Source organism: Nocardia sp. NPDC004260 (genome assembly GCF_053603155.1).
The window spans coordinates 55907-111237 of record NZ_JBSGEZ010000014.1 but is presented as its reverse complement, the minus strand read 5'-3'; the positions used below and the strand labels follow the sequence as shown (position 1 = coordinate 111237).

Sequence of the window (55331 nt, the reverse complement as noted above, 5' to 3'; positions counted from 1 at the left end):
GCTGCGGGACATGGCTTCTGTCTTCAGCGCGATCATCGCCGGTCAGCTCCCGGGCCGTTTCGTCTGGGAGGACGACGAGTTCGTCGGTTTCCTCACCATCGCCCCGGTCACTCCCGGTCACACCCTCGTGGTGCCCCGCAAGGAGATCGACCACTGGCAGGACATCGACACCGACACCCTCGCCCGGCTGACCGCTGTCGCACAGAAGATCGGCCAGGCCGTGCGCGCGGCCTGGGACGCACCGCGCGCCGGTCTGCTGATCGCCGGTCTCGAAGTGCCACATTTGCACGTCCACGTGTTCCCGGCCTTCTCGATGGGTGACTTCGACATCTCCGGCGCCGACCCGAACCCGAGTCCGGAGTCCCTGGACGAGGCCCAGGCCAAGATCAAGCAGGCGCTGCGCGACCTCGGTCACGGCGACAACGTCCCAGGCTGACCCGCCTCTCCGGGTATTCAGGCCGTACTGGTCGGGTGGTGCGCAATGTGCGTTCAGGTCCTACGTTGCGTGGCACGTAGGTTTTGGGCGTACCCGGTGAGTTACCCATGTTCGTACGAGATCAGTCGTCGCCTCGGTTTTGGTAAGGGCCGACCGCTCGTCGCGGTCGACCCTTATCTATCGGTCAGCTCGCGACGTCGTGCAAAGGTGTATCGACGCCTCCGATCGCGACCGTGGCCAGGGTTTGTCTCGGGGTCCAGTAGATCCGGCCGTGTTCGAAGTCCTGGTAGGTACCCGTGTCCCAGGGGATCTCGTCGGTCGTCGGCCAGCCCAGCGGGCCGGTCTGGTAGCCCGAGCGGTTCCAGCGGTCGCGGATCGCGCCGTGCACCCAGCACACACTGTCGCTCGATTGGCGCCGGTAGAGCGCTCCGCCTTGGAAGCCTTGCACCTCACCCGTCGTCTGACCGTCCGCCCCGTGCATGACGGTGCGGTCGGTGATCGGATAGCCGAGCGGGCCTGCCTCCCAACCCAATGCTTCGAACTTTCCCCACAACGTCTCCGGGATGGCGTGCGCGCCGGTGTCCGGATGCCAATAGATGTACCCGTGCTCGAACTGGGCGAAGCGGCCCACGCCGTCGGGTGTCGCGATCTCCCCTGCCGTGATCCGCGTACCGAGCCACGGATTCGCCGCCGCGCAATCGTTGATCGCGTTCGGCTCCGATCCGCTCGGCTCGCCGGTGGCGAAGCCGCGCACGTCGTCGGCGAACACGTCCCAGGGGAAATTCGGTCCCACATCGGTGTGCGTGCCGATGCCGAGACACTCGGTGACGTACTTGTGGTCGGAAATGCCCTGGCGCCGCTGGTAGGGCGGCGTGATGACATACGTGTCGAAGCCGTATTTGCGCGCGTCCTGCACCGCGAGCCAGGCCGCGATGCGGATATCGTCGCGGATGCGCAGCCAGTCGTCCCGACTCCATGCGACGCGGCTGCCCGCGAAGCAGAGGTTGATGGTGAACGAGTTCGCGTCCAGCACCGACCAGCTGGCCAGGTCGGTGTCGACCACGTCGACCACCACGCCATCGCGGACGGTGTAGTGGTAGCTCACGCCGTTCGCCGGGTTGTTCAGATAGTTGGCCAGGCTCTCGGCGGTTCCGTTGCCTTCCTGGGTATGCAGCAGGAAGTTCTCGACGCGCGCACCGTGGCGGCTGGACGCGGAGTCACCCATCCGGTCCAATTCGACGTAATCGGGCTTCTGCATTGTTCCCCCTGAGTTCGGATTCGCCTTCGACCATTGGCCGTAGTCGGCGGCGAGGACTTTGTCGACATCCACGACGACGCCGCCGACCCGGTCGGCGTCGATGCGGATCTGATGGAGGTGCGCGGCGGGGTGGTCGCCGTTGATCGAGGAATCACCGGACCAGTTGTGTTGCCAGAACCACGTGGCGACGCCGTCCTCGAGCGCCCAGTCGATGCACCGGGCGTTGCCGTACATGCCGGTCCATTCCAGACCGACGACCGATGCCCAGCCACGGAGAAACGGCGCGATCAGCGAATTCCACTCGTCCAGCGACGGATTCGCGTCGACGGGGGCATACAGCGGGCGGGAATCCGGCCCGCCGGCCGCGCGGTGGTAATCGAGCGCGATCCGCGCGTGGCGCACGCCCGCGTCGTAACCGCCTTTCCAGTCCGACGTCTCACCCTTGCCGTACTGGTAATTGGTGACTATCTCGAGCCCGATGGCACGTAATCGGTCGCAGTATTCCCGCCGCAGCGGCTTCGCACCGAAATTCGTGCCAGGACGGGAATCGCTGAAGTAGCCTATGACGCCCGCGTATCCAGCGTCTTTGATCGCTTGCGGCTCGATGAGCGCGGCGGAGAAGTCGATCAGCTCAGTCATCGCGCGCTCCCTTGGTCGTACGAGCCCGCGCAACGGTCGGCGGCAACGCGTTGTATTCGTACATCTGAAGCAACTTTCGGCAGATGGAGAACCCGACAGAGCTAGAGTCACCCGAATGTGCGTGAAGTATGCCGAGATGTCCCGTTTGTGGCCCATCCGGTGTTTGCGCGTGATCTGAACATGCTCGTCACGAGAAATGTTTGCGCACACCAGACTACAAACGGACTCGTAGCGAGAAACATGCTCGCCAGTCGGTAATCAGATTTGCCAACAGTTTGCTATTGCTCTCGAACTGGTCGGCCGTTTTCGCCGAGCACTCGGGAGCGGGCCAGGATGACGAATTCTTCGCTGCGTCCATCGAATTCGAATCGGCGCGTTCGGCGGCAGGTCTTTCGCGGCCACCGCGATCGTTCCCTCTCGGCCGCGCCACAGCCCGCAGATTGTCCAACTGGCAGCGCAAGGCGGTGCGCCCGGTCCGCCGCGCTCTCGCCTGCCGCGATCGTGACGCCGTCTCGGAGACCTCGAGACCTCCCGACCCGAGCGAATCACGCGGCCGGACTCGAGCCGGGAGACGCCCGCGCCCGCGAAGAACGGTATCGGGACCGCCCGCCCATCGAATCGAGCGGCACCTGCCCGGCCAGAGACCCCATGGGTTGCAACCACAGAGGTGCCGAATGGTGTCCCTGTCAGGATTGAACTGACGACCGCTCGCTTACAACATCGAGCACAGCCTCTACCACTGAGCTACAGACGCGCAGCGGCTGAACGGAGCCCCCTGTCAGGATTGAACTGACGACCGCTCGCTTACAAGGCGAGTGCTCTACCACTGAGCTAAGGAGGCGGGAAAGCGGTTGTCATCATAGCCCGGTACGCCGTCCGCATCACAACGGAATCCGCGTTCGGCACCGAACGCGACCGTACCGGCCCGGCAACCGCTTTCGAACGAAGCGATCGAGCATGTGCCGTCCGCGGCCCGGCTCATAGCCGAGTGGCCGCCGCGTCCGCGACGAAGTCGCGAGCGGCGGTCACTCGGACGGGAGCCGTCAGTGAGCCACGAACACGCCGCGCCGGAGGCGCGGCAGATCAGACAGAGCCCTGACGAGCCGCGTCGTCCGCGGCCATGGCGTCGCGCAGGCTCTTCGGACGCATGTCGGTCCAGTTCTTCTCCACGTACTCGACGCAGGCGGCGCGGCTGTCCTCACCGAACACGACTCGCCATCCGGCTGGAACCTCTGCGAAGGCCGGCCACAGGGAATGCTGTTCCTCGTCGTTGACCAGGACGAAGAAGCGGCCGTCTTCATCATCGAAGGGGTTGGTGCTCAATTTCACCTCACTGGATACTGGCGCTATGTACGGGATCGCTCCTGGTTCGCACGGTGCCGGGTTGCTTCCAATCCCTGGCGCCGAGAGACCCGAGCGTTGTTTCGACACTAGCAAGCAAGACGTTACGCCTGGGCGGTTACCTATGCCCGCACCTCGGCCCGACTCGCAATCAGGACGCAAAGAAGTCCAGGAGAATCTTGTTCACCGCCTCCGGCCGCTCCAAATATCCGAAATGCCCGGCGTCCGGTACCTCCTGGTACCGCGCACCCGGAATGACCTCGGCGATCTCCCTGGACAGATACGGCGGAATCATCCGGTCGTCGGCGAATCCGACCGAAAGACAGGGCACCCGGATCGCCCGGTAGGCCTGCACCCGGTCGAAATCGTGATCCATCCTGCGCTGAGCCCGAATGCCCGGCGAGACCGGCCCGCCGGTGAACTCGAACAGGTCGAGCCAGTCGCGCGCGGCGTTCGGCTCGGCCATCGTCGCAGGCGAGAGATTCATGACCGCGGTGATCGCCGCCTCGTATTTCGGCGGCAGTGTCACCCCGCGCGCGTCGAGTTCGTGTTCACCGAGCGAGAGCGTCTTCTGGAACTGGTCCAGCCGCCCGTGCCCGGCCATGAACACGGCCTTGCGGACCAGGTCGGGGCGGGCCAGTGCCAGCTCCTGCGCCACGCGCGCCCCCATCGAGGTGCCCACCACCAGCGCAGGGCCCTCGTCCAGGAATTCGATCAGGGCGGCGGTGTCGGCGACCAGCTCGTCGATGGTCATGCCGGAGGCGGCCTCGAAGGACGGCGCGATCCCGCGGTTGTCGAACGTGCACACCCGGTAACCGGCCGCGACCAGGGCCGGAACCTGGTGCAGCTCCCACACCCGGCCGGGACTGCCGGTGCCCATGATCATGACCACCAGCGGCGCGGAGCCCTTGGCGCGGTCACCCTTCACCTGATAGTTGAGGGAAATCCCGTTCACCGTGGCCAGCGGCATGTCGTCGACCCTTTCGTGGAGTTGGTGCTGCGCTCCCCACGGTATAGGGACCAGCGCGGAAGGCACGTCGACCGGGGTGTCCTTGCGGCGCGTGCCGCCATTGCGCCAACGCCCCGGCGGGCGCGCCTCCCAGCGTCGCATACCATTGACTTTTCGCAGGGTAAGAGCGCACGAGCCGGGAGGACTTGACGATGGCCGCGAAGGGCAGCGCCAACGACATTGCGGACGACGATCTGGAACCACTCGCCGACGAAACGGCGCGTCAGGCGCAGCGAGTGGTCGCGGCCTACGCCGAGGACGCGGACGAATGCCGGATGTTGTTGTCTATGTTGGGTATTGGACCGAACGCTCGAGGCGAATAATCTCGTTCTCGACGCCAACGGCGACGTCGACTACACAACTCCAGCGGGATACAGCAACGCGCAAAGGATGCGTGAGTGGACCAGATGAATCCGTCCGACGACTCCGAGCACGCCAGAGACACCTCGACTGCTGACGCCGCGGCGGAAACCACCGGCTCCGGTACTGGCTCCGGTTTCGTCGTCGTCGCCAACCGGCTCCCGGTCGACCTCGAACGACTGCCCGACGGCAGCACCAGGTGGAAACGCAGCCCGGGCGGTCTGGTGACCGCGCTGGAGTCGGTCTTGCGCAACAACAAGGGGGCGTGGGTCGGCTGGGCGGGCGTCCCCAACGTCGACGTGGAGCCGATCATCGAGGACGGCCTCGAACTGCATCCGGTCCCGTTGTCGGCCGACGAGGTGGCCGACTACTACGAGGGCTTCTCCAACGGCACGCTGTGGCCGCTGTACCACGACGTCATCGTGCGGCCGGTCTACGACCGCAGGTGGTGGAGCGCCTACGTCACCGTGAACCGGCGCTTCGCCGAGGCCACCGCCAAGGTCGCCGCCGAGGGCGCGACGGTGTGGGTACAGGACTACCAGCTCCAGCTGGTGCCCAAGATGCTGCGCATGCTGCGCCCCGACCTCACCATCGGGTTCTTCCTGCACATCCCGTTCCCGCCGGTCGAGCTGTTCATGCAGATGCCGTGGCGCACGGAGATCGTGGAGGGCCTGCTCGGCGCCGATCTCATCGGCTTCCACCTGCCCGGCGGCGCGCAGAACTTTCTCTATCTGGCGCGCAGGCTGGCCGGTCAGCCGACCTCGCGCGGGTCGGTCGGCGTGCGCTCCAAGCTCGGCGTCGTCCAGGTCGGTTTCCGCACGGTGCGAGTCGGCGCGTTCCCGATCTCCATCGCCTCCGCCGAGCTGGACGAGCACTCCAGGCGCAGATCGGTGCGCGAGCGCGCCGCCAAGATCCGGGCCGAGCTGGGCAACCCGAAGAACATCCTGCTCGGCGTCGACCGGCTGGACTACACCAAGGGCATCGATATCCGCCTCAACGCGCTCGAGGAGCTGCTCGTCGAGGGCCGGATCGATCCCGCCGACACGGTCATGATCCAGCTGGCCACGCCCAGTCGCGAGCGGGTGGAGAGCTACATCCAGATGCGCGGCGACATCGAACGCCAGGTCGGCCGGATCAACGGCGAGTTCGCCCGGGTCGGCTACCCGGTGGTGCACTACCTGCACCGTCCGATCCCGCGCGACGAGCTGGTCGCGTTCTTCGTCGCCGCCGACGTGATGCTGGTGACGCCGCTGCGCGACGGCATGAACCTCGTCGCCAAGGAGTACGTCGCTTGCCACAGCGGGCTCAACGGCGCCTTGGTGCTGAGCGAGTTCACCGGCGCCGCGGCGGAACTGCGGCAGGCGTACCTGTGCAACCCGCACGACCTGGACGACGTGAAGGACGCCATCGTCGCGGCGTTGGAGGACGAGCGCGACGTCAAACGCAGGCGGATGCGCTCGCTGCGCAGGCAGGTGCTGGCGCACGATGTGGATCGCTGGGCCCGGGCCTTCCTCGACGCGCTGGCGCAGGACCAGGTCGCGGGCAGCGCGCTGCTGACCGACGACGACGTCTATCCCGAGGACCGCGAGCCGCGCTGAGTCCGCCGTTCACAGGAATCACCCAGCTTCGGTCCAGGAAGTTCGCAGGCGAACAGCGGACGATGAAGCCATGAGTGGCGCCCCCGTGCAGCAGACACCCGAGGCCAGGGTGCTGGTGGTCGACGACGAGCCGATGATCGTCGAACTGCTCGCGGTGAGTCTGCGCTATCAGGGCTTCGAAGTCGACACCGCGGCCGACGGCGCGCAGGCGCTGGACAAGGCGCGCAGCTTCCGTCCGCAGGCGCTGATCGTGGACGTGATGATGCCCGGCATGGACGGCTTCGGCCTGCTGCGCAGGTTGCGGGCCGACGGCATCGACGCGCCCGTGCTGTTCCTGACCGCGCGCGACGACGTGCAGGACAAGATCACCGGCCTCACCCTCGGGGCCGACGACTACGTCACCAAGCCGTTCAGTCTGGAGGAAGTGGTGGCCCGGCTGCGGGTGATCCTGCGCCGCGCCGGGCACGCCGCGCCGCAGCGGGAAAGCTCGCGCCTCCGTTTCGAGGACATCGAACTCGATGACGACACCCACGAGGTGTGGAAGGCGGGCGAGCCGGTCGCGCTGTCGCCCACCGAGTTCACACTGCTGCGCTACTTCATGGTCAACGCGGGCACCGTGCTGAGCAAACCGCGCATCCTCGACCACGTCTGGCGCTACGACTTCGGCGGCGAGGTCGGCGTCGTGGAAACCTACGTCTCCTACCTGCGCAAGAAGGTCGACACCGGCGATGCCCGGCTGATCCACACGCTGCGCGGCGTCGGCTACGTGATGCGCGCGCCCCACCGCAAGAGCGGTTCATGAGCCGGGGCCGGATCGTCGGCGCGCGCGAAGGTTTCCGGCTGGCTGTCCGCCGTTCCGCTGCGCGTGACCCTGATGGTTCTGTTGGTGCTCACGGCGGGGCTCGGCTTGCTCGTCTCCGGCATGGTGGTCACCTCGGCCCTGGAACAGCAGCTGACCGCCCGCACCGACCAGCAGTTGCGCGGAGGCGCGATGGAATGGTCCCGGCGTGGGCCGCCGCCACCGGTGCTGCCGCCCGACCCACGCCACGCCCCCAGCCAGTTCTGGGTGCGTTCGATACGCACCGACGGGCGCGCGTTCCTCATCCCGGCGTTCGCCGTCGACGCGGAGCCGGTGCTGCCTGCCACGCCGCCGACGGGCCCGTACACCGTCGACTCCGCGAACGGAGGAGCGATCCGGTGGCGGGTGCTGACGCTGCGCACACCGGAGGGCACGACGACGGTGGCGCTGCCGCTCACGCAGAACACCGACACGGTGCACCGGCTCGTGGTGCTGGAGCTGATCGTCGGGGCGGTCGTCCTGGCCGTGCTGGCGGTGCTCGCGTACTTCATGGTGCGGCGCAGCTTGCGGCCGCTGCGCCGAGTGGAGAGCACCGCCGCGGCCATCGCCCAGGGCGACCTGCACCGCCGGGTGCCGGTGCGCGACACCAACACCGAGGTCGACCGGCTGTCCAGATCGCTGAACGGGATGCTGACGCAGATCCAGCGCGCGTTCACCGCGACCGCCGCGTCCGAGGAGGCGGCCCGCCGGTCCGAGGACCGCATGCGCCGTTTCATCGCCGACGCCAGTCACGAGTTGCGCACCCCGTTGACGACGATCCGCGGGTTCGCGGAGCTGTATCGGCAGGGCGCGACCGACGATCCCGCCGCGTTCATGGACCGCATCGAGCGCGAATCCCAGCGGATGGGCGTGCTGGTGGAAGACCTGCTGATGCTCGCGCGGCTGGACGCCCAGCGCCCGCTGGAACTCGGCCCGGTGGACCTGCTCGCCGTCGCCAGCGATGGAGTGCACAACGCACGCGCCGTGGTCTCCGCCGGGCACTCCGACGGGCCCGTCCGCACCATCGAGCTGAGGATCGAGCCGGGCGAGGGGACGCTCGAGGTGATCGGCGACGAGGCGAGGCTGCGCCAGGTGCTGAGCAATCTGCTGAACAACGCCCTCACCCACACCGCGCCCGACGCGAAGGTGACGGTGCTGCTCACTCCTGGCCCCGATGATGTGCTGCTCGAGGTGGCCGATACCGGTCCGGGACTGACCGCGGAGGACGCCGAACGCGTCTTCGAGCGCTTCTACCGCGCCGACACCTCCCGCGCCCGCAGCAGCGGCGGCACGGGTCTCGGCTTGTCCATCGTGCAAGCGCTGGTGACGGCGCACGGCGGCGAGGTGGGCGTGCGCAGTGCACCCGAGGCCGGGACGACGTTCACGGTGCGGCTGCCGCGCACAGTGTCATCGGAATCGGCCTAGCGAATCCAGCGGACCGGCTTCAGACCGGCGTCACCGCCGACACCAACCAGTGCGAATCGGACTTCGTCAAGGAGACGCGTACCCGGCTGCCGGTGGTGGTGCCCTGCGGGGTGTCCTTGCTCGTCATCACCTGGTTGAGGAACAGCAGGACCTGGGCGTGCGAGCGGTCGGCGGAGATGACGCCGGCCGCCTGGGTGGTCGCAGTGACGGTGAGCTGCTTCTCCTTGGCGCCGGGAGCGATCTGCTTCTCGATCAGCGTCAGGTAGTCGGCGCGGAAGTCGCCGCTGAGGTTGTCGGCGGATTTGCGCAGCTCCGTGTCCACGGTCTGCGGGTTGTAGGTGAACATGGCCTCGAGAGTGCGGCCCGCCGTCGCGACCGCGTCCTTGCGCGATTGCTCGGCCTGCCGGTCATCCCAGTAGCGGTAACCGTTCACGCCGCCGACGACCGCGGCGGCCGCCACCACCACACCGAGCACCGCGAGCAGGATCTTGGCGCGAAGGCCGTTCATATTCATGCTGTGTCCTCTCCGGCATGAACGGGGCCCTGCGTGGTCACGCTCCGCTGCCGCCTACGGGCCTGACCGTTCATGCTGTGTCCTCTCCGGCATGAACGGGGCCCTGCGTGGTCACGCTCCGCTGCCGCCTACGGGCCTGACCGTTCATGCCACGAACTCCACGTTGGACACCGACAGCCCCGAATCGCCGCGCGACACGGTGACCCGGAACCGGTAGTACCTGGTCTGCGGCTCGGCCTGGCCCGCGTTGGTCAGCGTCTGCTTGGCGGCGACCAGCACCCGTCCGGAGCGATCGTCGTCGCTTTCCAGCGCGGCCTCGACGATCTCGCCGCTGGAGACCACTTTGGCCTGCTGCACGATGCTGGTGAACGGATCGACGCGGCCGTCGAACTCGGTCTTGAACTCCCCCGAGGCCAGCGAGAGGATCCGGTCGATGTCCTGCTTGGCCGTATCGGCGCGGATGGTGGTCAGGTTGACGATCGCCTGCCTGGCGGTTTCCACGTATTCGGCTCGGCGCTCGTCACGTTCGTGCGCCGCGTGCATCGCGACAACCGACACGACCGCACCGGCCACGAGCGCGACGACCAGCAAGGCCGCGGCGGCCGCTGCGACGACACGCGGGACCCCGCGCCGTTTGTTCCCTTCGGCCTCGGCCGGTGTTGCCTCGGCGTCCGATTCGGCGTCGGTTTTCGTCACGGACACTTTCGCCGCGGGGACGCTCGAGTCGGCGGTGACCGGCGCCGGGACGGACGACGCCTTCGGCTCGGCCGCAACCGAACTCGTAGCGCCGTCCGCGACGCCGGTTTCTGCCCCGGTGGCAGGGTCCTTCGCGACCACGGTCCGCACGCCACCGGTCGCGTTCTCCTCGACCGGCGGCCCGGCCGAACGCACCGCACGCCGCCGCGCGCGGTGACCTTCTCCGTTGCTCTCACTCATCGTTGCTGCTCCTCGAGCATCGACTGCCAGCTCGACGGTACCGCGCCCGAACCGCCCGGTCCGATATCGCCCTGTCGGTAGGTACGCCCGTCGGTGCCGATGTACACGCCGGTGGCCGGGTCGTACGACCGTGCGGCGGCTGGTGTGCCGCCACCGTAACTCGCGGGTGCGACGACGGGGGGCTCGCTCGCGGGCGCTGCGGCGGGCGCCACCGGACGCGGCGGGCCGAACGGCGGGTTGTCACCGATCGGAACGTACCCCGTGCGGCACAGTTCCGGCGTCGGGGCGCGCACACCGGGCACCTCGGCGCACGGCGTGTTGCGGATGCCGCGCACCGCTTCGGGTGCGTCCTGTGGCACCTTGCAGTACAGGCCCGGCGGCGTGTCCGGGGTGTCGAGTTCGCTCGGCGAACGCCGCTGGTCGGGAGGGAGGAAGCCGGTCGTGCACGCGGGCGGGTCGTTGACCAGCGCCATGAAGTCGACCAGCGCGCCGTATTCCAGCGGACCGCGGACGGCGGTCAGCAGCGCGGCGACCAGCGGCGGATAGACCACCAGGATCTGCTCCAGCCCCGCGTGATACGTGACGGCGACCTGACCGACGCTGACCAGATTCGACAGCAGCAGCGGCAGCGTCGGCCGCAGGTCCTCGAACAAGTTGGTCACCCGCCGCATCGAGGACGGGCCCTCGCGCAGGATTCCACGCAGCGCGGGGTCGTGACCGCGCAACTGGTCGGTGACCGTCGCGAGATCGGCGGTCCAGGAACGGATCGCGGCGTCCGAGCGGGTCTGGGTGTCCAGCAGCGGCCCGATCCGGTCGAGCAGCTCTTTCGTCGGTTCCGCGTTGGCCTGCGCTTCCTGCACCAGCAACGACGCGGAATCGATGAACCGTTGCAGGTCCGGTCCCGCGCCGTTGAACGCGAGGAACGCCTCGTCGATGACCAGTTTCAGCCGGGTGTCCGCGACGCTCGACAGCAGCCGGTCGGCCTGGTCGAGCAGCGCGCCGACGTCTTGCGGCAGCTTGGTGCGCTCCACCGGGATCACGCTGCCGTCGCGGAGATTTCCGCCCGTGCGGTTCTGCGCCGGCACCAGGTCCACGTATTGCTCGCCGACCGCGGAGACGCTGCGCACCCACGCGTCGACATCCGAGGGAATCTTGTAGTCGCTGGCGATGGACAGCTTCGCGTCCACGCCGACCGGCGTCAGCCGGACCTCCTTCACCACACCGACGTTCGTGCCGCGATAGGCGACGTTGGCCGTCGGGTAGAGACCACCGGTCGCGGCCAGCTGCACGGTGACCTCGTAGCGCCCGATGCCGAACATCGCGGGCAGTTTGACGTAGGTGCCGCCCATGACCACCAGGCCGATCACCGTCAGCACGGAGAAGATGATCAGCTGGGTACGGACGAACCGGGTGAGTGTCACTGTCCCGGACCCCCTTGCGGCGCGGTGTTGCCCGGCATGGGCACGGTCAACCCGGGAATGGCGGGAATGCCGGGGATCGGCGGGAGTCCCGGGATGGTCGGGGCGGGCTGGCTCGCCGCGGGCGGCGGCGCCTGCAACGGACCCGTGGCCGGGTCGCCGTTCTGCGCTGCCGTGCCGGGCGCGAAGCTGCCGAGCGCGCCTTCCACGCCGCCGAACCGTCCGCCCAGAGGCGTTCCGGTGAGGAAGTTCGAATCCAGCCGCTTACCGGTGATGTCCACGGTCATGAACAGGTTGAGGTAGTCGCCCTTGATCGCATGGTCCAGGTTCTTCATCGGGAACGGGAAGGTGGCCAGGATCTTCAGCGCCTCGGTCAGATCGCTGCCGGTATCCGACAGCGATTTCAGCACCGGCACGAGGCTGCGCAGGTTGGCCTTCAAGTCGTCGCCGCTCGCCGCGACGATGCGCCGCACGACGTCGCTCAGCTCGCCCAGCGCGGTGATCGCCCTGGTGATGTTCGCGCGGCGATCGGCCAGCACGGTCAACGCCGGATGGATCTGCTCGATCGCCTCCGCCACCACGTCGCGCTGCTCGGCGAGCTGACCGCCGAGCCGGTCCAGTCCGCTCATCGCGGCGATGATGTCGCCGGTCTGGCGGTCCAGGTTCGTGGTCAGCTCGTTCAGCTGCGGCAGCAGGTCCCTGATGGCGTCCTCCCGCCCGGTGAACGCGGAATTCAGCTCGTGGGTGATGGTTTCCAATTGCGCGACGCCACCGCCGTTGAGCACCACCGACAGGGAGGACAGCACCTGCTCGGTGGTCGGATAGGTTCCCGCCCGCGCGAGCGGGATGACATCGCCCGCCTTCAACTGGCCTTCGGGGGGCTGGTCGGTCGGCTCGGCGAGCTCGAGATGGTTGGAGCCGAGCAGACTGGTCTGCCCGATCTTGGCGACGGCGTTCGCGGGCAGGTGCACGTCCGGGTTCAGCGAGACGGTGACCAGCGCGTGCCAGTCCTCCACCTCGATCTTCGAGACGGTGCCGACCGCGACGTCGTGCACCCGCACCGGCGAATTCCTGGTCAGCGTGGTGACGTTCGGCATCTGGACGCGCACCTCGTAGGAGCCGGGCGCGGTGCCCTCGGTGCCGGGCATGGGCAACGAATTCAATCCGTCCCACTGACAGCCGGTGACGCCGAGCGCCACCGCCAGCCCCGCCGCGACGGCGGCGGTGCGGCGCATCCGCCGCCTCGGCATCATCGCCCTCCTCCTGTCAGGCCGGGGATGGCCAGCCCGGCGAGGCCGTCCGGGACGCTCACCGGAGCGGGCCGCGGCCGCGCCGGATTCTGGCTCGCCACCCGCCCGGCCAGGCTGGGATCGGAGTACACCAGCTGATCGGGGAACGCGGTCACGCCGCTGGCCGGGTTCGTCATGATCGGCACGTAGTTCATGCTCAGGCTGTTGATCACCGGCGCCAGGTACTGCGCGCACAGGTCGGCGCTGCGGTCGGCGTCGTTGGTCTCCAGCGCGCGGACCGAACCGCACAGGAAACCGAGCGGGTCGGCCGGGTTGTTCAGCGCGATCGCGCCGGTCAGGGTGCCTTGGGCCGGTTTGTAGATCTGGTAGAAGTTCACCAGCGCGGTCGGGCCGGAGTGCAGGACGCGTTCCAATTCCGGTCGCTTGTCGACCAGCACTTGGGTGGCGTCGGCCAGCCGCTGCACGCCCTCGGTGAGTTCCGCGCCGCTGCCCGCGATGAACCGGCGCACGTCGACGATCGCCGCGTCCAGGTTGTCCAGGCCTGCGCCGAGATCCGAGGAGACCCCCGCCAGCACCGAGGACACCGACGCGAGCCTGCCTTCGAACTGCACGATCTGCTCGTTGCTCGCCGACAGCACGTCGACGAACTTCTGCAGGTTGCGCACGGTGCCGAACAGGTCGGTGCGGCCGTCCGACAGCGTGTTCAAGGTGGCCGACAGCTCCCGCAGGGTGTCGCGGAACCGCTGCCCGTTGCCGTCGAGGTTGTTCGCGGCGGTGTCGACGAAGCGGCCGAACGACCCCTGTTTGTCGTCGCCGACCGGGCCGAGCGCGGTGGCCAGCTTGGACAGCTCGGCCTTGATGTCGTCCCATTCGACCGGCACCGCGGTGTGCTCGATCGGGATCACGCTGTTGTCCTTCAATTTCGGCCCACCGGTGTAGGCGGGCGCGATCTGGATGAAACGCGCCGAGACCAGCGAAGGCGAGATGATCACCGCCTTCGGGTCGGCGGGGACGTCGACTCCGCGATTCAGGGTCATGGACACCTTCACCCGGTCCGCGCCGGGCTCGATCGCGTCGATGCGGCCGACCTTGACGCCGAGCACCCGCACGTCGTCGCCCGCGTACAGGCCGGATGTGGAGGTGAAATAGGCGGTGACCTTGGTGGTCCCGATCCGGGTTATGCCGTTCCACGCGAGCGCCACCACGAGCGCCGCGACGACCACTCCGGCCAGCACCAACGCCCAGCGAGGTAGTTTCCGTACGATATTCACCGCGGCGGCTCCTGTATCGCGGGTTCGATCGATGGGGGCGGCGTGAGGTAGCTCTGCAGATCACTCGGCAGGTGCTGCGGCCACACCAGCGCGTCCACCAGCGGTTGCAGCGTCTTGCTCGCCGCGTTGATCACGTAGGCCTGGAAGTAGGGACCGCTGCCGACCTGCTCACCCAGGGCCGCGGCGAACGGTCCGAGCCCGTCCAGCGCGTCGGCGAGATTCTGCTTGTTGCGCTGCAACAGCGCCAACACCGAATTCAGTTTGTCCAAAGCGGGTTTCAGCTGCGCCTCGTTGTCGGCGACCAGGCCGGAGAGCTGCTGGGCGAGGCCGTTGACGTAGACGATCAGCTGCCCGAGGGCGGTGCGCCGCCGGTCCAGCTCGCCGAGCAGCTCGTTGCCGTCCAGCAGCAGCGCGCTGATCTGGTTGCCCCGGTCGGCGAGGATCTTCGTCACGTTCTGCGCCCGCTTCAGCAAGTCCGTCAGCGCTTGATCGCGCGCGTTGATGCTGCGGGAAAGCGCGGTGACGCCGTCCAGCGCCGAGCGCAACGGCGCGGGCGTGTCGGCGAAGGTCGCCGAGAGCGCGTCGAGGGTTCGGTCGACCCGGTCCAGGTCCAGGTCGTGCACCGTGCCCGCCAGGTCGCTCAGCGCCTCGTTGAGCGAATACGGCGATGTGGTGCGCTCGAGCGGGATGGTGTCGTCGGCGCGCAGCGCGCCGGTGCCCGACGGCGTCACCTCCAGCGACTTGCGGCCGAGCACCGTGTTGGTCTTGATCGCCGCCGAAGTCTTCTCACCGAGCACGATCGACTCCGCGAGAGTGAACCGGACGAGCACTTTCGCGCCGTCCAGGCTGACGTCCTCCACGCGACCGGACCGAACGCCGGCCACCTGGACCGGGTCGCCGGGCAGCAGGCCGCCCGCGTCGGCGAAATAGGCGGTGAACGTCGCGCCGGAACGGATGAACGGCAGCCGGTCGAATTGCAGGGCCGACAGCGCCACCGCCACCGCGAGCACGAGGCCGACGATGCCGATGGTGATGGCGGGTGATCGCTGCTCTTTCATCGGTTGTCCGCACACCTTCCGGTCGTCTGCGCCCCGGGCATGTTGATCTTCATCGTATGGCCGTTCGGGCCGTCCACCAGGAAGTTCGTCGAGCAGACGTAGAGCTGGAGGAAGGAGCCGTATGAGCCGATGCGGATCAGCTGGCGATAGGTCGACGGCAGCCGGTCCAGCACCCACTGGACCGTGTCCGACCCGGCGTCGAGATTCGTGGCCAGGCGTCCGGTCTGCTCGATGGTGCCCCGCAGATCGGGGCGGGCTTGGGAGAGCAGATCGGTCAGATCGCCGGTGGCGCCGGCGATGCGCGGGATCGCGTCGCCGATCTGGTCTTTGTCGGCGGCCAATCCGCTGATCAAGCGTTGTAATTCGGCGATCGTGGTGGCGAACTGGTCGCCGCGCTCATCGATGGTCTGCAGGACCGCGTTGAGGTTGTTGATCACGCTGCCGATCAGGGCGTCCCGGTCGGCGAGCGTCTTGGCGAACGAGCCGCCGCTGTTGAGCAGGGACACCAGCGTGCCGCCTTGGCCCTGGAAGATCTGCAGCAGCGCGTTGGTCAGGTCGTTCACCTGGCCGGGGTCGAGTCCGCGCAGCAGCGGCCGGAAACCGCCGAGCAACATGTCCAGATCGAGGGCGGGCGCGGTCTGTTCCTTGGCGATGGTGCCGCCCGGCTGCAAGACACGGTTGGAGCCGGGGCCCTCCGACAGCTCGAGATAGCGGTCGCCGACCAGGTTCTCGTATTTGATCGCCGCACGAGTGCTGGTGAGCAGCCGGTACTTGCGGTCGACATCGAACTCGACGTGCGCGAGATAGTCCTTGCCGACCTTCACCGACTTGACCGAGCCGACCGGCACGCCCGCGATGCGCACCTTCGCCCCGGGCAGCATGCCGGACGAACTGGTGAACACGGCGTGGTAGCCGTTCTCCCGCGCGAAGCGCATCTGACTGAACACGACCGCCAGGCCTGCGAAGATCAGCGTCATCACCAGGGTGAAGATGGCCAGTTTGACGGTGGTCGCGGTGTTCTTCACGGGCGCGGCACCCCCGGTAGTCCGGCGAACAGAATCTGGAAGATCTTCGGCGGGTTGACACTCAGCGTCGTCGACGGTGTGTACACATGCCCTTCCGAGGTGTCGGTGACGACATAGTCCGAGTGGCTGCCCGGCACCCGGTCCAGGATGCCCGCGCACTGCGGGCCGCCGGTCGCGTTGACCTTGGGCAGATCCTCCGGGTAGGTGTACGGCTTCGCGCCGTACATGAAGCCGGTGTTCAGCGCGACGCCTTCCTGCAGGCCGCCGAAGACCGCCTCACCCATCGGCAGCGCCTTGCCCAGGCCGCCGATCAAGCAGTACAGCGCGGGCGCGTACTCGTCGAGCAATCCGGTGGTCGGGCGCAGCAGATCCAGCGCCGTGCCGAGCTGATTCTCGTTGTCGCGCAGGACCGATCCGGTGGTGTCGGCCAAGCCGGTGAGATTCACCAGCACGTTGTCCAGGCTGTCCTGTTCCTGGGTCAGGGTCTTGCTGGTGACCGTGAAGTTGTCCACGGTGCGCAGCAGGTCGTTCACCGAGTCCGCGTACAGGTCGGTGACCTGGCCGGTCTTCGCCAGATCCTGTTGCAGCGTCGGCAGATACGGGTTGATGTCGCGCAGGTAGGCGTCGCTCTGCTCGAGCAGTTCGCCCAGTTTCTCCCCGCGGCCCTGCAGCGCGGTGCCCAGCGCGGACAACGTCGCGTTCAGCTTCTCCGGCTCGATCTTGGCGAGCACGTCGGACAGATGCTGGAACAGCGTGTTGAACTCGACGGTCACCCGCTGCGCGGTGACGACCGCGCCGGGTTGCAGCGAAGTGGTCGCCGGCTGCTGCGGGACGATGAAGTTGACGTACTTCGCACCGAACACCGTGGTGGACCTGATGTCGACGTCCGCGTTGGACGGCACCAGCTTCAGCAGTTCCGGATCGAGGGCCAGCTTCAGTCTGGCGCCCTCGTCGGTGTGGTCGACCGAGGCCACCCGGCCGATCTCCACACCGCGCACCTTCACCTTGGCGTCCGGGTCCAGCACCAGGCCGCTGCGCGGCGCGTCCACCGTCACGGTGGCGGTCGGCGTGAAACCGCCGACGAACATGACCAGCGCGACCGCCACGATCGCGACCAGCGCCAGCACCATCGCCGCCCCGGCCAGTTTCAGGCCGAGCCCGCCGCGCAGCGCCCGCACGAGGCGGTTTTCCGTTTGCTTCGATTCCGCCATGTCGCTTATCCGGAGAGATGGAAGTTGCCGGAGGTGCCGTAGATGGCCAGCGAGATCAACAAGGTCACCGTGACCACCGCGACCAGCGAGGTGCGCACCGCGTTGCCCACCGCGACACCCACGCCGACCGGCCCGCCGGCGGCGTTGTAGCCGTAGTAGGTGTGGATCAGCATGACCGCCAGTGCCATGAAGATCGCCTGGGCGAAGGACCAGAGGATGTCGCTCGGGATGAGGAACGTGGAGAAGTAGTGGTCGTAGACGCCCGCCGACTGCCCGTAGATCACCACGGTGGCGAACCGGCTGGCCAGGAACGAGGCGATCACCGCCAGCGCGTAGAGCGGGACGATCGCGATCATCCCGGCCAATACGCGGGTGCCCACCAGGTAGGGCACCGGCCGGATCGCCATCGACTCCAGCGCGTCGATCTCCTCGGCGACCCGCATCGCGCCCAATTGCGCGGTCGAACCGGCCCCGATGGTGGCCGCCAGGCCGATGCCGGAGATCACCGGCGCCGCGATCCTGACATTGATGAACGCCGCGAAGAAGCCGGTCAGCGCCTCGACGCCGATATTGCCCAGCGAACTGTAGCCCTGCACGGCGATGGTGCCGCCCGCGAAGAGGGTCAGGAACCCGACGATCACCACCGTGCCGCCGATCACCGCCAGCGCGCCGGTGCCCATGCTGATCTCGGCGATCAGCCGGATGGTCTCGGTCCGGTAGTGCACCAGCGCCCGTGGAATGGCACCGAGCGCCTGGGCATAGAAAACGGCATGCTTGCCCACCGAATCGAGCGAATCCGACATCCGGCGCACCCGTCGAACGGTACGGGGGAAGCGGGATTCGATTACGAAGGCCATCGGATCACCGCGCCGTGAACTTGATGCCGACGGCGGTGACCACCACGTTCACGACGAACAAGGCCATAAAAGCGAAGACTACGGTCTGATTCACCGCATCACCGACACTCTTGGGTCCACCTTTGACATTAAGGCCCAGGTAGCAGGCGACCAGTCCGGCGATCAGCCCGAACAATCCGGCTTTCACCTCCGAAATGATCAGCTCGGGCAGATGGGTGAGCAGCGTGATGCCATTGACGAACGCGCCGGGGTTCACGTCCTGCAGAAACACCGAGAACAGAAATCCGCCGACGATGCCGATGGTGCACACCAGGCTGTTGAGCATCAGTGCGACGAACATCGAGGCGAGCACCCGGGGCACCACCAAGCGGTGCACCGGATCGATGCCCAGCACCCGCATGGCGTCGATTTCCTCGCGGATGGTGCGTGCGCCGAGGTCGGCGCAGATCGCGGTCGCGCCCGCCCCCGCGACAATGAGCACGGTGACGATCGGCCCCACCTGGGTGACCGCACCGAACGCCGCACCCGCTCCGCTGAGGTCGGCCGCGCCGATCTCCCGCAACAGAATGTTCAGCGTGAAGCTCACCAGAACGGTGAACGGAATGGCCACCAGCAATGTCGGCACGATCGATACCCGCGCGATGAACCACGACTGATCGATGAACTCGCGCCATTGAAAGGGTCTGCGCACGCTGGCGCGTGCGACATCGGCGGTGAGTTCGAAGAATCCGCCGACGGCCCGCAACGGCACGGCAAGGACCTCGTTCATCCGCGATCCTCCTTGCTCACCGGCGTACACAGCACACGGCGCGAATCTCACCGTGGCCGCACCGCCGGAACGATTAGAACATGTTCACCGTGTTGCCGGTACCACTTTTCACACATTTGAAGTGCAATTTTTCGAAAGATCGGCATATAAATTTGGAACCGGTGTCAGCGAGTGATGATCCCACCTTTGTGAGTGAGACATAACCCGTCCCTATGTCTACCAAGCACCGATCCCATGATCAACAGTTGGACAGCTGATCAGTTGCGCGCTCGCGGCGAGCCGCCGCGGCTCACCCCAACTCGGTGAGCGAAGAGGCCGAGAAGGTCCGCTCATCGGGGCGATCGGCGAAGTAGCCGCCCAGCGTGTCGGCCAGATCCCGCGGCGACCACTCCCCCGCGGCCGCGTCGAACCGGCGCTCGACGACGGGCGCCGCCATGAGCGCCACCATCCCCCCGTAGACGACGAACAGTTGCCCGTTGACCGCGTCGGCCGCGGGCGAGGCCAGATAGGCCACGAGCCGGGCCACGTGATCGGGCGACAGCGGATCGGGCTCCCCCTCCGGGGCGGGACTGAACACCGCCTCGGTCATCGCCGTGCGCGCCCGCGGGGCGATCGCGTTGGCGCGCACGCCGTAGCGCGACAGCGCCCGCGCTGCCGAAAGGGTCAGCGCCGTGATGCCCGCCTTCGCGGCGCCGTAGTTGGCCTGTCCCTCCGGGCCCAGCAAGCCGGCCTCCGAGGAGGTGTTGACCAACCTGCCGTACACCGGCGCGCCCGCCTGCTTCGACTTGCCGCGCCAGTAGGCCGCGGCATTGCGCGACAGCAGGAAATGGCCGCGCAGATGCACCGCGAGCACCGCGTCGAAGTCCTCGTCGGACATGTTGAACAGCATCCGGTCGCGGGTGATGCCCGCGTTGTTGACCACGATGTCGACCGAGCCGAACGACTCCTCCGCGGCACGGATCAGCGCGTCGGCGGTGGCGCGCTCGGCGATGCTGCCCGCGACGAACTCCGCCTTGGCGCCGAGCGCCCGGATCGCACCGAGCGTGTCGGCGACCGCGTCGGACTCCGCGAGGTCGTTGACCACCACGGACGCGCCGGCCCCGGCCAGCGCGAGCGCTTCGGCCCGCCCAAGTCCGGCGCCGCCGCCGGTCACGATCGCTACTCGGCCCGCCAGGCTCAGATCATTGCTCACGCGGCCGACTCTAGAACGTGTTCCAACTTACGGCAAGAGTCCTTCACTGCAGCCGCAGCGCCGCCTTGGGGCACTGCGCGACGGCATCCTGGACATCGGCGAGCCGATCGGCGGGCACATCGGCGTTCGCGATGTGCAGCACGTCCTCGTCATCGAGTTCGAACACGTCGGGGGCGATTCCGACGCATATTCCATTAGCTTCGCACTGGTCTGGATCGACACTGATCTTCATGGCAACTCCTTTACCACCACTCTGGCCGAAGCCTAACAAGCCGATCCGCTCCACCGGGGCGTCATCGGGGGGATTCAGTATCAATACTGGAACATGTTTCAGTCCATATGCAATGATCGGGGGAACCCGATCCCGACCATCCCCCATGAGGTATTGCCATGCGCATTGCGTACACGCCGCAACAGGAGCAGCTGCGCGCGGAACTGCGCGACTACTTCGCGCGGCTCATCACCCCCGAGCGCCGGGAGGCCCTGAGCGCGCAGACCGGCGAGTACGGGCAGGGCAACGTCTACCGCGAGGTGGTCCAGCAGATGGGCCACGACGGCTGGCTGGCGCTGGGCTGGCCCAAGGAGTACGGCGGCCAGGATCGCCCCACCATGGATCAGCTGATCTTCACCGACGAGGCCGCGATCGCGGGCGCGCCGGTGCCGTTCCTGACCATCAACTCGGTGGCGCCCACGATCATGCACTACGGCAGCGAGGAACAGAAGAAGTTCTTCCTGCCCAAGATCGCTGCCGGTGAACTGCACTTCTCCATCGGCTACTCGGAGCCGGGGGCGGGCACCGACCTGGCCAGCCTGCGCACCACCGCGGTGCGCGACGGCGACGACTACGTGATCAACGGCCAGAAGATGTGGACCAGCCTGATCGCCTACGCCGACTACGTCTGGCTGGCGGTGCGCACCGACCCGACCGCCAAGAAGCACAAGGGCATCAGCATGCTCATCGTGCCGACCACCGCCGAGGGCTTCTCCTGGACGCCCGTGCACACCATGGCTGGGCCGGACACCAGCGCCACCTACTACCAGGACGTGCGGGTGCCCGCGAGCGCGCTGGTCGGCCAGGAGAACGGCGGCTGGGCGCTGATCACCAATCAGCTCAACCACGAGCGCGTCGCGCTCACCTCGGCCGCGCCGCTCGCGCTGGCCCTGCGCCAGACCGTCGAGTGGGCGAGCAACACCAAGGCCGGTGACGGCTCCCGCGTGATCGATCGCGAATGGGTGCGGCTCAACCTGGCCAAGGTGCACGCCAAGGTCGAGTACCTCAAGCTGCTGAACTGGGAGATCGCCAGCCGGGCCGACGCGGGCGGCGACGCGGCTCCGCGCCCGTGGGACGCCTCCACCTGCAAGGTGTACGGCACCGAGCTGGCCACCGAGGCGTACCGGTTGCTCATGGAGGTGCTCGGACCGCAGGCCTACCTGCGCCAGGACTCCCCCGGCGCGGAACTGCGCGGCCGTCTGGAGCGCATGCACCGCGCCGCGCTCATCCTGACCTTCGGGGGCGGCACCAACGAAGTGCAGCGCGACATCATCGCCATGACCGCCCTCAAGCAGCCTGCCGCGGCGCGCTGATCGAAAGCTGGTAGAACGCCATGGATTTCACCCCCACCGAAGCCCAACTCGATCTCGGCCGGCTGACCGGCGAGGTGTGCGGCAAGCTCGTCACCGCCGACCGGCTGCGCGAACTCGACACCGCCGACGAGCGATTCGATCAGCAGCTGTGGAACTCGCTGGCCGAGACCGGCGTGCTCGCGGCCGCGCTGCCCGAGGCGGTCGGCGGCAGTGACCTCGGCTCGCTCGAGCAGACCGCCATCCTGCGCGAGCTGGGCAAGCACCTCGCGGCCGTGCCGTACCTGTGGTCGATCGCGCTCGGCGCAGGCGCGCTGGCGCGGTTCGGTTCCGCGGCACAACAGGAGCTGGCCACGCAGGCGGGCGCGGGCAGCGTCATCCTGACCGTCGCGCTGGCCGAGGAGCGCAACTGGGAACCCGCCGCGCCGACCACGACCGCCGTCGAGACCGAGGACGGTTGGCGGCTGACCGGCGCCAAGACCACCGTGCCCTTCGCGAACCGGTCAGAGCGAATTCTGGTGCCCGCCGGCGTCTCGGGGACCACGGCGGTGTTCCTGGTCGATCCCGCGGCGGCGACCGTGACCGCGCAGCAGGTGGTCGACCGCAGCCCCGAATTCGCGGTCGAACTCACCGATACCCCCGCCGAACTCGTCGGCACGGTGGACAGTGGCGCGGAGATCCTGGACTGGATCCTGACTCGCGCCTGGCTCGGTCTGAGCGCCCTACAGCTCGGCACTCTGGAACGGGCGCTCGAGCTGGTCGCCGACTACGCCAGGGAGCGTGAGCAGTTCGGCAAGGCGGTCGGCAGCTTCCAGGCGGTGGCGCAGCGGCTCGCCGACGCCTACATCGATGTCCAAGGCCTGCGCCTGGCGGTCACCCAAGCGGCATGGCTGCTGTCGGAGGACGTGCCCGCCGCCGAAGCGGTGCACACCGCCAAGTTCTGGGCCGCCGACGCGGGCCACCGCGTCGCGCACACCGTCGTCCACGTGCACGGCGGCGTCGGCATCGACCGCGACCACATCGCGCACAACTACTTCACCGCCGCCAAACACAACGAGTTCGCCCTCGGCGCGGGCACCGACCACCTCCGCGCTCTCGGCGCGTTGCTGGCCGGCTGAGAGCGGCACAGTAGAACGATCCGGCCCGCCCGACAGCACGTCGTGCGGGCCGAATCCGTTGCGCCTCAGGTGAGTCGCCGGTTCAACTCCGCGCTCACCCGCAGTACGTAGTCGGCAGCGTCTTCGAACGCTGCACGGCGCCGATCCGCATCCGTGCCGAAGCTCCGGACATGCGGCCGCTCCGTCACGGAGCAGCAGGGATCGGCGGTCATTGTTCGAACGCACCGCCTCCACCAACGAATTGCCGCGATGTGGCACGATATCGCGGCCATTTCCCGACTGTCGCGCTGATTCACCCCGATTTCCGACTCGGCTGCGGCTCGACCTGGAGTTCCTCAACCGGGGTGGACGTCAGGTAGCGCTGGAGAGTGGGGCCGACCTCGGCGATGATCTGGTCGCTGGTCAGCGCTACGACCGGGGGCAGGCACAGAACGTAGCGGCACAAGGCGAGGCCGAGCATCTGCGTGACGATCAGGCCGCCCCGGCGCGCGGCATCGGCGGGATCACCGAAGCGCAGGACGGCGGGAAATACCTGCTGGGCGAAGATGTCGCGGACGCGTTCGGCGACCGCCTCGTCGGTGATCGACGAACGCAGCAGCGTCAACAGCACCTCCTTGTTCGGCTGCTCCTCCCAGATTTCCAAGAAGCGGCGCACCAGCTGCTCACCCAGGGTGTCCGGGTCCGCGGCGCCGAGATCGGGCAGATCGAGACGGACGTCGACCGCCGCCGCGAAGAGGCCGTCTTTACTCCCGAAGTACCGCATGACCATGGACGGGTCGATGTCCGCGTCCGCGGCGATGGCGCGAATGGTCGCCTTGCGGAAACCTTCGGCGGCGAACCGCGCGCGGGCCGCCTCCAGAATCGCCGCGCGCGTCGCGTCCGAGCGGCGAGCGGGGGCTTGGTCAGGCTCTACGGTCATGCCAACAAGTGTAGGCCAACAACTGTTGACTTCCTAGCGCGAGCTGCGCTACGGTTATGTCAACAAACGTTGGCCTACAAACGTTGACCTGAGGAGTTCCGATGAACGCCACCCCGAACCCGCTGCCCGCCACCACCTCCGTCGTGATCGTCGGCGCGGGTCCCGCCGGACTCACCGCCGCCATCACACTGGCCGACGCGGGCGTGGATTTCGTCCTCCTGGACCGGCTGAGCGAAGGCGCGAACACCTCCCGCGCCGCGGTCGTGCACGCCAGGACACTGGAAGTACTCGAGCAGCTCGGCATCGGGGACGAACTGGTCGCGACGGGCGACATCGTCGCGCGCTTCACCGTCCACGACGGCGGGCACACCTTGGCGACCATCGGGTTCGACGGGCTGCCGACCCGCTACCCCTACACCTTGATGACACCGCAGGACACCACCGAGGCGGTGCTGCTGAAGCGACTGCGAAAAGCGGGCGGCGACGTACGGCGGCCGTACCAGGTCACCCGGGTCGCGGAGGAGAACGACGGCGTCACGGTCGAATACACCGACGAGGCGGGCGCGCCCGGCAGCATCCGCGCCGACTACGTCATCGGGACCGACGGCATGCACAGCATCGTGCGGGAGCAAGCGGGGATCGGGTTCACCGGCGCGACGTACCCGGAATCCTTCGTCCTCGCCGACGTGCGGATGGATTGGCCTATCCCGCGCGACGAAGTCGCCCTGCACCTCTCACCGGAGGGCGTCATGGTGGTCGCGCCGCTCCCCGACGAGAAGGAGCCGAACCGCTTCCGCGTGGTCGCGACCCTGGAAACGGCGCCCGAGCACTCGACCACCGAGGACCTCCAGAAGCTCTTGGACGCCCGCGGCCCAGGCGGCACGGTTCGGGTTCACGAGGTGCTGTGGAGCTCGCGCTTCCGCGTGCACCACCGCGTCGCCGACCACTACCGCAGCGGCCGCGTCCTGCTCGCCGGGGACGCCGCCCACGTGCACAGCCCGGCGGGCGGCCAGGGCATGAACACCGGAATCCAAGACGCCGCCACCCTCGGCCCGCTGCTGGCCCGCGTGCTGGCCGGCGAGCCGGACACCTTGCTGGACGACTACGAAACCACCCGCCGCCCCGTCGCCCTCGGCGTTGTCTCGTTCACCGACCGCATGACCAAGATGGCCACCCTGCGCGCACGCCCCGCCCGCACCCTGCGCAACCTGACCCTCACCACCCTGGCCCGCATCCCCACCTTCCGCCACCGCCTCGCCTACCAACTGTCCGAACTCGCCAACCGCTGATTCGGCGCAAAACTACTTCGCGCTCGCCACGGCGTTGTCGTCGGCGGGACGGGAGAGGGCCTGTTCCTTGGCCCAGCGGTAGTCGGGCTTGCCCGCCGGGGAACGCTTGATCTCGTCGACGAACCACAAGCTGCGGGGGAGTTTGTACGGCGCGATCTCCTGGGTGAGCATGGGGCGGAGCTCTTCCAGGGTGGGGCGGGACTCGCCGCGGCATTGCACGACCGCGACCACTCGCTGGCCCCAGCGCTCGTCCTCGATGCCCACCACGAGCGCGTCGAAGATCTCCGGATGCGTCTTGAGCGCGCCCTCGACCTCCTCGGGGTAGATCTTCTCGCCGCCGCTGTTGATGCTGACCGAACCACGGCCGAGCATGGTGACCGTGCCGTCCTCCTCGACGCGAGCGAAGTCGCCGGGGATGGCGTAGCGGACGCCGTTGAACTCCTTGAAGGTCGCCGCGGTCTTGACCTCGTCCTTGTAGTAGCCGAGCGGGATGTGCCCGCGCCGGGCCAGGATGCCGACCGCGCCGGAGCCGGGCCGCACCGGGTTGCCGTCCTCGTCGAGCACCTCGGTGGACGCGTCGATCTTCACGCGCGGACCGCCGGTGTGCGTCGCGCCCTTGGCGACGATGGCGATACCGCCGAAACCGGTCTCCGAGGAGCCGATCGAATCGGAGATCATCCGGTTGGGCAACAGCTCGAGGAACTGGTCCTTGAGCGCGGGCGAGAACAGCGCCGCACTGCTGGCCATCACGTACAGGCTCGAAAGATCGTAGGGCTGACCGGTTTCCGGATTGCCCTCGATCAGCGCGTCGAGCATCGGGCGGGCCATGGCGTCACCGGTGATGAAGATCAGATTGATCTTGTGCTGATCGATGGCCCGCCACACGCCGTGCCCGGAGAACTCCGGAAGCATCACGGCTTTGCCGCCGCCGAACAGGCTGTGGAACGTGGCCCACTGCGCTCCGCCGTGGATCATCGGCGGGATCGGAAACCGCACCATCGGCGGGCTGCCCGCACCGACCTTGGCCAGCTCCCACTCGTCCTGGACGTATTCGCCGGTGATGAAGTTGATGCCCGCGCCGAGCACGCGCCACACGTCCTCCTGGCGCCACATCACGCCCTTGGGCATGCCGGTGGTGCCGCCCGTGTAGACCATGTACAGGTCGTCCGGGGAACGCTCGCCGAAGTCGCGCTCGCCCGAGGACTGCGCGATCACCGCCTCGTATTCCACCGAATCCGCTGCGGTGGCGATCGTGCCGGTCGTATCGTCGTCGACGACGACGACGGTGCGCAGCTGCGGGGTCTTGGAACGAACGGCGGCGACCCGGTCGCTGTAGCGCCGCTCGTGGATCAGCGCAACCATGTCCGAGTTGTCGAAGATGTATTGCAACTCGTTCTCGACGTAACGGAAGTTCACGTTGATCATCACGGCCCGCGCCTTGAAGATCGCGACCATGGCCTCGACGGCCTCGATCGTGTTGCGTGAGTAGATACCCACCTTGTCGCCCGGCTGGACTCCCTGTTCTTGCAGGTAGTGAGCGAGACTGTTGGCCCGCTCCTCCAACTGGGCGTAGGTGACCTCGCGGCCGTCGTCGGCCAGCGCGACGCGGTCGGGCATCAGGTCGATGGCATGTTCGACAAGGTCCGCTATGTTGTAGCTCACAGCCATAAAAATAGAACGTGTTACTGTTTCTGACAAGGCTCGAAGTCAGGAGAATCAGCGATGCCGCACTGCCTCGTCGAGAAGCGCGACCACGTCCTCATCGTCACCATGAACCGGCCCGAGGCGCGCAACGCGCTGTCCGGCGAGATGATGGCGATCATGAAAGACGCCTGGAACCAGGTGGACGACGATCCGGACATCCGGGTCGCGATCCTGACCGGCGCGGGCGGCGCGTTCTGCGCGGGCGCCGATCTCAAGGGCATGACCTCCGAGCACCCCGGCGACACCATCGACGGCGGCGGCTGGAATCCGGCCAAGCTCGAGGCGCTGCTCAAAGGACGCAGGCTGACCAAGCCGCTGATCGCGGCGGTCGAGGGCCCCGCCATCGCGGGCGGCACCGAAATCCTGCAAGGCACCGACATCCGCGTGGCCGGGGAGAGCGCGAAATTCGGCGTCTCCGAGGCGCGTTGGGGCCTGTTCCCGCTGGGCGGCTCGGCGGTGCGGCTGGTCCGCCAGATCCCTTACACCGTCGCCGCCGAGATTCTGCTCACCGGACGACACCTGACCGCCGCCGAGGCCAAGGAGATCGGCCTGATCGGGCACGTGGTGCCGGACGGCACGGCGCTGGACAAAGCGCTGGAGATCGCGGGGCAGATCGCCGCCAACGGCCCGCTGGCCGTGCAGGCCATCCTGCGCACCATCCGCGAGACCGAGGCCATGCCGGAGGAGGACGCCTTCCAGATCGACGCCAAGCTCGGCATGTCCGTATTCCGCTCGGCCGATGCCAAGGAAGGGCCGCGCGCGTTCGCGGAGAAGCGCAAGCCCTCTTTCACCGGAAACTGAGTTCCCGGATCGAGCCCTACGCCCCCGATGCGCGACCAGTGCACGCGCATCGGGGGCGACCCCTCGCCGGGCTCAGTTCGCGCCCGGGTAATCCATCCAGAACGGCTCCCACTGGTGACCGTCCGGGTCGATGAAGGTGCGGCCGTGCATGCCGACCTGCGCCTCCTGCGCCCGCTTGTCCTCGTTCACCTCTTCGGTCGCGCCCGCGGCGAGCGCCGCGTCGGTCAGGCTGTCGACCTCCTCGGCGCTGCCGAGCGCGAGCGCGTACGCCGCGTTGATCGCCGCCTTGGTGTCGGCCACCGGACGCTTGCTGAAGGTGGTGAAGAAATCCCTGATGAGCAGCATCAGGCAGATGTTGTCGTCCACCACGATGCAGGCCGCGTTGTCGTCGGTGAAGTCATGGTTGACCTTCCAGCCCAGCGCTTCGTAGAACGCCATCGATCGGTGCAGATCGGCGACCGGGAGATTGATGAAGATCATCTTGCTGCTCATGGCCTCTTCCTCTCGAGCAAATTCTTTTCGTGTCACCGGATATGACGGTCCGCGAGCGGTCGATTCATCGCCGCCACGACCGTGACACGTCCCATAGGCCGGACAGGTTTAATGATCTTGATCGGTGCGGCACTCGAGTTGAACAGCCTGTTTCTTGTCGGTGGCCTGTGGCAGGGTGGCAGCCATGAACGACTCGCCCGGCTCGCCCGACGGCCTCGCTCCCGATCTGCTCGCCGCGTTCGAGACCCATCGTCGGGAGCTGTGCGCGTACGCCTACCGCATGCTCGGCTCGTCCTTCGAAGCGGAGGACGCGGTGCAGGAGACCCTCACCCGGGCATGGAAGTCCTACGATTCGTTCGAGGGCCGTGCCAGCCTGCGCTCCTGGCTGTACAAGATCACCACGAACGTCTGCCTGGACATGCTCGACGGTCCGCAGCGCCGCGCCCGGCCGATGGATTTGTCCGGTCCGTCGCGGCCGGATTCGCCGTTGCCCGCGCCCCAACCGGATTACGTCTGGATCGAGCCGATTCCGAACGCCCTGGCCTTCGGCGCCGATCCGGCCGAGCACGCCAGCGCCAAGGACACGCTGCGCCTGGCCTTCGTCGCCGCATGCCAGCACCTGCCCGCCACCCAGCGCGCGATCCTGATCATGCGCGAGGTGCTGCGTTTCTCCGCCAACGAGACCGCCGAGGCACTCACCATGTCGCCCGCGTCGGTCAACAGCGCGCTGCAACGGGCGCGCGCCACCATGTCCAAGGTCCAGCCCGCGGCCACCGACACCTACGACGAGACCGACGACGACCAGCGCAGACTCGTCGACAATTTCGTCAAGGCGTTCGAGGACTACGACATGGATACGCTCACTTCGCTGCTGAAAGCGGATGTGGCACTGTCCATGCCGCCGGTCGAGCTGTGGGTCTCCGGCCCGGAGAACGTGGCCGCGTTCATGCTCGGCACCGGAAGCGCCTGCCGCGATTCGCGATTGGTCCGGCTGGAAGGCGCCAACGGCCTGCCCGCCTTCGGCCACTACAAGCCGGGCGACGAGCCGGGCGTATGGGTGCCGTGGTCGATCACGGTGCTGGAACTCGACGGCGACACCATCGCCGGACTGAATTTCTTCCTCGACACCGAGAAGCTGTTCCCCCTGTTCGGTCTCGCCCCCGAACTGCGCGAGAGCATCTGATCCGGCGCGCACGAATGCGCCCTTCGCGAGATTGTCGCGAAGGGCGCATTCGCTTTTCGGCGTCGGTCGCGCAGCCGGGCCGAAGCCCCAGCGACCCGGCTGCGGGATACGTTACGACGCTGGGATATAACGCTCGCGCAGCTTGCGCTTGTACAGCTTGCCGTTCGGATCACGTGGCAGCTCGGGCAGATAGTCGACCGACTTGGGCATCTTGTACTTCGCCAATTGCGTGGCGGCGAACGCGAGAAGCTCCTCGGTGAGCGACTCGTCGCCCTCCGCTCCGTCGACGGGCTGCACGACCGCCTTCACTTCCTGGCCCCAATCCGGATGCGGTACGCCGAAAACCGCGACGTCGGCGACCTTCGGATGCGTGATCAGGACGTTCTCGACCTCCGCCGGGTAGATGTTCACCCCGCCGGACAGGATCAGGTCCGAGCGCCGGTCGTGCAGGTAGAGGTAGCCGTCCTCGTCGAGGTGCCCGATGTCGCCGACGGTGAACAGGTCACCGACGCGCGAGTCCTCGGTCTTGGCCTTGTCGTGGTGGTACTCGAAACTCGAAGCGCCCATGCGCATGTAGACCAGACCGGTCTCGCCCGCGGGCACCTCGGAGCCGTCCTCCTCGCTGAGCACCTTGATCACCGACCACGGCCACGCCTTGCCGACCGAGCCCGGCTTGCGCAGCCAGTCGGCGCCGTTGATCACCGTGCCGCCACCCTCGGTGGCCGCGTAGTACTCGGTGACCGTCGGGCCCCACCATTCGAGCATCTGCCGCTTGGTCTCCTGCGGGCAGGGCGCGGCGCCGTGCACCATGCTGCGCAGGGAGGACACGTCGTACTTGGCGCGCACCTCCTCCGGCAAGGCCAGCAGCCGGTGGAACTGGGTGGGCACCATGTGGCTGTGCGTCACCCGGTGCTTGTCGATCAGCCGCAGCATCTCCTCGGCGTCCCAGCGGTCCATCAGAACCAGCTTGTGGCCCAGGTTGATCGAGATGGTGGCGAAGTTCAGCACCGCCGTGTGGTACAGCGGCGAGCCGCAGATGTGCACGTGGTCGTCGTAGGGCGCGAGTTCGAACAGGCCGAAGAACGCGGTGGTGTGCGCCGGGACCACATCGGGGTCCGCGCCGGTGAGCGGCCGCCGGACGCCCTTGGGCCGTCCCGTGGTCCCCGAGGTGTAGAGCATCGGCGCGCCGGTGCTGCGGTCGGACGGACGGCCGGTGTCGGCGGCGCCGAGCCAGGCCACCGATTTGAAGCCCTCGATCTCGCCCACCGCGAAGCGCGCCGTCGCGGGCAAGCCCGCCTCGTCGGCGGCGGCCTTGGCCGCGGCGGCGAAACGATCGCTGGCGATGAACGCCTTCGCCTCGCTGTCGGCCAGGATGTAGGCGACCTCCGGACCGGTGAGATGCCAGTTCACCGCGACGATATACAACCCCGACTGGTAGGCCGCGAAGTACGCCGCGATCGCCTCCACACAGTTGTGCACCATGCTCACCAGCACGTCACCGGTTTTCAGGCCGAGCCCGCGCAGGCCGGTGGCGTAACGATTGGCGAGCGTGGCCAATTCGCGATACGTCACCTCCCGGCCCGAGGGATCGACCATCGCGATCCGATCGGGTTCGGCTTCGGCGATGTTCCACAGACCGAGAATTTTCACTGGCTCCGGTACGGGGGGATTGTGCGGAGCCGACGGGGCGGGTGAGGCAGTCACCCCATTGAATCTAGAACGTGTTCTATTGTTCGACAAGGGGTACGAGCCGATGCAATTGCGCGACATCGGGAACCGACACCAGCATCATCGTGACGCCCGCGGCCTCCCAGACCCGCAGCTGTTTGCGGACATGCTCCTCGTCTCCGATGATCGCGGTGTCCAGAATCAGCTCGTCCGGCACCGCCGCCGCGGCCTCCGCCTTCTTGCCCGACTGGAACAACTTGCCGATCTCGTCGACCTCGCGGTCGTACCCCATGCGCCGGTACACCTGGGCGTGGAAGTTCAACTCCGGCGCGCCCATGCCGCCGATGTAGAGCGCCATGATCCAGCGCATCCGCTCCAGCTCGCCCGCCGGGTCGTCGGTGATCACCACCTGACAACTCGCGGCGATCTCGAAGTCCTCCCTACTGCGCCGCGCGCCCGCCCGCGCGAAGCCCTCGTCGAGCCACTCGTCGTACATCCCGGCCAGCCGGGGCGCGTAGTAGATGGCCAGCCAGCCGTCGGCGATCTCGGCGGTGAGCGCCACGTTCTTCGGCCCCTCCGCGCCCAGCCAGATCGGCAAATCCGCACGTAGCGGATGGACGATCGGCTTCAGCGGCTTGCCGAGCCCGATCGAACCCGGCCCGGTGTAGGGCAGCGGGTAGTGCGGGCCGTCGCTGGTGACCGGCGCCTGCCTGGCCAGCACCTGGCGCACGATCCCGACGTACTCACGGGTGCGCTGCAACGGCTTGGCGAACGGCTGGCCATACCAGCCCTCCACCACCTGCGGACCCGAGACGCCCAAGCCGAGAATGGCGCGGCCACCGCTGAGATGGTCGAGGGTGAGCGCGTGCATGGCGGTCGCCGCCGGCGTGCGCGCCGACATCTGCACCACCGATGTGCCCAGGCGCACCCGCCGCGTGGCCGAACCCCACCAGGTGAGCGGACCGAAGGCGTCCGACCCCCATGACTCGGCGGCGAAGACAGCGTCGAACCCGGCTTCCTCGGCCGCCACCACCAGCTCCCCCGCGTTCGCGGGCGGCTGGGCCATCCAGTACCCGAGTTGCAATCCGAACTTCACGCCGGACCCCTTTCCGATCAACTGCTTGCCACCAGAGTTAGAACCTGTTCTACTCGATATCGTGACTCAGGGGAATACTGCATCCACGGCAATCGCTGGTGGTAGCGGCACGGCATTGAACACGGGCGCCGTGCCCGAGGTACTCAGCGCGCCCCTGCGGGTGCGTTTCGATTACACCCGCTCCGTCGGCACCACCATCGGAACCTTTCTGACCCGATTGCGCGACCACAAGATCGTCGGCGCGCGCGGGTCGGACGGCCGGGTGATCGTGCCGCCGCCGGAATACGATCCGATCACCGCCGAACCACTGACCGAGTTCGTCGACGTCGCCGACACCGGCACCGTCGAATCCTGGACCTGGGTGCGCGAGCCGCTGCCGGGCCAGCCGTTCGACCGCCCGTTCGCCTGGGCGCTGATCCGGTTGGACGGCGCGGACACGACGCTGCTGCACGCCGTCGACGTCGCCGCACCCGAGGACATCCGCAAAGGCTTACGGGTGACCGCCCGCTGGGCCGGGCAGACCGAGGGCAGCATTCGCGACATCCTCTGCTTCGAGCCGGGCGAGAAGGCTTCGGCACCGGTGGCGTCCGCCTCGGCCGATCCGGTCACCATGATCACGACGCCGGTCGACCTGTCCTACAAGCACACCGCCTCGCCGCAGGAGACCGTGTACCTGCGCGGACTCGCCGAAGGCAAGCTGATCGGCGCGCGCACCGACGCCGCGGGCAAGGTGTACTTCCCGCCGCGCGGCGCGAATCCGACCGACGGCAGGCCGACCGACGAGTTCATCGAACTATCCGATCACGGCACCGTGACCACCTTCTGCATCGTCAATGTGCCGTTCATGGGCCAGCGGATCAAGCCGCCCTACGTCGCGGCCTACGTGCTGCTGGACGGCGCGGACATCCCGGTGCTGCACCTGGTGCTCGGCTGCGACGCGAGCGAGGTGCGTATGGGCATGCGGGTGCAGGCGGTGTGGAAGCCGCGCGAGGAGTGGGGCTACGGACTGGAGAACGTGGACCACTTCCGTCCCTCCGGCGAGCCGGACGCCGACTACGAGACCTATAAGCACCACCTCTGAGAGAGGCGCACGTTGACTGACAACGCCACCGACATCGCGGTCGTGGGCTTCGCCCACGCGCCGCACGTGCCGGAGACCTTCGGCACCACCAACGGTGTCGAGATGCTGGTGCCCTGCTTCCAGCAGCTCTACGACCGACTCGGCATCACCAAGTCCGATATCGACTTCTGGTGCTCCGGCTCGTCCGATTACCTTGCCGGACGGGCCTTCTCGTTCATCTCGGCGATCGACGCCATCGGCGCGGTGCCGCCGATCAACGAATCGCACGTGGAGATGGACGCCGCATGGGCGCTGTACGAGGCGTGGGTGAAACTGCGCTCCGGGCAGGCGACGACGGCGCTGGTGTACGGCTTCGGCAAGTCCTCCGCGGGCACGCAGCGCCAGGTGCTCACCATGCAGCTGGACCCCTACCTGGTCGCGCCGCTGTGGCCGGACGCCTGGTCCATCGCCGGCCTGCAGGCGCGCGCCGGTCTGGACGCGGGTCGCTGGACCGAGCGCGACATGGCGGCCGTCGTGGCAGGCGACGGTGATGCCGACAGCCTGCTCGACCAGCCCTACGTCGCGGATCCGCTGCGCGCGCACGACATCGCGCCGATCACCGACGGCGCGGCCGCCATCGTGCTCGCCGTGGGCGACCGCGCCCGCGAACTGTGCGAACGCCCCGCGTGGATCACCGGCATGGCGCATCGGATCGATACTCCGGTGCTCGGTGCGCGTGACCTCACCGTCTCGCCTTCGACAGCCGCCGCGGCCCAGGCGGTCACCGGCGGCGACGTCAGTGGCTTCGACATCGCCGAGCTGCACGCGCCGTTCAGCCATCAGCAGCTGATCCTCGCCGAGGCGATCGGGCTGAAGAACGGCACGAAGGTTAATCCGTCCGGCGGCGCGCTCGCGGTCAACCCGATGTTCGCCGCGGGCCTGGAGCGCATCGGCTTCGCGGCCGAGGCGATCATCGCGGGCTCGGCGAATCGCGCCCTGGCGCACGCCACCAGCGGCCCCGCGCTCCAGCAGAACCTTGTGACCGTCTTGGGATCGGAGAACCGATGAGCTTGCCAGCTGCGGTGCTCGGCACCGGACAGACCCATCACGTGACGAAACGGACCGACGTCTCCATGTCGGGAATGTGCCGCGAGGCCATCGATCGCGCCCTCGCCGACGCCGGCCTCACCATCGCCGATATCGACGCGGTCGTGGTCGGCAAGGCGCCCGACGGGTTCGAGGGCGTCATGATGCCCGAGCTGTTCATGGCGGACGCGCTCGGCGCCACCGGCAAGCCACTGCTGCGGGTGCACACCGCCGGTTCCGTCGGCGGCTCCACCGGCATCGTCGCGACCAATCTGGTGCAGGCGGGTGTGCACAAGCGCGTGCTCGCGGTGGCGTGGGAGAAGCAGTCGGAGTCGAACGCCATGTGGGCGTTGTCGATTCCGGTGCCGTTCACCATGCCGGTCGGCGCGGGCGCGGGCGGATATTTCGCGCCGCACGTACGTTCCTACATCCGGCGCTCCAACGCCCCGGGCCACATCGGCGCCATGGTGGCGGTGAAGGATCGCCGCAACGGCGCCAAGAACCCGCTGGCCCACCTGAAGCAGCCCGACATCACGCTGGAATCGGTGCTCGCCTCGCAGATGCTGTGGGACCCGATCCGCTTCGACGAGACCTGCCCCTCGTCCGACGGCGCGTGCGCGATCGTGCTGGGCGACGCGGCCGCCGCCGAGGCGGTCGAGGCCACCGGCCGTAAGGTCGCCTGGGTGCACGGCACCGCGATGCGTACCGAGCCGACCACGTTCTCCGGGCGCGACCAGGTCAACCCGCAGGCGGGCCGCGACGCGGCCGCGGCGCTGTGGCAGGCGGCCGGCATCACCAACCCGCTCGAGGAGATCGACGTAGCGGAGATCTACGTCCCGTTCTCCTGGTTCGAACCGATGTGGCTGGAAAACCTCGGCTTCGTGCCGCAGGGCGACGGGTGGAAGCTCACCGACAAGGGCGAGACCGAGATCGGCGGCACCCTTCCGGTCAATCCGTCCGGCGGCGTGCTGTCGTCCAACCCGATCGGCGCCTCCGGGCTCATCCGGTTCGCCGAGGCCGCCAAGCAGGTCATGCAGCGGGCCGGGGACTATCAGGTCGAGGGCGCGCGCAAGGCGCTGGGCCACGCGTACGGCGGCGGTTCGCAGTACTTCTCGATGTGGGTGGTCGGATCGGAGCGGCGGTGACTCCGCTGAAGTTCACCGTCGGCATCGCGCTGAGTCCGCTGGACCAGCTGCCGGAGCTCGCGAAAGCCGCCGAAGAGTACGGCTTCTCGTCCATCGCCCTGCCGGATTCGTTGTTCTACATGAAGTCGGCGGCGGCGAAGTACCCCTACACCGCCGACGGCAGCCGGTTCTGGGGGCCGGACACCCCGTGGGTCGACCCGCTCATCGGCGCGGCCGCCATGGCGGCCGTCACCAACCGCATCCGCTTCTACACGAACGTGCTGAAGCTGGGTTCGCGCAATCCGCTGCTGCTGGCCCGGCAGGTCGGCTCGGTGGCGAACCTGTCGGGCAACCGCTTCGGTTTCGGCGTCGGTATCGGCTGGGCGCCGGAGGAGTTCGAGTGGTGCGGCGTGCCCTTCGCACGCCGCGGCGCGCGGGTGGACGAGATGATCGAGGTGATCAAGCTGGTGCTCGCCGGTGGCATGGTCGAGTACCACGGCGAGTTCTTCGACTTCGATCCGCTGCAGATCAGCCCGGCCCCGAGTGAGCCGGTGCCGTTCTATATCGGAGGGCACACCGACGCGGCATTGCGCCGCGCCGCGCGGGTCGGCGACGGCTGGACCTCGGCCATGATGACCTACGACGAACTCCGGAGCACCATCGGCAAGCTCGGCACGCTGCGCGCCGAGTACGGCCGGGCCGACGAGCCGTTCGAGATCCAGGCGGTGTGCGTCGATCGCTTCGGCCGGTCGGGCTATCAGGACCTCGCGGACGCGGGCGTCACCGACGCGATCGTGGTGCCCTGGCTGGCCGACGGCATCGGATTCGACGGTGAACTCGCCGCCAAGCAGGACTCGCTGCGCAAGTTCGCGCGACAGTACATTGCCGAACCCGTGCTCGCCGCGCGGTGAGACCCATCAACCGGTCGAAGGAGGCCGTATGACCACCGAGCATCCGGCCCGGGCCGCGGGCCTTGCGTCACAGGCCGCCGTGCGAGCACGGGACAAGCGTGCCTGGGTCGCGCTGTTCGCCGAGGACGGCATCGTGGAGGACCCCATCGGCCCGTCGGGCTTCGACCCGGAGGGCAGAGGCCACCGCGGCACGGAGGCCATCGCCGCGTTCTGGGACAAGGCGATCGCGAAGACCGATCTGATCGAATTCCTGTTCGGCGACTCGTTCGCCTGCGGCAACGAGGTCGCCTTCACCGGCACGATCCGCAGCACCCTCGGCGGGCACCGGATCGACGCCGACGGCGTGTTCACCTACCGGGTGAACCAGGACGGCAAGATCGCCGCCCTGCGCGCGTTCTGGGAGGTCGATCGCGCGATGAAGACCGCGCGGCCGGCCGACTGATGCCACGGCCTACGAAAGGGGTCCTCGCACCGAAGTGCGAGGACCCCTTTCTGTGTCTCAGTGCGCGACCGGGCAGGTCTTGTAGTCGACCGGGAACTCCTTGATCCCGTTGAGCCAGCCCGAACGCAGCCGCTTGGCGTCGGCGACCTTGGTGATGTCGGGCAGGTGGTCGGCGATAGCGTTGAAGATCAGGTCGATCTCCAGCCGGGCCAGGTTCGCCCCGATGCAGAAGTGCGCCCCGGTGCCGCCGAAGGCCAGGTGCGGGTTGTCCGCGCGCATGATGTCGAACTTCTCCGGCTGGTCGAAGACCTCTTCGTCGAAGTTGGCCGCGCGGTACAGCATGACCACCCGCTGGCCCTTCTTGATCTGCACGCCGCCGAGTTCGGTGTCCTCCAGCGCGGTCCGCTGGAACGAGGTGACCGGAGTGGCCCACCGGATGATCTCGTCGGCGGCCGTGGCGGGACGTTCCTTCTTGAACAGCTCCCACTGGTCCGGGTTCTCCAGGAACGCGATCATGCCGTGCGAGATGGCGTTGCGCGTCGTCTCGTTGCCCGCGACGGCGAGCATGATCACGAAGAAGCCGAACTCCTCTTCGGTGAGCTTGTCACCGTCGACATCGGCTTGGATCAGCGTCGTGACGATGTCGTCGGCCGGGCACTGCTTGCGCGCGGCCGCCATCTGGTAGGCGTAGCCAAGGATCTCCGCGGTAGCCGCGACCGGGTCGGCGGTGCTCTCCGGGTCGTCGTAGCCGGTCATGTCGTTGGACCAGGAGAAGACCTTCATCCGGTCTTCCTGCGGTACACCGATCAGCTCGGCGATGGCCTGTAGCGGCAGTTCGCACGCGATCTGGGTGACGAAGTCGCCGGAACCCGACTCGGCCGCCGCCTTCACGATGGACTCCGCACGGGCCGACAGCTCCGCGCGCAGGCCGTTGATGGCGCGCGGGGTGAAGCCGCGCGAGATGATCTTGCGCAGCTTGGTGTGCTCCGGCGCGTCCATGTTCAGTAGAACGATCCGTTGCAGCTCGATCTGCTCCCGGGTGATGTCGTCGTTGAACCGCGGGATGGCGGTGTTCTCGTAACTGGAGAACACATCGCTGCGCCGCGAGACCTCTTTGACGTCGGCGTGCTTGCTCACCACCCAGAAGCCGTCGTCGTGGAAGCCGCTGACGTCCGGGGACTGCGGGTTCCACCAGATCGGCGCCGTCCGGCGCAGTTCGGCGAACTCCTCGACCGGAACACGCTCGGCGTAGATGGCCGGGTCCGTGACGTCGAACCCGTCCGGAAGATTCGGCCGGGCATTCCCAGTGTCTACCACCAGATGTCTCCTTCGACAAACTGAAACACGTTCTATAATCATTGAAGCACAGGCGCGAGAACGAGGAAAGAAACCGGACAGATCCGCCCCTGACAAGTGCTATGAACGCGTTTCAGTTTTCTGTCCCATAAGGAAAGGTTGGACATGGGCACACCCGTGATCGTCGAGGCCGCACGGACCCCGATCGGCAAGCGCGGCGGCTGGCTGTCGGGCCTGCACGCGGCCGAACTGCTCGGCGCGGCCCAGCGCGGCCTGCTCGAGCGCGCACACCTGGACCCCGCTCAGGTCGAACAGGTCATCGGCGGCTGCGTCACCCAGGCGGGCGAGCAGTCCAACAACGTCACACGGGTCGCGTGGCTGCACGCGGGCCTGCCGTGGCAGGTCGGCGCCACCACGATCGACACCCAGTGCGGCTCCGCTCAGCAGGCCAATCATCTGATCGCGGGCCTGATCGCGGCCGGCGCCATCGACATCGGCATGGCCTGCGGCGTGGAGGCGATGAGCCGGGTTCCACTGGGCGCCAACGTCGGCGAGAACGCGGGGCCGCGCAGGCCCGCGTCGTGGAACATCGACCTGCCCAACCAGTTCGAGGCGGCCGAGCGAATCGCCAAGCGGCGCGGCATCACCCGCGCGGACGTGGACGCGTTCGGCGCACGCTCGCAGCGCTTGGCCGCGCAGGCGTGGGCAGAGGGCCGGTTCGATCGCGAGGTGCTCACCGTCACCGCCCCCGCGGCCGACAAAGAGGGCAACCTCACTGGCGAAAAGCTCGATGTGTCACGGGATCAGGGCCTGCGCGAGACCACCGTCGAAGGCCTGGCGAAGCTGAAGCCGGTCCTGGAGGGCGGCGTGCACACCGCCGGATCCTCCTCGCAGATCTCCGACGGCGCCGCCGCGGTGCTGCTGATGGACGAGAAGGCCGCGCAGCGAGCGGGTTTGCGTCCGCGGGCACGGATCGTCACGCAGGCGGTGGTCGGCGCGGAGCCGGAGTTCCACCTCGACGGCCCGGTGCAGGCGTGCACCAGGCTGCTGGAGCGGTCCGGCATGAATATCGGCGACATCGAGCTTTTCGAGATCAACGAAGCGTTCGCGTCGGTGGCACTTTCCTGGGCTTCTGTACACCGGCCGGACATGGATCGGGTTAATGTCAACGGCGGCGCCATCGCTCTCGGACATCCGGTCGGCTCCACCGGATCCCGCCTCATCACAACGGCTTTGCACGAACTGGAGCGCTCCGACCGCAGCACCGCAATGGTTCTCATGTGCGCCGGTGGCGCACTCGCGACAGGAACGATCATCGAACGTTTGTAGTTTCAACCATTTCATGCGCGTTGGTTGAACATTCATCCCCTAGGGGCGCAAACGTGTCGTACGCCACACAAACCCATGTACCGCCGAGTCCATGAGATGTCAGCTATCTTGCGGCTATCAAGACCCCTTGCGTAGAGACCGCAGCGACGGGCCAGAACCGGTTCGTACCGCGGCTTCTCGAGAGGCCTTGGCGTGACCCGCAAACGCGACCGTCCCAGTGCCTTCGCCGCCTTCCGACCTAGAAGCTTCAAGGAAATCCGGAATCAGGCGTAGGTTTTCAGTTACTGAGCCGCTAATATCAATGATACGTATCCGAGATAACGACTGTTAGTACAGCGAAGGGAATTGGGCGGCTCACAATGGCTGATTTCGCGGCGCGGCTGAACAAGCTGTTCGAAACCGTGCATCCCCCGGGGCGTAAGCCGCACACCAACGCGGAGGTTGCGGCGGCGCTGACGGCCTCCGGACATCCGATCTCGAAACCGTACCTGTCGCAGTTGCGGTCGGGACAACGGACGAACCCGTCCGATGAGACGGTGGCCGCCCTGGCGAAGTTCTTCAAAGTCAAGCCGGACTACTTCTTCAACGACATCTATGCCGCCAAGATCGATCACGATCTGGAGCTGCTGTCCCAGCTGCAAGGCTATGGACTGCGACGGCTGTCGAGTAGAGCGTTCGACTTGTCCGAAGAATCACAGAACCTCCTCACATCCATGGCGGAGAAGTTGCGGGCAAGCGAGGGCTTGCCCGAAATTCCTCCGGATGGAACCGAATAGGTTCTTCTGCACGGCAGCACAGTGCGACCCATCGGGTCGCACTGTGCTGTGTTTTGCGCGCGCGTAAGCGGGCGAAGCACGCAACCGGCGTGCGGTCGTGCCCAGAGAAATTGGGGCGCGACCGCAGGCCGGTTAGTGCCGCCCTCCCTATGATGTGCTTACATATGCACTTTCGGTGCGGTTCGCCGGCAGTCGTTCATGTCGAAGAGGATTCCCGGTCCAACCGGTCTGTCCGAATAGTCCGACCGTTCGGCTATTGCGCCCGATTGATCGTATTTGCGCGAGGTCGATCAATTTCGAGCGCAGCCGGGCGCGGTGGTCCGATAGGCGCGCGAGACGCGCCTGCACGCTCCGCCCGGACTAAAGCCTTCGGACGGAGCAATCCACCGCACTCACCCGGTCACCGCGGCGAGCAGGCTCGCGACCTTCCACGCGGGACGAGCCCAGGCCGGACTGCCGGTCGCGAGCCGGGCCGCGCGGCGGATCCGATCCACGGCCGGCACCGCGAGCGCCACGATGCCCGCCATGTAGAGCGCGATGGCACGGCCGACCCGCTGCCGAGCACAATGCCCAGGCCGGACGACCCGGCGGCCGCCGAACCCGCTGCGGCCGAACCTGTTTCAGCGGTCGGCCGGGCAGGGGCCGCACCGACCTCCGACCGCTGCCCCGGCACGGCCAGCGGAAGCCAGGGATCGGCGCTGTCGTAGGGCGGCGGCTCGGGATCCGGCGCGCACGATGGGCGGGAAAGTGGCACGTGGGCGGAAACCGTGCCGCCGCGCAGAGCGGGGCCCGCGACGGCGCCGGACGCTGCCTGCACACGGAACGCGCGACCTACTCTCATGCGCCGAGCCTTCCCCTCATCAGTCGAAGCGCAGTTCTGTGCCCGGTCGCCACTCTCACACGGGACTTTCCGAACGGACGGGTGCCCATACTAGACCCCGGTCCGCCAACGCGCCCGTTGAAGGGCCGAGGCCGCTCAGGCGCCGTATACCGGCTCCGGCGGAGTCGCTTTGGCGATCAGGTCGGCCACGACTGGTCCGAGCTCGGCCGGATCCCAGCGGGCGCCGCGGTCGGCGGGCTCACCGTGCCGCCAGCCGTCGGCCAGCGCCACCTTGCCGCCTTCCACCTCGAAGACCCGCCCCGTCACCGCCGCCGACTGCGCACTGCCCAGCCATACGACCAGCGGAGACACATTCTCCGGCGCCATCGCGTCGAAGCCGCTTTCCGGCGCCGCCATCATGTCCGCGAACACCGTCTCGGTCATCCTGGTGCGCGCGGACGGGGCGATCGCGTTCACCGTCACGCCGTAGCGGGCGAATTCGGCGGCGGCGGTCAGCGTCAGGCCCGCGATACCGGCCTTGGCCGCACCGTAATTGCTCTGTCCGACGCTGCCCTGCAGACCGGCGCCGGAGCTGGTGTTGATAATCCGTCCGTCGACCGGGCGGCCCGCCTTGGCCTCCGCACGCCAATATTCGATCGCGTGCCGCATGGTCGCGAAGTGGCCTTTCAAGTGCACGCGCACCACCGCGTCCCACTCCTCCTCGCCCAGGTTGACCAACATCCGGTCGCGCACGAAACCGGCGTTGTTGACCAGCACGTCCAGCTTGCCGAAGTTGTCGACGGCCTGGCGGACGAGCCTGCGAGCGCCTTCCCAGTCGGCGACGTCGTCGCCGTTGGCCACCGCCCGGCCGCCCAGCGCCTCGATCTCGGCGACCACCTGCGCGGCGGGCGTTTCCGCGGTGGCCGCGCCGTCCAGGGTCGAACCGATGTCGTTGACCACCACGCTGGCGCCCGCCGCGGCGAAAGCGAGGGCGTGCGCGCGGCCGATGCCCCGGCCCGCGCCGGTGACGATGACGACGCGCCCGGCGCAGATCTGCTCGGTGTCCATATGTGTCCTTCTTCGTGTGCGGTCTTGTTCAGGACTGCTGATCGGCATTGGAAGCGGCGAGGAAGGCGGGCCGTTCACCGCCGCCGTGCACCAGCAGGGTCGCGCCGCTGACGTATGCGGCCAGCGGCGAGGCCAGGAAGACGGCGCAGCGGCCGACGTCGTCGGGCCGGGCCATGCGACCCAGAGGAATGGTCCGGCCCACCGCGTCGACGCCGTCCTGATCGCCGTAGTGCAGTCGGCTCAGCTCGGTGTCGACCGGTCCCACCACCAGCGAGTTCACCCGAACCTTCGGCGCCCACTCGACGGCGAGCGAGCCGGTGAGACTGTCCACGCCCGCTTTCGCCGCGCCGTAGGCGGCGGTGCCCGGCGACGGACGGTGCCCGCTGACGCTGGAGATGTTCACGATGGAGCCGCCCTCGTCCTGCCGCTGCATCACCGCGTTGGCGGCCTGCGCCAGCAGCAGCGGAGCGAGCAGGTTCAGCTCGACGATCTTGGTGTGGAACTTCTTGCCGGCCTCGGCGGCGAGTGCGAACGGAGCGCCGCCCGCGTTGTTCACCAGATGGTCGAGGCGGCCGTGGCGCTCGGTGATCGTGTCGATCAGGGCGCGCACCGCGTCCTCGTCCCGCACATCGCACGGCACGTAGTCGATCGCGCGGCCGTCGACTTCGACGGGCGCGTCAGCCGGTCGCCGCGCACAGGCCACGACGGTGGCCCCGGCGGCAAGGAACGCCTTGCTCACGCCCGCGCCCACACCGCGCACACCGCCCGTCACCAGAACGACGCGGCCGGACAGATCGATTTCGAGTGGCACCGTGCTAACCTACCAAGCAACTGCTTGCTTTGCCAATGCGTTCACACAGGATGGGACTTGCCATGGGGATCAACCGCCACTCCGAATCGACCGGAATCAGCGTGGTCACGGTCGACTATCCGCCGGTCAACGCCATCCCCACGGACGGTTGGTTCGCCATCGCCGACGAAGTGCGCGCGGCGGGCCGCGACCCGGACACCAAGGTGGTGGTGCTGCGCGCGGAGAACCGCGGTTTCAACGCGGGTGTGGACATCAAGGAGATCCAGAGCAAGCCCGGCCATCAGGCGCTCATCGACGCCAATCACGGCTGCTTCGAGGCGTTCGCGGCGGTGTACGAGTGCCAGGTGCCGGTGATCGCGGTGGTGCAGGGCTTCTGCCTCGGCGGCGGCATCGGCCTGGTGGGCAACGCGGATGTCGTGATCGCCTCCGACGACGCGACCTTCGGGCTGCCCGAGGTCGACCGCGGCGCGCTCGGCGCGGCCACCCACCTCGCCCGGCTGGTACCGCAGCACTTGATGCGCGCGCTGTTCTACACCGCGAGCACGATCACCGCCCAGCAGCTGCACCACTACGGCTCGGTGTACCAGGTGGTGCCGCGCGCCGAACTCGACGCCGCCGCCTTGGAGCTGGCCAAGAACATCGCGGCCAAGGACGGCCGGGTGATCCGGGCGGCCAAGCGGGCGCTGAACGGCATCGACGTGCAGGACGTGCACCACAGCTACCGGTACGAGCAGGGATTCACCTTCGAACTCAACCTCGCCGGCGTCGCCGACGAGATCCGCGCCCGGTTCGACGACGACCTCGCGGCGCGCAAGAGCGGACAGTGAGAGAGGAATTATCCATGCGAGACAAGCGGATGTCGCTCGACGAGGTCGTCGGCGAGCTGCGCAGCGGGATGACCATCGGCATCGGCGGCTGGGGGTCGCGGCGCAAGCCGATGGCGCTGGTGCGAGCCATTCTGCGTTCGGACCTCACGGACCTGACCGTGGTCGGCTACGGCGGGCCCGATCTCGGGCTGTTGTGTTCGGCGGGGAAGGTGCGTAAGGCGTACTACGGCTTCGTATCGCTGGATTCGGCGCCGTTCTATGACCCGTGGTTCGCCAAGGCGCGCACCTCGGGTGCGCTGGTCGCCCGCGAGATGGACGAAGGCATGCTCAAGTGCGGGCTGGAGGCCGCGGCGGCGCGACTGCCGTTCCTGCCGATCCGCGCCGGGCTCGGCTCGGACGTCCCGCACTTCTGGGAGGGCGAGCTGAAGACGATCGAATCGCCCTATCCCGTCGATGGCACGCCGGAGACCCTGACCGCCATGCCCGCGCTGAATCTCGACGCGGCGCTGGTGCACCTGAACCTCGGCGACGCGCACGGCAACGCCGCCTACACCGGCGTCGACCCCTACTTCGACGATCTGTTCTGTCTGGCGGCGCAGCGCCGCTACGTCTCGGTCGAGCGCGTCGTGGAGACCGACGAACTGGTGAAAACCGTTCCGCTGCAATCGCTGCTGCTCAACCGCATGATGGTGGACGGCGTGGTCGAGGCACCCGGCGGCGCGCACTTCACCCTGGCGGCCGACGACTACGGCCGGGACGAGAAGTTCCAGAAGCACTACGTCGAGTCCGCGAAGACGCCGGAGTCGTGGCAGCGGTTCGTCGACACCTATCTGACCGGCTCCGAGGAGCAATACCAGGCCGCCGTCCGCCGATTCGCCGAGGAGGCGTGATGACCAGCACCGAAACCGTCACCCGCGCCGAGATCTGCGCCATCGCCTGCGCGGAGATCTTCAGCGGCGCGGGTGAGATCATGGCCAGCCCCATGTCGCCGATGTCCATCATCGGCGCGCGGCTGGCCAAGCTCACCACCGAACCGGATCTGCTGCTGTCCGACGGCGAGGCGCTGCTGTTCGCCGAGACTCCCCCGCTGGGCGGCAAAGCGCCGATCGAAGGTTGGATCCCGTTCCGGAGAGTCTTCGACGTGGTGGCGTCCGGGCGCAGGCACGTGGTGATGGGCGCCAATCAGATCGACCGGTTCGGCAACCAGAACCTTTCGGCGTTCGGCTCGTTGCAGCAGCCGACCCGGCAGATGTTCGGTGTGCGTGGCGCGCCGGGCAACACGATCAATCACGCCACCAGCTACTGGGTCGCGCGGCACACCAAGCGCGTGTTCACCGAGAAGGTCGACATCGTCTCCGGGGTGGGCTACGACAAGGTCGACGCGGCCGACCCGGCATACCGCTTCCATCACCTGCACCGCGTGGTGACCAATCTGGGCGTCTTCGATTTCGAAGGCCCCGGGCACACCATGCGCGCCCGCAGCCTGCATCCCGGCGTCACCGCCGACGAGGTAGCGGAGAACACCTCGTTCGAGATCGCCGGGCTCGGGGAGGCGGGCGAGACGCGGCAGCCGACCGCCGAGGAGCTGCGGTTGATCCGTGAGGTGCTCGACCCCAGAAAGATTCGCGAAACCGAGGTCCCGTCATGAGCCCGCGCTTGCGTACCCCGCTGACCGAACTGGTCGGCATCGAACACCCGATCGTGCAGACCGGCATGGGCTGGGTCGCGGGCCCGAGCCTGGTGTCGGCCACCGCCGAAGCCGGTGGGCTCGGCATCCTCGCCTCCGCCACCATGACCTTCGCCGAGCTCGAGGCGGCCATCGCGAAGACCAAGGCGCACACCGCAAAACCGTTCGGCGTGAACATCCGCGCCGACGCCGCGGACGCGCCGGAACGCATCGATCTGCTGATCCGGGAGCAGGTGGCGGTCGCGTCGTTCGCGCTCGCGCCGAAACAGGACCTGATCGCGAAACTGAAAGACGCCGGAGTGGTGGTCATTCCGTCGATCGGCGCGGCGAAGCACGCGGTCAAAGTCGCATCGTGGGGCGCCGACGCCGTGATCGTGCAGGGCGGCGAGGGCGGCGGGCACACCGGCCCGGTGGCCACCACCCTGCTGCTGCCCTCGGTGCTGGACGCGGTGGACATCCCCGTGGTCGCCGCGGGCGGATTCTTCGATGGGCGCGGCCTGGCCGCCGCCCTGGCCTACGGCGCGGCGGGCGTCGCGATGGGCACCCGGTTCCTGCTCACCCAGGAGAGCACCGTCCCCGATGCGGTCAAGCAGGAGTACCTGCGGCGACAGCTCCAGGACACGGTGGTGTCGCTCAAAGTCGACGGCATGCCGCACCGCGTCCTGAACACCGAACTGGTGCAGCGGCTGGAGCATTCGGGCCGCTGGCGCGGTCTCACCGCCGCGGTGGGCAACGCGGCCCGGTTCAAGAGCATGACCGGCATGAAGTGGTCCACGATGGTCCGCGACGGCTTAGCCATGCGAAAGACCAAGGATCTCAGCTGGTCTCAGGTCGTCATGGCCGCGAACACGCCGATGCTCCTGCGCGCCGGATTGGTCGAGGGCAACACCCAGGCGGGCGTACTCGCGGCGGGACAGGTCACGGGGATCATCGACGATCTGCCCACGTGCAAGGAACTGATCGATCGGATCGTCACCGACGCGGTGGAGCGGATCGAGATGATCGCGGCGCTGGCCCGGGACAAGCAATCGGCGGGGACAGGGTCGGACTGAGGGATGGCGGCCGCCGGTTCAGCCCGGGGCCGCCCCACCCGTGTCCAGATCGAAAGGACCGACGCATCGGGCGACGGCCCGCATATCCGGCCGGGTGAACCGGGCCATGATCGCGGGGGCGGCCGGTCGCCCGCAGGCAGCGATAACGACAGATTTGCCCATACTCTATATGGTCCCCGCAATGGCGTCTTACGCTGGACTTACAACGAACTAACGAGGTTCGCCTGTCGATCGCCAGTCGCCATGAGACAGGCGAACCGTCAGGCTCGACCACCATCCCCTCGACTCGAGCGGAGGCCGCGATGCCCGCGACGAACGAGATCTCCGTGCACAGTACCGCTTTCGACCATGGCGACCCGATTCCGGCGGTTTACACCTGCGAAGGCAGGAACGAACCGCCGCCGCTGAACTGGACGGTTCCCCCGAGAGCCGTCACCTCGGCGCTGATCGTGGACGACCCGGACGCCCCGAGCGGCCTGTTCACACATTGGGTGGTCAGCAATATCCCGCCGACGACCACGTCCAGTGCGGAGGGGGAGACACCCGCGGGTGGAGTGGTCAGCCTCAACAGCGCGAACCGCGCCGAATACTTCGGACCGTGCCCACCCGCGGGCACCGGCGTCCACCATTACCGATTCATCGTCTACGCGCTCTCGCGCCCCGTAGAGGTAGACGCGCGAACGTCAGCCGACGACGCGAGGTCCGCGATCGTCGACGCGAGCATCGGAGACGGTCAGCTCGTCGGCACCTACACCGTCGACTAACGAAAAGCCCTGGACAGCGGACCAGGAGTGCAAGCGGATCGCTTGTCGGTGCGCCGCGGGAACACGCCGGATCGAAATATGGAAAGGACTGTGGCACAGACCATTATCAAACGATGTCATCGGACGAGCGGACCGGAAGGAAAAGTCGTAAACCGACCAAACCCGCCTCGTTCGTGGCCCAAACGAAACCGTCCTCCGACGACCATCACGATGTGGTCTACTTCCAGCGCCGGGCAGACGGAACGATTCCCGGCCGTGACTACCTTCGGGCGCTACCAGCCGGGGTACGGGCGAAGTTCAACGCACGACTGATCGCCGTCGCCAAAGCGCCGCCGAAAAGGTTCGCCGGGGGCGGCTACTGGGAGGCCATGCACGGCAACATGACCGGATGGTTCGAGTTCCGCTGCGATGGTCCCGATCGCACCCACCACCGTCTCTACTGCCGACTGGACTACGAAGCCGAGGGAGTCGACAAGCCGCTGCTGGTCATCATCACCGGGCTGAGTAAACCGTTTCGGACGACCCTTTCCGACCGCGACTACGCCCGCGTTCGCGCGCTGGGGGCCGAGTACTTCGCAGAGAATCCGCGCTCGATCGCCTAGCGGCGATCGAACTGCTCCACCGCGTCCTTCAGTTCTGCGAGGTCGTCCGCTCTGCCGGTCACCAGAGCGGTCGACAGGGCTTTGCCACCTGACCCACTCAGCGGCTCCAGCCTCAACCTGAAACCCAGGGCAGCTGCCAGCTCCGACACCGTGCGCAGTGTGGGGTTCACCGCCTTAGCACTGAGCAGACGCCGTGCTGCCGCCGGTTCGATTGCGGCAGCACGCGCGAGCTCCGCCTTCGACAAGCTGGCTGCGGCCCGTGCGTCGTCGAGTGCGTTGATGATCGCGTCAACAGTCTTGACTCGAATGGATTCCAAGACGAACTCGCGGAGAAACTCAGGATCCTGCAGGTCATCCCCCAGGTCATCCCAGAACAGGCTCTCCCCACTCATCGCCGTTCACCTCCTCCATATCCAGTCGACCGTACCATATATGTTACACCTCAGGAATGGCTCGCCGGTCCGCCCCATCCCGCCGCACCACATGCGAAGGCCTGGGCGTGAAAGGCAGCCATAGCGCCGACCGCTGACGCTGGGCCAGATCAGCGATCTCCGCCTTCGATCAGCGCGAGAAGTCCACAGCGGACGCATATATGCCTGGCGCGGAAGGCCCGGACGCCGACCGCCAGACGCCGCGTTGGAGAGCGCGGAATTCGGCCGCTCACCCGGTCACTATCGGCGCGGGTTCAGATAGTGCGCGGGGGCCAGATCGACATCAGCAGGGGTAGCCAGCTGCCCGTTGGGGGCAGATAGCTGCCGGTCGGCGGCAACCAGTGGAACATGGGAACTCTCCCGTCGGGTCGAACGTCGTCAGGAATCCGTGCGTTACTGGGGCGGCGGGCAGCCCGGCTGGTCGGGGCCCTGCGGCTGACCCGGCGGCGGGCAATGCGGATCCTGCGGTTGCGCGGGAGCGGGCGGACGCTGATCGGCCCCGGATCGGCGCTCGCCATACCGGTCCCGATGCCTGCCAGCCCGACCACAACGCCGGCAGCGACAACGGTCTTCGCCAGCGTCGACTTGATGCTCATTCGAATCCTCTCTTCGATGGGTGCCGGTCCGAATTCCCGGCTTCCGGACCGGCGAGAGAATCCTCGAGGAGCAACGTTGGTGTGAGCTAGGCCGTGTCTATGTGTTCGCTGTGAACCGGGCCCGCTCTCTTGCGCCGAGTTGGCCGGATACTCAGCCGGTGGCTTCGTCGGCCAGGCGTTGCAGGTAGGCGGCGAACCGGCGGCGGTCCGGTTCGCCCCAGGTGGCGGTGAGCTGGTCGAAGCAGCGGCGTTGCCAGTCGCGGGATGCGGCGAGGAGCCGGTGTCCGGCCTCGGTGAGGCGCAAGACCACGCGGCGGCGGTCGTGCGCGATCTGCCGCTCGATCTGCGGGCCCTGCAATCAAGAGAAGTACTGGAACATCCCCCGAATCGCCTCCGTCATCAAGGCCGCCGCTGATGCCGCCCCGAAGGTCCAACGCCACCTCACGAGATTCCGCGCCAATGACAGCATCGTCCGAGCGCTACTCGCGGTAACCGCGGCCGACCTCGGCAACAATGAGGTCGCAGACTCGGTCGCGGCGTTCAGAGCCTCGACACTCCGATCGCCTACGCGCTGGACCGTGTGCGTGATCAGGTCCGCGAGCGCGTCGGCGACGAGGTGGACCACTGGATCCGGTACAGCACCGCGAACCGCTTCCGCGACACGCAGGCGTGGCGGCAGCCGAGCTCGAATCCGATCGGGCTGTACGTCCATGAGCTGCGATACGTCAACAGCAAGGTCCGGCTGACCGGGGGGCTGGAGGGCACGTTCACCGCCCACATTGAGGAGGATGTCGACGACCGCGAATGGTGGGAACCGCATACGACGAGCAGATACGCCGACTTCGACTTCACCGGTGAGTTCTCCGCCACCTTCTCACGGGAGGGGATCACCGACGCCTCGGTCTACGTCTCCGAGCCGACCGAGAACCAGTGGCAGTACCTCGACGGTGATGAGGACGGCGTCGTGGCTGCGGACTCGGGCGAGCACCGCCGGCATCCGCGACGGCGCCGCGGAGCCGGGGAGACGTCCACGACGACGACGTCGAGGCCATCGAGCAGGATCGCGGCCACCGCCAGCGGATCCGAGCCGGGGTCGGGGATGTGCGCCAGCCGCGCCAGGTTCCCGCTCATCTCGGCGACCGCCGGCATATGTGAATTTTGTTGTGATGGAACCGCTCAGGGCCCGAGTGCGTCCAATGAATCGACTGCCTTATTCGCAGGTCGGGGGTGTCTCGTGCTCGGGGGTGACACAGAATCCGGTTCCGGGGTGGGCAAGTCGATTCGTGTTTCGACGAAAGAGGGGGATATCCCATGAAGGTTCGCAATGACCCATCAGCCGCGCCGACGAGCCGAGTCGGTCGAACGCTTCTCTTCGCAGCGGCACTCACGATCGCTATGATCGCGGGCGTGCTGGCCTCCGGTTCCGCACAAGCCACGTATCAGCCGTGTACCAACTACAGAGTCACGACCCAGTGGGGCAGAGTTGAAGTCGACACCAGGCCGAGGGACGGGGACCCCATCGGCAACATCGCTTGGGCCATGTTCCTCAACAACATCGGCGACGTCCCCGGCAGGTACGACTACCAGATCTTGGTCAACGGCAGGGTCATCGAGACGGATAACAGGTTCAAGGACGACAATTTTCACATGACAATCCCCCGATATTTGGATGGGCATCACCGGTACGAGTCGGGGGATGAAATCCAGGTCATCGCCTCCCACGCCGCTGGCAAGAACCTGTACGTGACCCCCATCAACCGCTGCACAGTCCCCTACACGGCAGGATAGCTCTATGGGTCAGGAGATTTCGAGGCGAGGCGCCGACCTGCTGGCGGCCGACATCGAGTCGGCTCTCGGTTTCGAGGTACACATCGATGAAACGATCCCCGAGCGTCTTCGCCGCCTGCCCGATCCACCGGGATGGCGGATCGAATTCATCGTCCCGGCCTTGAGCGTCGTGGTTGGCACCACCCCCGTCGAGCGCACGCCCAACGGTGTGGCGTGCAGACTGGCCCGGGAAGTTCACGACGACGTCCTGTCCCGTAGTGGAAAGATCTGGCCCGCCGACCCTGCGGGTGGGGATCAGCCGTTGCTCCCCACTCTCGACGGATGGCGTGGCCCGGGCGGCTCGATACCGTTCGGACAGGTCAAGGCGGCGAAGGATCCCGATCCGGGCCTCGACGGTGTGGTCCGCTGGTGGCTGCCCGACACCTACGAGGGACTCATCGCCAGCCACTCCGGCGACGTGTGGTTCTCCCTCTGGCAGTACCAGGGCGACGAACAACTCATCACACCGGGCATGCCGGTGACATGGGTCATCGGCGAAGGCCGACACGGAAAATACAGCAAGGCAAGCGAAGTCCGGCCAGCTCAGCCGTAGTATTCGGCCTCGAATCCCGAAGCTGTCAGGCAGTGTGCCGTGCCGGGTGTGTTCGGTCGGTGTGCTGCCGACGGAAAGGGCGCCCGACCAGAGGGAACGAGGCTCTACCGCCCGGATCTGGCGGGCTCACGCGATCGTCGCAACACTCTCGATTCGAGAGGTTGCGGCGCTCGCGTTGTTTCGGAGAGTGTGGGGTTCTTCGGTGATCAGCTGGTCGGCCGATGTGTCCGGGGCTACGGCTATTGCCTACATCGCGATGCTGGAATGGGAAGCAGCCCGTGGGAGGGCAGGGCGGGGACAGCGTTTCTTCTGCGCCGGACCGCGCCTGCGTGTCCGTTATGTGAATGACTGTGCGACGGTTGTGTTTCGGATAGGTTGTGCGGGTTCACCGGCCCTGGTTCGAACGTGACACCACTGCCTTCGCTGGCCGCGGTGAAATCGGCACGCCGCGAATACATCCCGCAAGTAATCGACCGAGTTGCCCGCGGACGCCGCGTCCTCGCTGGAACCAGCCGCTGCGAGATGTCCCTCGACGTACGACCGCGTGACCCCTTCGTCGCCTCACCCCGGCGGCGACTGTTGCGACCCTGTGAACCGCCCAGTAGCGTCGATCCCAGCTTGCAGGGGGCGGAGGAGCCGGTCCGGCCCCTTTCGATGCGTTACGGCACCGGCGGTGAGGAACCGATGACGAGCTGGGGGAAGCTGTTACGCGGTGCCGCGCTCGCGACCGGCGTCGCTCTTGTGGTCGTTGGGTGCGGTGAGTCGTCGGAGACACCCACGCCGACCACGACTACTGCTGCGGCCGCGCCCACCCCGTCGGCCTCGAGGTCGAGCGACCCCGACGCCGCTCTGTGGGATCCGTGCACATTGCCGGAATCGGCGGTCTCGGGCACCGGTCTCAATCAGGTGACGAAAGAGAAAGATGTCGCGGGGGTCGATTTCACCGGCTGGAAGGTCTGTGGCTGGCAGGCAGCGGCGCGCTGGTACGACCTGGGGGTCCTCTCCGGAGCTTTCGCCTTGGATGAAGTTCGTCAGCGCCAAGACAAGGAGGCGTTCACACCCCTGACCGTGGGCTCACACCGCGCTCTGCAGTACCTGGATGTGGGCGACAGCAAGCGGCTCAAATGTAGCGTCGCGGTCGAAAATGTCCATGGAACGGTAATTTTCAAGGTGACGACGCGTTACTCGATCGGAAAGCAAGGCGAGCCTTGTCAGGAGGCAGGTCGTCACGCTGACGACTTGGTGCGCTATCTGCCTACGAATTGAGGAGGCGAGATGACCATCGGGGTCGATACCGCGGAGTGGCGCAGGCTGCTGGACCAGGCGAACGCTGGCACTCTGCTGCTGCATCCCGACGTCGGCAGGGGTCTGGACAAGGCTTGTGACGATTACCTCGATCGTCTCGACGGCATCATGCGGATGACCGACCGGATCGTTGATGTCAGCGGGTTCGGCCCGTTTCCCTCCGGGGTCGCACTGCGAGAGAAGTTCAGCCTGAAATCAACCGGCACCGACCAATCCTTGGACGCCGTCCTCATGCAGCACATCGACGCGGTGAAGATCGCGAAAGAGGTCGTCGCCAAAGCGATCGCGAACTTCGTCGAGCTGGACCAGTCGAGAGCCGATCAGTTCACCGGCTTGGACGCGCAACCATGACCTACGAGGAGTACCGCGCTCGTATCATCGCCGCGCAGGAGCAGTGGAATCGGGAGCGCGACACGATCTACGACTTCACCAACCGGTTGGGCACGTCGTTTCAAGGGGAATACGAACCGCCGCGCATTCCGGGGCCGGACAACTACGACAGCATGACGTTGGCGCAGATGGTGGACGCCGTGAGCGCGATGCGGCCGGGTACGGTGCGCGAGGCGTCGGAGGCATGGCTGAACATCGGGATGAATCTGACCGGTGCGATTCAGGCGTTCAACGAGCAGTTCGGCCGCACCGTAACCGGGGACGGCACGAATCCGGGCTGGACCGGGCAATCCGGGAAAGCGGCGGCGGACGCGGTGACGAACTACCGGAATCAGTCGGGGAATCTGGCGGATGCCGCGTGTCTGGTGAGTTTCAAGCTGTCGGAGATGCACACCGGTCTCGAGCAGACGCAGGCGTTGCTGCCGCAGGCCACCGAACGCCCGGACCTGAGGGATAAGACGTTGCCCCAGGACGGCGTCATGAAGGCGGGCGATTACACCGAAGAGGAGGCCACGCAGGAAGCGCGGAGGATTCTGCGCACGGTGTACGGCCAAGTAGCGAATCAGACCGACCACGGTGTGCCCGTCCTGCCGACTGCTCCACAGATCGTGGCAGATCCCGGGCAGCCGGGTATCTCGTCACCTGGCGCTCCGAATACGTCCGCACCGCAGGCTGATACCGAGTCCGGCCAACCCGAAGCCACGAAACCGGAGACCACCGAGCAGTCCGACGGCGACCCACGACAGTCGCCCGAGACCGAACCCGCCACCACGCCTCAGGCAGCCACCCCGGCGAGTGTGGACCAGTCGACCGGCGTGCAGCCGACCGCGTCGAACACGCCGTCGACGACACCGAGCAGCACCACTACGCCGAGCCCGAATATCACCACCGCTCCGGCGACGCCGGGTCGGCCCGGGACGACGAGCCCGAATACACCCGGGCGTCCCGGCACCCCCGTCGTATCCGGTGCACCGAACATCACCGGAACTCCTGCACCAGGCCGCAACGTCCCGGCCGGTCCGCAGCAGCCGAACGCGCTTCCGGCGGCCACGGCGACCGGAGCACAGACGGCGCGAACCGGCACGGCCGGAACGAGCGGCATCGCCCCGGGGATGGGGTCTCGCGGCAAGGACGACGAACGCGAGATATCGGGCGTAAAAGACTATTTGATCAACCAGCACAACGGCGAGGAACTCACCGGTCTGGATTCCTTGCCGAAGGCCGTTCCCCCGGTCATCGGAGAGAACCCGCATGGCTGACTGGCGCTTCACCGGGCAGGAATTCGAAATCCTCTGGTCCGCCTATGGTCGCGACCGTCTGCCGTACCCGCTGCAATACCGGCCGGAAGAGATGGATTTCGCCGATCTGAAGCGTCAACGCGAGGAAGCGGTGGACGCGCTGCTCGGGCGATACGCCGTCGACCTGGAACGGGCGCTCGACGTATTGCTGGAGCCTGAGGTACGGGTCGAGTCCAAAGGAATGGGCGGCCCGGACATGTCGACCGTGTTCCGTTTCCACGGCGTGGTACGCGGGCAGATGGGCGCGACCCTGGTCCAGCTCCCCGGCCACGCACCGGATACCGGCGGTGACGTAATCGTGAGTTATTGCGCCGCAGCGCGGGTCGCCGCCAAAGCGGTGGCCGCGCTGCCGAAGATGCCTGCGGGCACGCATCCGCCGATCGAAGTGCGCCGCGAAGAAGTGGCCGCCGACCGGGAACGGCCGGTACGCAAGCCGTACGAGGTCGGCACCATGGCGCGGCTGGATCAGATCTTCAAGCGGGAACGCCTCGGGCTGGGCGAAGTCACGGTGTTCGCCGGCCCGGCCGTCGACGCCCGCGCGAGTTTCGGGCGCGGGTTCTGGTGGATGGACTACACGGATGGCCGCTACTACGTGAAAACCGGCGACCCCATCGTCGCCAAACCGCTCGCGGCCGCCGCCATGGCTGCCGAGATCAACCGCCTCACCGTGCTGACCCAGCGTTACTACCGCGAGGACCGCGAACACGACGAATACCTGCGCTCGCGACGATAAGGACCGCGCGAATGGCGGGTCCACCGCAGCCGTGGCGCCATCAAGGATGGTTCATCTCAGGGCCAGTCGGACCACGAGGTGCGATCCGACCGACCCTGGCCTGTCGCCATCCACGACCCACGAACGGCACGTCGAACTCTCGGCGTGCCGCTCGCTCGCGCGGATCAGCGCGGCAAGCGCTCGATGATGGTGGCGTTGGCGGTGCCGCCGCCCTCGCAGATGGTGAGCAGGCCGTAGCGGCCCTCGATCCGCTCGAGCTCGTTGAGCAGCGTCGCGAAAAGCTTCGC

58 protein-coding genes and 1 tRNA gene (1 of these 59 cut by a window edge) are annotated in these 55331 nt (G+C 67.4%); 29 read left to right on the top strand and 30 right to left on the bottom strand.

What is annotated here, in order from left to right; genetic code table 11:
- The first annotated feature begins 10 nt into the window (after positions 1-10).
- Positions 11-436, top strand: coding sequence for an HIT family protein (locus ACWEO7_RS11195; protein WP_452422695.1), 426 nt, complete (start codon positions 11-13; stop codon positions 434-436).
- Positions 437-620: 184 nt separating this feature from the next.
- Here ACWEO7_RS11195 and ACWEO7_RS11190 read toward each other — a convergent pair whose 3' ends face one another.
- The 4 genes from ACWEO7_RS11190 to ACWEO7_RS11175 all read right to left on the bottom strand — a co-directional run bounded on the left by ACWEO7_RS11190 (position 621) and on the right by ACWEO7_RS11175 (position 4644).
- Positions 621-2333, bottom strand: a complete 1713-nt coding sequence (locus ACWEO7_RS11190) for a glycoside hydrolase domain-containing protein (RefSeq protein ID WP_452422693.1) — start codon at positions 2331-2333, stop codon at positions 621-623.
- 769 nt (positions 2334-3102) lie between these two features.
- Positions 3103-3174 (bottom strand) — tRNA-Thr (locus ACWEO7_RS11185).
- A gap of 242 nt (positions 3175-3416) precedes the next feature.
- A complete protein-coding gene (locus tag ACWEO7_RS11180) occupies positions 3417-3656 on the bottom strand; it encodes an MbtH family protein (protein WP_067795192.1) in 240 nt (79 codons plus the stop codon).
- Between the two features lie 169 nt (positions 3657-3825).
- Positions 3826-4644, bottom strand: coding sequence for an alpha/beta fold hydrolase (locus tag ACWEO7_RS11175; protein ID WP_452422745.1), 819 nt, complete (start codon positions 4642-4644; stop codon positions 3826-3828).
- A 191-nt stretch (positions 4645-4835) separates the two neighbouring features.
- On the opposite strand from ACWEO7_RS11175, the gene ACWEO7_RS11170 reads away from it, so the two are divergent.
- The 4 genes from ACWEO7_RS11170 (at position 4836) to ACWEO7_RS11155 (ending at position 8904) form a co-directional block, all read left to right on the top strand.
- Positions 4836-5006, top strand: coding sequence for a hypothetical protein (locus ACWEO7_RS11170; protein ID WP_169334155.1), 171 nt, complete (start codon positions 4836-4838; stop codon positions 5004-5006).
- An 84-nt stretch (positions 5007-5090) separates the two neighbouring features.
- Positions 5091-6641: an alpha,alpha-trehalose-phosphate synthase (UDP-forming) gene (locus tag ACWEO7_RS11165; protein ID WP_452422743.1), complete on the top strand. Its 1551-nt coding sequence runs from the start codon at positions 5091-5093 to the stop codon at positions 6639-6641.
- A gap of 70 nt (positions 6642-6711) precedes the next feature.
- Positions 6712-7443, top strand: a complete 732-nt coding sequence (locus tag ACWEO7_RS11160) for a response regulator transcription factor (protein WP_450022507.1) — start codon at positions 6712-6714, stop codon at positions 7441-7443.
- Between the two features lie 72 nt (positions 7444-7515).
- Positions 7516-8904: a sensor histidine kinase gene (locus ACWEO7_RS11155; RefSeq protein ID WP_452422691.1), complete on the top strand. Its 1389-nt coding sequence runs from the start codon at positions 7516-7518 to the stop codon at positions 8902-8904.
- 19 nt (positions 8905-8923) lie between these two features.
- Here ACWEO7_RS11155 and ACWEO7_RS11150 read toward each other — a convergent pair whose 3' ends face one another.
- The 12 genes from ACWEO7_RS11150 to ACWEO7_RS11095 form a co-directional block, all read right to left on the bottom strand.
- Entirely contained in the window at positions 8924-9418 is a 495-nt protein-coding gene (locus ACWEO7_RS11150; protein WP_450022503.1) for a h domain protein, read from the bottom strand.
- A 144-nt stretch (positions 9419-9562) separates the two neighbouring features.
- Positions 9563-10354 carry a hypothetical protein gene (locus ACWEO7_RS11145; RefSeq protein WP_452422690.1) on the bottom strand — a complete coding sequence of 264 codons (792 nt, stop codon included), beginning with the start codon at positions 10352-10354 and terminating at the stop codon, positions 9563-9565.
- On the bottom strand, positions 10351-11775 hold the full coding sequence (locus ACWEO7_RS11140; RefSeq protein ID WP_452422688.1) for an MCE family protein: 1425 nt from the start codon (positions 11773-11775) through the stop codon (positions 10351-10353). Before ACWEO7_RS11140 ends, ACWEO7_RS11145 begins: the two co-directional genes overlap by 4 nt.
- On the bottom strand, positions 11772-13025 hold the full coding sequence (locus ACWEO7_RS11135; protein WP_452422686.1) for an MCE family protein: 1254 nt from the start codon (positions 13023-13025) through the stop codon (positions 11772-11774). Before ACWEO7_RS11135 ends, ACWEO7_RS11140 begins: the two co-directional genes overlap by 4 nt.
- Positions 13022-14293 carry an MCE family protein gene (locus ACWEO7_RS11130; protein ID WP_452422684.1) on the bottom strand — a complete coding sequence of 424 codons (1272 nt, stop codon included), beginning with the start codon at positions 14291-14293 and terminating at the stop codon, positions 13022-13024. The genes ACWEO7_RS11135 and ACWEO7_RS11130 overlap by 4 nt, the downstream gene beginning before the upstream one ends.
- On the bottom strand, positions 14290-15351 hold the full coding sequence (locus ACWEO7_RS11125; protein WP_452422683.1) for an MCE family protein: 1062 nt from the start codon (positions 15349-15351) through the stop codon (positions 14290-14292). The genes ACWEO7_RS11130 and ACWEO7_RS11125 overlap by 4 nt, the downstream gene beginning before the upstream one ends.
- The gene (locus ACWEO7_RS11120; RefSeq protein WP_452422681.1) at positions 15348-16376 is read right to left on the bottom strand and encodes an MCE family protein; all 1029 of its coding nucleotides are present in this window, start codon (positions 16374-16376) and stop codon (positions 15348-15350) included. Before ACWEO7_RS11120 ends, ACWEO7_RS11125 begins: the two co-directional genes overlap by 4 nt.
- Positions 16373-17587 (bottom strand): MCE family protein, encoded by a 1215-nt coding sequence (locus ACWEO7_RS11115; protein ID WP_450022490.1) that lies wholly within the window; start codon positions 17585-17587, stop codon positions 16373-16375. The genes ACWEO7_RS11120 and ACWEO7_RS11115 overlap by 4 nt, the downstream gene beginning before the upstream one ends.
- A gap of 5 nt (positions 17588-17592) precedes the next feature.
- Positions 17593-18444 (bottom strand): MlaE family ABC transporter permease, encoded by an 852-nt coding sequence (locus ACWEO7_RS11110; protein WP_355076901.1) that lies wholly within the window; start codon positions 18442-18444, stop codon positions 17593-17595.
- Positions 18445-18448: 4 nt separating this feature from the next.
- Complete coding sequence (locus ACWEO7_RS11105) at positions 18449-19213, bottom strand: MlaE family ABC transporter permease (RefSeq protein WP_355076899.1); 765 nt, start codon at positions 19211-19213, stop codon at positions 18449-18451.
- 289 nt (positions 19214-19502) lie between these two features.
- Positions 19503-20405: a 3-oxoacyl-ACP reductase gene (locus tag ACWEO7_RS11100; RefSeq protein WP_452422679.1), complete on the bottom strand. Its 903-nt coding sequence runs from the start codon at positions 20403-20405 to the stop codon at positions 19503-19505.
- 43 nt (positions 20406-20448) lie between these two features.
- Complete coding sequence (locus tag ACWEO7_RS11095) at positions 20449-20637, bottom strand: ferredoxin (protein WP_355076896.1); 189 nt, start codon at positions 20635-20637, stop codon at positions 20449-20451.
- 158 nt (positions 20638-20795) lie between these two features.
- On the opposite strand from ACWEO7_RS11095, the gene ACWEO7_RS11090 reads away from it, so the two are divergent.
- Together ACWEO7_RS11090 and ACWEO7_RS11085 are read left to right on the top strand one after the other, a co-directional pair.
- Complete coding sequence (locus tag ACWEO7_RS11090; RefSeq protein WP_452422677.1) at positions 20796-21989, top strand: acyl-CoA dehydrogenase family protein; 1194 nt, start codon at positions 20796-20798, stop codon at positions 21987-21989.
- A 20-nt stretch (positions 21990-22009) separates the two neighbouring features.
- A complete protein-coding gene (locus tag ACWEO7_RS11085) occupies positions 22010-23104 on the top strand; it encodes an acyl-CoA dehydrogenase family protein (protein ID WP_452422675.1) in 1095 nt (364 codons plus the stop codon).
- Between the two features lie 292 nt (positions 23105-23396).
- Here the strand turns inward: ACWEO7_RS11085 and ACWEO7_RS11080 are convergent, their stop codons facing one another.
- Positions 23397-24023 (bottom strand): TetR/AcrR family transcriptional regulator, encoded by a 627-nt coding sequence (locus tag ACWEO7_RS11080; RefSeq protein ID WP_452422674.1) that lies wholly within the window; start codon positions 24021-24023, stop codon positions 23397-23399.
- A 101-nt stretch (positions 24024-24124) separates the two neighbouring features.
- On the opposite strand from ACWEO7_RS11080, the gene ACWEO7_RS11075 reads away from it, so the two are divergent.
- Complete coding sequence (locus tag ACWEO7_RS11075; RefSeq protein ID WP_452422672.1) at positions 24125-25312, top strand: FAD-dependent monooxygenase; 1188 nt, start codon at positions 24125-24127, stop codon at positions 25310-25312.
- A gap of 12 nt (positions 25313-25324) precedes the next feature.
- Here ACWEO7_RS11075 and ACWEO7_RS11070 read toward each other — a convergent pair whose 3' ends face one another.
- Entirely contained in the window at positions 25325-26974 is a 1650-nt protein-coding gene (locus ACWEO7_RS11070; RefSeq protein WP_452422670.1) for an acyl-CoA synthetase, read from the bottom strand.
- 60 nt (positions 26975-27034) lie between these two features.
- Here ACWEO7_RS11070 and ACWEO7_RS11065 point away from each other — a divergent pair, with 60 nt between their 5' ends.
- Positions 27035-27817, top strand: coding sequence for a crotonase/enoyl-CoA hydratase family protein (locus tag ACWEO7_RS11065; protein ID WP_355076882.1), 783 nt, complete (start codon positions 27035-27037; stop codon positions 27815-27817).
- Positions 27818-27889: 72 nt separating this feature from the next.
- Here the strand turns inward: ACWEO7_RS11065 and ACWEO7_RS11060 are convergent, their stop codons facing one another.
- Positions 27890-28309 (bottom strand): VOC family protein, encoded by a 420-nt coding sequence (locus ACWEO7_RS11060; RefSeq protein ID WP_450022469.1) that lies wholly within the window; start codon positions 28307-28309, stop codon positions 27890-27892.
- 184 nt (positions 28310-28493) lie between these two features.
- Between ACWEO7_RS11060 and ACWEO7_RS11055 the strand changes: the two genes are divergently transcribed.
- On the top strand, positions 28494-29492 hold the full coding sequence (locus ACWEO7_RS11055) for a sigma-70 family RNA polymerase sigma factor (RefSeq protein ID WP_452422668.1): 999 nt from the start codon (positions 28494-28496) through the stop codon (positions 29490-29492).
- Positions 29493-29603: 111 nt separating this feature from the next.
- Here the strand turns inward: ACWEO7_RS11055 and ACWEO7_RS11050 are convergent, their stop codons facing one another.
- Complete coding sequence (locus ACWEO7_RS11050) at positions 29604-31196, bottom strand: acyl-CoA synthetase (protein WP_452422666.1); 1593 nt, start codon at positions 31194-31196, stop codon at positions 29604-29606.
- A 22-nt stretch (positions 31197-31218) separates the two neighbouring features.
- Complete coding sequence (locus tag ACWEO7_RS11045) at positions 31219-32256, bottom strand: LLM class F420-dependent oxidoreductase (protein WP_452422665.1); 1038 nt, start codon at positions 32254-32256, stop codon at positions 31219-31221.
- A 130-nt stretch (positions 32257-32386) separates the two neighbouring features.
- Here ACWEO7_RS11045 and ACWEO7_RS11040 point away from each other — a divergent pair, with 130 nt between their 5' ends.
- The 5 genes from ACWEO7_RS11040 to ACWEO7_RS11020 are packed head-to-tail and all read left to right on the top strand — an operon-like array spanning position 32387 to position 36879.
- Positions 32387-33337 (top strand): Zn-ribbon domain-containing OB-fold protein, encoded by a 951-nt coding sequence (locus tag ACWEO7_RS11040; protein WP_452422664.1) that lies wholly within the window; start codon positions 32387-32389, stop codon positions 33335-33337.
- Positions 33338-33349: 12 nt separating this feature from the next.
- A complete protein-coding gene (locus ACWEO7_RS11035; RefSeq protein ID WP_452422662.1) occupies positions 33350-34384 on the top strand; it encodes a thiolase domain-containing protein in 1035 nt (344 codons plus the stop codon).
- Positions 34381-35547, top strand: coding sequence for a thiolase domain-containing protein (locus ACWEO7_RS11030; protein ID WP_452422660.1), 1167 nt, complete (start codon positions 34381-34383; stop codon positions 35545-35547). The genes ACWEO7_RS11035 and ACWEO7_RS11030 overlap by 4 nt, the downstream gene beginning before the upstream one ends.
- Before the next feature lie 5 nt (positions 35548-35552).
- Positions 35553-36437, top strand: coding sequence for a TIGR03619 family F420-dependent LLM class oxidoreductase (locus ACWEO7_RS11025; protein ID WP_452422741.1), 885 nt, complete (start codon positions 35553-35555; stop codon positions 36435-36437).
- A gap of 28 nt (positions 36438-36465) precedes the next feature.
- Entirely contained in the window at positions 36466-36879 is a 414-nt protein-coding gene (locus tag ACWEO7_RS11020; RefSeq protein WP_452422658.1) for a nuclear transport factor 2 family protein, read from the top strand.
- A 57-nt stretch (positions 36880-36936) separates the two neighbouring features.
- Here the strand turns inward: ACWEO7_RS11020 and ACWEO7_RS11015 are convergent, their stop codons facing one another.
- Positions 36937-38238: a cytochrome P450 gene (locus ACWEO7_RS11015; RefSeq protein ID WP_452422657.1), complete on the bottom strand. Its 1302-nt coding sequence runs from the start codon at positions 38236-38238 to the stop codon at positions 36937-36939.
- 102 nt (positions 38239-38340) lie between these two features.
- Here ACWEO7_RS11015 and ACWEO7_RS11010 point away from each other — a divergent pair, with 102 nt between their 5' ends.
- Positions 38341-39504 (top strand): steroid 3-ketoacyl-CoA thiolase, encoded by a 1164-nt coding sequence (locus tag ACWEO7_RS11010; RefSeq protein ID WP_452422655.1) that lies wholly within the window; start codon positions 38341-38343, stop codon positions 39502-39504.
- A gap of 359 nt (positions 39505-39863) precedes the next feature.
- On the top strand, positions 39864-40280 hold the full coding sequence (locus tag ACWEO7_RS11005; protein ID WP_011207048.1) for a helix-turn-helix domain-containing protein: 417 nt from the start codon (positions 39864-39866) through the stop codon (positions 40278-40280).
- A 392-nt stretch (positions 40281-40672) separates the two neighbouring features.
- Here the strand turns inward: ACWEO7_RS11005 and ACWEO7_RS11000 are convergent, their stop codons facing one another.
- The 3 genes from ACWEO7_RS11000 to ACWEO7_RS10990 form a co-directional block, all read right to left on the bottom strand.
- Positions 40673-40807 (bottom strand): hypothetical protein, encoded by a 135-nt coding sequence (locus tag ACWEO7_RS11000; RefSeq protein ID WP_452422653.1) that lies wholly within the window; start codon positions 40805-40807, stop codon positions 40673-40675.
- Positions 40808-41256: 449 nt separating this feature from the next.
- Positions 41257-42168 carry an SDR family oxidoreductase gene (locus ACWEO7_RS10995; protein WP_452422651.1) on the bottom strand — a complete coding sequence of 304 codons (912 nt, stop codon included), beginning with the start codon at positions 42166-42168 and terminating at the stop codon, positions 41257-41259.
- A 28-nt stretch (positions 42169-42196) separates the two neighbouring features.
- The gene (locus ACWEO7_RS10990) at positions 42197-42979 is read right to left on the bottom strand and encodes an SDR family oxidoreductase (protein WP_452422649.1); all 783 of its coding nucleotides are present in this window, start codon (positions 42977-42979) and stop codon (positions 42197-42199) included.
- A 62-nt stretch (positions 42980-43041) separates the two neighbouring features.
- On the opposite strand from ACWEO7_RS10990, the gene ACWEO7_RS10985 reads away from it, so the two are divergent.
- From ACWEO7_RS10985 to ACWEO7_RS10960, 6 genes are all read left to right on the top strand, one after another.
- Positions 43042-43806, top strand: a complete 765-nt coding sequence (locus tag ACWEO7_RS10985) for an enoyl-CoA hydratase family protein (protein ID WP_452422647.1) — start codon at positions 43042-43044, stop codon at positions 43804-43806.
- A 14-nt stretch (positions 43807-43820) separates the two neighbouring features.
- Entirely contained in the window at positions 43821-44696 is an 876-nt protein-coding gene (locus tag ACWEO7_RS10980) for a CoA transferase subunit A (protein WP_452422646.1), read from the top strand.
- Positions 44696-45454, top strand: coding sequence for a CoA-transferase subunit beta (locus ACWEO7_RS10975; RefSeq protein WP_452422644.1), 759 nt, complete (start codon positions 44696-44698; stop codon positions 45452-45454). Before ACWEO7_RS10980 ends, ACWEO7_RS10975 begins: the two co-directional genes overlap by 1 nt.
- Positions 45451-46545 (top strand): NAD(P)H-dependent flavin oxidoreductase, encoded by a 1095-nt coding sequence (locus ACWEO7_RS10970; RefSeq protein WP_452422642.1) that lies wholly within the window; start codon positions 45451-45453, stop codon positions 46543-46545. The genes ACWEO7_RS10975 and ACWEO7_RS10970 overlap by 4 nt, the downstream gene beginning before the upstream one ends.
- A 302-nt stretch (positions 46546-46847) precedes the next feature.
- A complete protein-coding gene (locus ACWEO7_RS10965; RefSeq protein WP_452422640.1) occupies positions 46848-47309 on the top strand; it encodes a YbhB/YbcL family Raf kinase inhibitor-like protein in 462 nt (153 codons plus the stop codon).
- A 113-nt stretch (positions 47310-47422) separates the two neighbouring features.
- On the top strand, positions 47423-47911 hold the full coding sequence (locus ACWEO7_RS10960) for a hypothetical protein (RefSeq protein ID WP_452422639.1): 489 nt from the start codon (positions 47423-47425) through the stop codon (positions 47909-47911).
- On the opposite strand, the gene ACWEO7_RS10955 is transcribed toward ACWEO7_RS10960, so the two are convergent.
- From ACWEO7_RS10955 to ACWEO7_RS10940, 4 genes are all read right to left on the bottom strand, one after another.
- Positions 47908-48303, bottom strand: a complete 396-nt coding sequence (locus ACWEO7_RS10955) for an XRE family transcriptional regulator (protein WP_450019892.1) — start codon at positions 48301-48303, stop codon at positions 47908-47910. The two genes, ACWEO7_RS10960 and ACWEO7_RS10955, sit on opposite strands and share 4 nt — an antisense overlap.
- A gap of 293 nt (positions 48304-48596) precedes the next feature.
- On the bottom strand, positions 48597-48938 hold the full coding sequence (locus tag ACWEO7_RS10950; protein WP_452422637.1) for a hypothetical protein: 342 nt from the start codon (positions 48936-48938) through the stop codon (positions 48597-48599).
- Between the two features lie 151 nt (positions 48939-49089).
- A complete protein-coding gene (locus ACWEO7_RS10945) occupies positions 49090-49296 on the bottom strand; it encodes a hypothetical protein (protein WP_452422636.1) in 207 nt (68 codons plus the stop codon).
- Between the two features lie 545 nt (positions 49297-49841).
- Complete coding sequence (locus tag ACWEO7_RS10940; RefSeq protein ID WP_452422634.1) at positions 49842-50087, bottom strand: hypothetical protein; 246 nt, start codon at positions 50085-50087, stop codon at positions 49842-49844.
- Positions 50088-50249: 162 nt separating this feature from the next.
- Here ACWEO7_RS10940 and ACWEO7_RS10935 point away from each other — a divergent pair, with 162 nt between their 5' ends.
- From ACWEO7_RS10935 to ACWEO7_RS10910, 6 genes are all read left to right on the top strand, one after another.
- Positions 50250-50726, top strand: coding sequence for a hypothetical protein (locus ACWEO7_RS10935; protein ID WP_452422632.1), 477 nt, complete (start codon positions 50250-50252; stop codon positions 50724-50726).
- Positions 50727-50730: 4 nt separating this feature from the next.
- A complete protein-coding gene (locus ACWEO7_RS10930; protein WP_452422630.1) occupies positions 50731-51318 on the top strand; it encodes a hypothetical protein in 588 nt (195 codons plus the stop codon).
- Positions 51319-51972: 654 nt separating this feature from the next.
- A complete protein-coding gene (locus ACWEO7_RS10925) occupies positions 51973-52584 on the top strand; it encodes a DUF3558 domain-containing protein (RefSeq protein WP_452422628.1) in 612 nt (203 codons plus the stop codon).
- A gap of 9 nt (positions 52585-52593) precedes the next feature.
- Entirely contained in the window at positions 52594-52974 is a 381-nt protein-coding gene (locus ACWEO7_RS10920) for a hypothetical protein (RefSeq protein ID WP_452422626.1), read from the top strand.
- Positions 52971-54272 (top strand): hypothetical protein, encoded by a 1302-nt coding sequence (locus tag ACWEO7_RS10915; RefSeq protein WP_452422624.1) that lies wholly within the window; start codon positions 52971-52973, stop codon positions 54270-54272. Before ACWEO7_RS10920 ends, ACWEO7_RS10915 begins: the two co-directional genes overlap by 4 nt.
- Positions 54265-55044 (top strand): ESX secretion-associated protein EspG, encoded by a 780-nt coding sequence (locus tag ACWEO7_RS10910; RefSeq protein ID WP_452422623.1) that lies wholly within the window; start codon positions 54265-54267, stop codon positions 55042-55044. The genes ACWEO7_RS10915 and ACWEO7_RS10910 overlap by 8 nt, the downstream gene beginning before the upstream one ends.
- 164 nt (positions 55045-55208) lie before the next feature.
- On the opposite strand, the gene ACWEO7_RS10905 is transcribed toward ACWEO7_RS10910, so the two are convergent.
- Positions 55209-55331, bottom strand: the final stretch of a protein-coding gene (locus ACWEO7_RS10905; protein WP_452422621.1) for an acetyl-CoA C-acetyltransferase. 1071 nt of this gene lie beyond the right edge of the window; 123 of the gene's 1194 nt are visible here — the last part of the coding sequence; its start codon lies beyond the right edge, outside the window; its stop codon occupies positions 55209-55211.

Bases quoted from the DNA above. Each gene is read 5' to 3' on its own strand.
- ACWEO7_RS11105 (WP_355076899.1), bottom strand. From the start codon at position 19,213: ATGAACGAGGTCCTTGCCGTGCCGTTGCGGGCCGTCGGCGGATTCTTC.
- ACWEO7_RS10970 (WP_452422642.1), top strand. From the start codon at position 45,451: ATGAGCCCGCGCTTGCGTACCCCGCTGACCGAACTGGTCGGCATCGAA.
- ACWEO7_RS11190 (WP_452422693.1), bottom strand. From the start codon at position 2,333: ATGACTGAGCTGATCGACTTCTCCGCCGCGCTCATCGAGCCGCAAGCG.
- ACWEO7_RS11020 (WP_452422658.1), top strand. From the start codon at position 36,466: ATGACCACCGAGCATCCGGCCCGGGCCGCGGGCCTTGCGTCACAGGCC.
- ACWEO7_RS10995 (WP_452422651.1), bottom strand. From the start codon at position 42,168: ATGGACACCGAGCAGATCTGCGCCGGGCGCGTCGTCATCGTCACCGGC.
- ACWEO7_RS11135 (WP_452422686.1), bottom strand. From the start codon at position 13,025: ATGATGCCGAGGCGGCGGATGCGCCGCACCGCCGCCGTCGCGGCGGGG.
- ACWEO7_RS11015 (WP_452422657.1), bottom strand. From the start codon at position 38,238: ATGATTATAGAACGTGTTTCAGTTTGTCGAAGGAGACATCTGGTGGTA.
- ACWEO7_RS11065 (WP_355076882.1), top strand. From the start codon at position 27,035: ATGCCGCACTGCCTCGTCGAGAAGCGCGACCACGTCCTCATCGTCACC.
- ACWEO7_RS11010 (WP_452422655.1), top strand. From the start codon at position 38,341: ATGGGCACACCCGTGATCGTCGAGGCCGCACGGACCCCGATCGGCAAG.
- ACWEO7_RS11160 (WP_450022507.1), top strand. From the start codon at position 6,712: ATGAGTGGCGCCCCCGTGCAGCAGACACCCGAGGCCAGGGTGCTGGTG.
- ACWEO7_RS11005 (WP_011207048.1), top strand. From the start codon at position 39,864: ATGGCTGATTTCGCGGCGCGGCTGAACAAGCTGTTCGAAACCGTGCAT.
- ACWEO7_RS11155 (WP_452422691.1), top strand. From the start codon at position 7,516: ATGGTTCTGTTGGTGCTCACGGCGGGGCTCGGCTTGCTCGTCTCCGGC.
- ACWEO7_RS10955 (WP_450019892.1), bottom strand. From the start codon at position 48,303: ATGAGTGGGGAGAGCCTGTTCTGGGATGACCTGGGGGATGACCTGCAG.
- ACWEO7_RS11150 (WP_450022503.1), bottom strand. From the start codon at position 9,418: ATGAATATGAACGGCCTTCGCGCCAAGATCCTGCTCGCGGTGCTCGGT.
- ACWEO7_RS10965 (WP_452422640.1), top strand. From the start codon at position 46,848: ATGCCCGCGACGAACGAGATCTCCGTGCACAGTACCGCTTTCGACCAT.
- ACWEO7_RS10920 (WP_452422626.1), top strand. From the start codon at position 52,594: ATGACCATCGGGGTCGATACCGCGGAGTGGCGCAGGCTGCTGGACCAG.
- ACWEO7_RS10930 (WP_452422630.1), top strand. From the start codon at position 50,731: ATGGGTCAGGAGATTTCGAGGCGAGGCGCCGACCTGCTGGCGGCCGAC.
- ACWEO7_RS11195 (WP_452422695.1), top strand. From the start codon at position 11: ATGGCTTCTGTCTTCAGCGCGATCATCGCCGGTCAGCTCCCGGGCCGT.
- ACWEO7_RS11030 (WP_452422660.1), top strand. From the start codon at position 34,381: ATGAGCTTGCCAGCTGCGGTGCTCGGCACCGGACAGACCCATCACGTG.
- ACWEO7_RS10915 (WP_452422624.1), top strand. From the start codon at position 52,971: ATGACCTACGAGGAGTACCGCGCTCGTATCATCGCCGCGCAGGAGCAG.
- ACWEO7_RS10910 (WP_452422623.1), top strand. From the start codon at position 54,265: ATGGCTGACTGGCGCTTCACCGGGCAGGAATTCGAAATCCTCTGGTCC.
- ACWEO7_RS11165 (WP_452422743.1), top strand. From the start codon at position 5,091: ATGAATCCGTCCGACGACTCCGAGCACGCCAGAGACACCTCGACTGCT.
- ACWEO7_RS10925 (WP_452422628.1), top strand. From the start codon at position 51,973: ATGCGTTACGGCACCGGCGGTGAGGAACCGATGACGAGCTGGGGGAAG.
- ACWEO7_RS10960 (WP_452422639.1), top strand. From the start codon at position 47,423: ATGTCATCGGACGAGCGGACCGGAAGGAAAAGTCGTAAACCGACCAAA.
- ACWEO7_RS10935 (WP_452422632.1), top strand. From the start codon at position 50,250: ATGAAGGTTCGCAATGACCCATCAGCCGCGCCGACGAGCCGAGTCGGT.
- ACWEO7_RS11175 (WP_452422745.1), bottom strand. From the start codon at position 4,644: ATGCCGCTGGCCACGGTGAACGGGATTTCCCTCAACTATCAGGTGAAG.
- ACWEO7_RS10950 (WP_452422637.1), bottom strand. From the start codon at position 48,938: ATGAGCATCAAGTCGACGCTGGCGAAGACCGTTGTCGCTGCCGGCGTT.
- ACWEO7_RS11090 (WP_452422677.1), top strand. From the start codon at position 20,796: ATGCGCATTGCGTACACGCCGCAACAGGAGCAGCTGCGCGCGGAACTG.
- ACWEO7_RS11080 (WP_452422674.1), bottom strand. From the start codon at position 24,023: ATGACCGTAGAGCCTGACCAAGCCCCCGCTCGCCGCTCGGACGCGACG.
- ACWEO7_RS11115 (WP_450022490.1), bottom strand. From the start codon at position 17,587: ATGGCGGAATCGAAGCAAACGGAAAACCGCCTCGTGCGGGCGCTGCGC.
- ACWEO7_RS10975 (WP_452422644.1), top strand. From the start codon at position 44,696: ATGACCAGCACCGAAACCGTCACCCGCGCCGAGATCTGCGCCATCGCC.
- ACWEO7_RS10980 (WP_452422646.1), top strand. From the start codon at position 43,821: ATGCGAGACAAGCGGATGTCGCTCGACGAGGTCGTCGGCGAGCTGCGC.
- ACWEO7_RS10940 (WP_452422634.1), bottom strand. From the start codon at position 50,087: ATGCCGGCGGTCGCCGAGATGAGCGGGAACCTGGCGCGGCTGGCGCAC.
- ACWEO7_RS11170 (WP_169334155.1), top strand. From the start codon at position 4,836: ATGGCCGCGAAGGGCAGCGCCAACGACATTGCGGACGACGATCTGGAA.
- ACWEO7_RS10985 (WP_452422647.1), top strand. From the start codon at position 43,042: ATGGGGATCAACCGCCACTCCGAATCGACCGGAATCAGCGTGGTCACG.
- ACWEO7_RS11075 (WP_452422672.1), top strand. From the start codon at position 24,125: ATGAACGCCACCCCGAACCCGCTGCCCGCCACCACCTCCGTCGTGATC.
- ACWEO7_RS11055 (WP_452422668.1), top strand. From the start codon at position 28,494: ATGAACGACTCGCCCGGCTCGCCCGACGGCCTCGCTCCCGATCTGCTC.
- ACWEO7_RS11095 (WP_355076896.1), bottom strand. From the start codon at position 20,637: ATGAAGATCAGTGTCGATCCAGACCAGTGCGAAGCTAATGGAATATGC.
- ACWEO7_RS11085 (WP_452422675.1), top strand. From the start codon at position 22,010: ATGGATTTCACCCCCACCGAAGCCCAACTCGATCTCGGCCGGCTGACC.
- ACWEO7_RS11125 (WP_452422683.1), bottom strand. From the start codon at position 15,351: ATGAAAGAGCAGCGATCACCCGCCATCACCATCGGCATCGTCGGCCTC.
- ACWEO7_RS11110 (WP_355076901.1), bottom strand. From the start codon at position 18,444: ATGGCCTTCGTAATCGAATCCCGCTTCCCCCGTACCGTTCGACGGGTG.
- ACWEO7_RS11145 (WP_452422690.1), bottom strand. From the start codon at position 10,354: ATGAGTGAGAGCAACGGAGAAGGTCACCGCGCGCGGCGGCGTGCGGTG.
- ACWEO7_RS11000 (WP_452422653.1), bottom strand. From the start codon at position 40,807: ATGGCGGGCATCGTGGCGCTCGCGGTGCCGGCCGTGGATCGGATCCGC.
- ACWEO7_RS11060 (WP_450022469.1), bottom strand. From the start codon at position 28,309: ATGAGCAGCAAGATGATCTTCATCAATCTCCCGGTCGCCGATCTGCAC.